Source organism: Staphylococcus sp. AS1337, assembly GCF_051408735.1.
Classification (GTDB): Bacteria; Bacillota; Bacilli; order Staphylococcales; family Staphylococcaceae; genus Staphylococcus; species Staphylococcus xylosus_B.
Genome location: NZ_JBOIHZ010000010.1, coordinates 1 through 57671, shown reverse-complemented (window position 1 = coordinate 57671; position 57671 = coordinate 1). Strand labels below are relative to the sequence as shown.

Annotated in this window: 52 protein-coding genes (1 of these 52 running past the window's edge); 34 read left to right on the top strand and 18 right to left on the bottom strand. The window is 32.0% G+C overall.

What is annotated here, in order from left to right:
• The 5 genes from ACSUE0_RS12980 to ACSUE0_RS12960 all read left to right on the top strand — a co-directional run.
• A protein-coding gene (locus ACSUE0_RS12980; protein ID WP_436957662.1) for an MDR/zinc-dependent alcohol dehydrogenase-like family protein crosses the window boundary here: on the top strand, window positions 1-610 show its 3' portion. The gene continues 473 nt to the left of window position 1, outside the view; only the last 610 of its 1083 coding nucleotides appear in the window; its start codon lies off the left edge, out of view; its stop codon occupies window positions 608-610.
• Window positions 611-654: 44 nt separating this feature from the next.
• Window positions 655-1653 carry a dihydroxyacetone kinase subunit DhaK gene (locus ACSUE0_RS12975; protein WP_436957660.1) on the top strand — a complete coding sequence of 333 codons (999 nt, stop codon included), beginning with the start codon at window positions 655-657 and terminating at the stop codon, window positions 1651-1653.
• Between the two features lie 11 nt (window positions 1654-1664).
• Window positions 1665-2303 carry a dihydroxyacetone kinase subunit DhaL gene (gene dhaL / locus ACSUE0_RS12970; RefSeq protein WP_436957658.1) on the top strand — a complete coding sequence of 213 codons (639 nt, stop codon included), beginning with the start codon at window positions 1665-1667 and terminating at the stop codon, window positions 2301-2303.
• Between the two features lie 25 nt (window positions 2304-2328).
• Window positions 2329-2769, top strand: a complete 441-nt coding sequence (rpiB, locus tag ACSUE0_RS12965; RefSeq protein WP_436957656.1) for a ribose 5-phosphate isomerase B — start codon at window positions 2329-2331, stop codon at window positions 2767-2769.
• A gap of 182 nt (window positions 2770-2951) precedes the next feature.
• Entirely contained in the window at window positions 2952-3365 is a 414-nt protein-coding gene (locus ACSUE0_RS12960; protein ID WP_017723240.1) for a DUF2871 domain-containing protein, read from the top strand.
• 163 nt (window positions 3366-3528) lie between these two features.
• On the opposite strand, the gene ACSUE0_RS12955 is transcribed toward ACSUE0_RS12960, so the two are convergent.
• A complete protein-coding gene (locus ACSUE0_RS12955; RefSeq protein WP_436957654.1) occupies window positions 3529-4446 on the bottom strand; it encodes an ABC transporter substrate-binding protein in 918 nt (305 codons plus the stop codon).
• Window positions 4447-4559: 113 nt separating this feature from the next.
• Between ACSUE0_RS12955 and ACSUE0_RS12950 the strand changes: the two genes are divergently transcribed.
• Window positions 4560-5591, top strand: a complete 1032-nt coding sequence (locus ACSUE0_RS12950; protein WP_436957652.1) for an NAD(P)/FAD-dependent oxidoreductase — start codon at window positions 4560-4562, stop codon at window positions 5589-5591.
• A gap of 25 nt (window positions 5592-5616) precedes the next feature.
• Window positions 5617-6018, top strand: a complete 402-nt coding sequence (locus ACSUE0_RS12945) for a GNAT family N-acetyltransferase (protein ID WP_436957650.1) — start codon at window positions 5617-5619, stop codon at window positions 6016-6018.
• Between the two features lie 166 nt (window positions 6019-6184).
• Here the strand turns inward: ACSUE0_RS12945 and ACSUE0_RS12940 are convergent, their stop codons facing one another.
• Both ACSUE0_RS12940 and ACSUE0_RS12935 read right to left on the bottom strand, forming a co-directional pair.
• A complete protein-coding gene (locus ACSUE0_RS12940) occupies window positions 6185-7549 on the bottom strand; it encodes a sugar porter family MFS transporter (RefSeq protein ID WP_182475150.1) in 1365 nt (454 codons plus the stop codon).
• Window positions 7550-7826: 277 nt separating this feature from the next.
• Window positions 7827-8816, bottom strand: coding sequence for an acrylyl-CoA reductase family protein (locus ACSUE0_RS12935; RefSeq protein WP_119613841.1), 990 nt, complete (start codon window positions 8814-8816; stop codon window positions 7827-7829).
• A 247-nt stretch (window positions 8817-9063) separates the two neighbouring features.
• Between ACSUE0_RS12935 and ACSUE0_RS12930 the strand changes: the two genes are divergently transcribed.
• Together ACSUE0_RS12930 and ACSUE0_RS12925 are read left to right on the top strand one after the other, a co-directional pair.
• Entirely contained in the window at window positions 9064-9582 is a 519-nt protein-coding gene (locus tag ACSUE0_RS12930; RefSeq protein WP_119613840.1) for a GNAT family N-acetyltransferase, read from the top strand.
• A 244-nt stretch (window positions 9583-9826) separates the two neighbouring features.
• Complete coding sequence (locus tag ACSUE0_RS12925; protein ID WP_436957647.1) at window positions 9827-10663, top strand: hypothetical protein; 837 nt, start codon at window positions 9827-9829, stop codon at window positions 10661-10663.
• 320 nt (window positions 10664-10983) lie between these two features.
• On the opposite strand, the gene ACSUE0_RS12920 is transcribed toward ACSUE0_RS12925, so the two are convergent.
• Window positions 10984-12672 (bottom strand): CDP-glycerol glycerophosphotransferase family protein, encoded by a 1689-nt coding sequence (locus ACSUE0_RS12920; protein WP_436957645.1) that lies wholly within the window; start codon window positions 12670-12672, stop codon window positions 10984-10986.
• Window positions 12673-12959: 287 nt separating this feature from the next.
• Between ACSUE0_RS12920 and ACSUE0_RS12915 the strand changes: the two genes are divergently transcribed.
• Window positions 12960-14561, top strand: a complete 1602-nt coding sequence (locus tag ACSUE0_RS12915) for an L-lactate permease (protein ID WP_119613837.1) — start codon at window positions 12960-12962, stop codon at window positions 14559-14561.
• A gap of 236 nt (window positions 14562-14797) precedes the next feature.
• Here the strand turns inward: ACSUE0_RS12915 and ACSUE0_RS12910 are convergent, their stop codons facing one another.
• Window positions 14798-15946 carry a glycosyltransferase family 4 protein gene (locus ACSUE0_RS12910; protein WP_119613836.1) on the bottom strand — a complete coding sequence of 383 codons (1149 nt, stop codon included), beginning with the start codon at window positions 15944-15946 and terminating at the stop codon, window positions 14798-14800.
• A 394-nt stretch (window positions 15947-16340) separates the two neighbouring features.
• On the opposite strand from ACSUE0_RS12910, the gene mqo reads away from it, so the two are divergent.
• A complete protein-coding gene (gene mqo, locus ACSUE0_RS12905) occupies window positions 16341-17819 on the top strand; it encodes a malate dehydrogenase (quinone) (RefSeq protein ID WP_119613835.1) in 1479 nt (492 codons plus the stop codon).
• A gap of 211 nt (window positions 17820-18030) precedes the next feature.
• Here mqo and ACSUE0_RS12900 read toward each other — a convergent pair whose 3' ends face one another.
• Together ACSUE0_RS12900 and ACSUE0_RS12895 are read right to left on the bottom strand one after the other, a co-directional pair.
• Window positions 18031-19395: a sensor histidine kinase gene (locus ACSUE0_RS12900; protein WP_119613834.1), complete on the bottom strand. Its 1365-nt coding sequence runs from the start codon at window positions 19393-19395 to the stop codon at window positions 18031-18033.
• On the bottom strand, window positions 19388-20062 hold the full coding sequence (locus ACSUE0_RS12895; RefSeq protein WP_107555975.1) for a response regulator transcription factor: 675 nt from the start codon (window positions 20060-20062) through the stop codon (window positions 19388-19390). The genes ACSUE0_RS12900 and ACSUE0_RS12895 overlap by 8 nt, the downstream gene beginning before the upstream one ends.
• Window positions 20063-20209: 147 nt before the next feature.
• Here ACSUE0_RS12895 and ACSUE0_RS12890 point away from each other — a divergent pair, with 147 nt between their 5' ends.
• Together ACSUE0_RS12890 and ACSUE0_RS12885 are read left to right on the top strand one after the other, a co-directional pair.
• Window positions 20210-21262 carry an ABC transporter permease gene (locus ACSUE0_RS12890; protein ID WP_119613833.1) on the top strand — a complete coding sequence of 351 codons (1053 nt, stop codon included), beginning with the start codon at window positions 20210-20212 and terminating at the stop codon, window positions 21260-21262.
• Window positions 21262-21930, top strand: coding sequence for an ABC transporter ATP-binding protein (locus tag ACSUE0_RS12885; protein ID WP_107530430.1), 669 nt, complete (start codon window positions 21262-21264; stop codon window positions 21928-21930). Before ACSUE0_RS12890 ends, ACSUE0_RS12885 begins: the two co-directional genes overlap by 1 nt.
• 89 nt (window positions 21931-22019) lie before the next feature.
• On the opposite strand, the gene ACSUE0_RS12880 is transcribed toward ACSUE0_RS12885, so the two are convergent.
• Window positions 22020-22985 (bottom strand): YdcF family protein, encoded by a 966-nt coding sequence (locus ACSUE0_RS12880; RefSeq protein WP_182475149.1) that lies wholly within the window; start codon window positions 22983-22985, stop codon window positions 22020-22022.
• Between the two features lie 222 nt (window positions 22986-23207).
• Between ACSUE0_RS12880 and ACSUE0_RS12875 the strand changes: the two genes are divergently transcribed.
• The 3 genes from ACSUE0_RS12875 (at window position 23208) to ACSUE0_RS12865 (ending at window position 26875) form a co-directional block, all read left to right on the top strand.
• Window positions 23208-23672, top strand: coding sequence for a MarR family winged helix-turn-helix transcriptional regulator (locus ACSUE0_RS12875; RefSeq protein WP_119613831.1), 465 nt, complete (start codon window positions 23208-23210; stop codon window positions 23670-23672).
• Between the two features lie 432 nt (window positions 23673-24104).
• On the top strand, window positions 24105-25364 hold the full coding sequence (locus ACSUE0_RS12870) for a TcaA NTF2-like domain-containing protein (protein WP_436957640.1): 1260 nt from the start codon (window positions 24105-24107) through the stop codon (window positions 25362-25364).
• A gap of 302 nt (window positions 25365-25666) precedes the next feature.
• A complete protein-coding gene (locus tag ACSUE0_RS12865) occupies window positions 25667-26875 on the top strand; it encodes a multidrug effflux MFS transporter (protein WP_436957638.1) in 1209 nt (402 codons plus the stop codon).
• Window positions 26876-26966: 91 nt separating this feature from the next.
• Here the strand turns inward: ACSUE0_RS12865 and ACSUE0_RS12860 are convergent, their stop codons facing one another.
• Window positions 26967-27515: a TetR/AcrR family transcriptional regulator gene (locus tag ACSUE0_RS12860; protein ID WP_119615112.1), complete on the bottom strand. Its 549-nt coding sequence runs from the start codon at window positions 27513-27515 to the stop codon at window positions 26967-26969.
• A 128-nt stretch (window positions 27516-27643) separates the two neighbouring features.
• Between ACSUE0_RS12860 and ACSUE0_RS12855 the strand changes: the two genes are divergently transcribed.
• Together ACSUE0_RS12855 and ACSUE0_RS12850 are read left to right on the top strand one after the other, a co-directional pair.
• A complete protein-coding gene (locus ACSUE0_RS12855) occupies window positions 27644-28291 on the top strand; it encodes an HlyD family secretion protein (protein ID WP_119615114.1) in 648 nt (215 codons plus the stop codon).
• 12 nt (window positions 28292-28303) lie between these two features.
• Window positions 28304-30184 carry a DHA2 family efflux MFS transporter permease subunit gene (locus ACSUE0_RS12850; RefSeq protein WP_119615115.1) on the top strand — a complete coding sequence of 627 codons (1881 nt, stop codon included), beginning with the start codon at window positions 28304-28306 and terminating at the stop codon, window positions 30182-30184.
• Between the two features lie 341 nt (window positions 30185-30525).
• Here ACSUE0_RS12850 and ACSUE0_RS12845 read toward each other — a convergent pair whose 3' ends face one another.
• Entirely contained in the window at window positions 30526-31173 is a 648-nt protein-coding gene (locus ACSUE0_RS12845) for a hypothetical protein (protein WP_119615117.1), read from the bottom strand.
• A 274-nt stretch (window positions 31174-31447) separates the two neighbouring features.
• Here ACSUE0_RS12845 and ACSUE0_RS12840 point away from each other — a divergent pair, with 274 nt between their 5' ends.
• On the top strand, window positions 31448-32347 hold the full coding sequence (locus tag ACSUE0_RS12840; RefSeq protein WP_119614519.1) for an alpha/beta hydrolase fold domain-containing protein: 900 nt from the start codon (window positions 31448-31450) through the stop codon (window positions 32345-32347).
• A 252-nt stretch (window positions 32348-32599) separates the two neighbouring features.
• On the opposite strand, the gene ACSUE0_RS12835 is transcribed toward ACSUE0_RS12840, so the two are convergent.
• The gene (locus ACSUE0_RS12835) at window positions 32600-33004 is read right to left on the bottom strand and encodes a hypothetical protein (RefSeq protein WP_119614520.1); all 405 of its coding nucleotides are present in this window, start codon (window positions 33002-33004) and stop codon (window positions 32600-32602) included.
• A gap of 15 nt (window positions 33005-33019) precedes the next feature.
• A complete protein-coding gene (locus ACSUE0_RS12830; protein WP_119614521.1) occupies window positions 33020-33487 on the bottom strand; it encodes a thioesterase family protein in 468 nt (155 codons plus the stop codon).
• A 145-nt stretch (window positions 33488-33632) separates the two neighbouring features.
• On the opposite strand from ACSUE0_RS12830, the gene corA reads away from it, so the two are divergent.
• Window positions 33633-34580: a magnesium/cobalt transporter CorA gene (corA, locus tag ACSUE0_RS12825; RefSeq protein WP_436957634.1), complete on the top strand. Its 948-nt coding sequence runs from the start codon at window positions 33633-33635 to the stop codon at window positions 34578-34580.
• Between the two features lie 74 nt (window positions 34581-34654).
• Window positions 34655-35698 (top strand): type 2 isopentenyl-diphosphate Delta-isomerase, encoded by a 1044-nt coding sequence (fni, locus tag ACSUE0_RS12820; protein ID WP_436957632.1) that lies wholly within the window; start codon window positions 34655-34657, stop codon window positions 35696-35698.
• Window positions 35699-35856: 158 nt separating this feature from the next.
• On the opposite strand, the gene gltS is transcribed toward fni, so the two are convergent.
• Window positions 35857-37065, bottom strand: coding sequence for a sodium/glutamate symporter (gene gltS, locus ACSUE0_RS12815; protein WP_119614524.1), 1209 nt, complete (start codon window positions 37063-37065; stop codon window positions 35857-35859).
• 282 nt (window positions 37066-37347) lie between these two features.
• Here gltS and ACSUE0_RS12810 point away from each other — a divergent pair, with 282 nt between their 5' ends.
• From ACSUE0_RS12810 to ACSUE0_RS12795, 4 genes are all read left to right on the top strand, one after another.
• On the top strand, window positions 37348-37671 hold the full coding sequence (locus tag ACSUE0_RS12810; RefSeq protein ID WP_119614525.1) for a PadR family transcriptional regulator: 324 nt from the start codon (window positions 37348-37350) through the stop codon (window positions 37669-37671).
• Window positions 37664-38224, top strand: a complete 561-nt coding sequence (locus tag ACSUE0_RS12805; RefSeq protein WP_119614526.1) for an HAAS signaling domain-containing protein — start codon at window positions 37664-37666, stop codon at window positions 38222-38224. The genes ACSUE0_RS12810 and ACSUE0_RS12805 overlap by 8 nt, the downstream gene beginning before the upstream one ends.
• Window positions 38221-39021, top strand: coding sequence for a DUF4097 family beta strand repeat-containing protein (locus ACSUE0_RS12800; protein ID WP_119614527.1), 801 nt, complete (start codon window positions 38221-38223; stop codon window positions 39019-39021). The genes ACSUE0_RS12805 and ACSUE0_RS12800 overlap by 4 nt, the downstream gene beginning before the upstream one ends.
• 101 nt (window positions 39022-39122) lie before the next feature.
• Window positions 39123-40451 (top strand): Na+/H+ antiporter NhaC family protein, encoded by a 1329-nt coding sequence (locus tag ACSUE0_RS12795; RefSeq protein ID WP_436957629.1) that lies wholly within the window; start codon window positions 39123-39125, stop codon window positions 40449-40451.
• Window positions 40452-40571: 120 nt separating this feature from the next.
• Here ACSUE0_RS12795 and ACSUE0_RS12790 read toward each other — a convergent pair whose 3' ends face one another.
• Entirely contained in the window at window positions 40572-41183 is a 612-nt protein-coding gene (locus tag ACSUE0_RS12790) for a DNA-3-methyladenine glycosylase (protein ID WP_119614529.1), read from the bottom strand.
• 200 nt (window positions 41184-41383) lie between these two features.
• On the opposite strand from ACSUE0_RS12790, the gene ACSUE0_RS12785 reads away from it, so the two are divergent.
• The gene (locus tag ACSUE0_RS12785) at window positions 41384-42085 is read left to right on the top strand and encodes a DUF805 domain-containing protein (protein WP_119614530.1); all 702 of its coding nucleotides are present in this window, start codon (window positions 41384-41386) and stop codon (window positions 42083-42085) included.
• A 218-nt stretch (window positions 42086-42303) separates the two neighbouring features.
• Here ACSUE0_RS12785 and ACSUE0_RS12780 read toward each other — a convergent pair whose 3' ends face one another.
• Window positions 42304-43920, bottom strand: coding sequence for a ribulokinase (locus tag ACSUE0_RS12780; protein WP_436957627.1), 1617 nt, complete (start codon window positions 43918-43920; stop codon window positions 42304-42306).
• A gap of 239 nt (window positions 43921-44159) precedes the next feature.
• On the opposite strand from ACSUE0_RS12780, the gene ACSUE0_RS12775 reads away from it, so the two are divergent.
• From ACSUE0_RS12775 to ACSUE0_RS12765, 3 genes are all read left to right on the top strand, one after another.
• On the top strand, window positions 44160-45059 hold the full coding sequence (locus ACSUE0_RS12775) for an ABC transporter ATP-binding protein (RefSeq protein ID WP_119614532.1): 900 nt from the start codon (window positions 44160-44162) through the stop codon (window positions 45057-45059).
• On the top strand, window positions 45052-46293 hold the full coding sequence (locus ACSUE0_RS12770) for an ABC transporter permease (RefSeq protein ID WP_436957625.1): 1242 nt from the start codon (window positions 45052-45054) through the stop codon (window positions 46291-46293). Before ACSUE0_RS12775 ends, ACSUE0_RS12770 begins: the two co-directional genes overlap by 8 nt.
• Window positions 46294-46865: 572 nt before the next feature.
• Window positions 46866-47876 (top strand): aldose epimerase family protein, encoded by a 1011-nt coding sequence (locus ACSUE0_RS12765; RefSeq protein ID WP_119614534.1) that lies wholly within the window; start codon window positions 46866-46868, stop codon window positions 47874-47876.
• A gap of 121 nt (window positions 47877-47997) precedes the next feature.
• On the opposite strand, the gene ACSUE0_RS12760 is transcribed toward ACSUE0_RS12765, so the two are convergent.
• Window positions 47998-48663: an MOSC domain-containing protein gene (locus ACSUE0_RS12760; protein ID WP_436957703.1), complete on the bottom strand. Its 666-nt coding sequence runs from the start codon at window positions 48661-48663 to the stop codon at window positions 47998-48000.
• Between the two features lie 157 nt (window positions 48664-48820).
• Here ACSUE0_RS12760 and ACSUE0_RS12755 point away from each other — a divergent pair, with 157 nt between their 5' ends.
• On the top strand, window positions 48821-49507 hold the full coding sequence (locus ACSUE0_RS12755; RefSeq protein WP_182475157.1) for a ribose 5-phosphate isomerase A: 687 nt from the start codon (window positions 48821-48823) through the stop codon (window positions 49505-49507).
• Between the two features lie 136 nt (window positions 49508-49643).
• On the opposite strand, the gene ACSUE0_RS12750 is transcribed toward ACSUE0_RS12755, so the two are convergent.
• On the bottom strand, window positions 49644-50996 hold the full coding sequence (locus tag ACSUE0_RS12750) for a CPBP family intramembrane glutamic endopeptidase (RefSeq protein ID WP_119614109.1): 1353 nt from the start codon (window positions 50994-50996) through the stop codon (window positions 49644-49646).
• A gap of 254 nt (window positions 50997-51250) precedes the next feature.
• Here ACSUE0_RS12750 and hutG point away from each other — a divergent pair, with 254 nt between their 5' ends.
• Window positions 51251-52180 (top strand): formimidoylglutamase, encoded by a 930-nt coding sequence (hutG, locus tag ACSUE0_RS12745; protein WP_107551827.1) that lies wholly within the window; start codon window positions 51251-51253, stop codon window positions 52178-52180.
• Here hutG and ACSUE0_RS12740 read toward each other — a convergent pair.
• Window positions 52170-53045 (bottom strand): LysR family transcriptional regulator, encoded by an 876-nt coding sequence (locus ACSUE0_RS12740; protein ID WP_017722834.1) that lies wholly within the window; start codon window positions 53043-53045, stop codon window positions 52170-52172. The two genes, hutG and ACSUE0_RS12740, sit on opposite strands and share 11 nt — an antisense overlap.
• Window positions 53046-53185: 140 nt before the next feature.
• Here ACSUE0_RS12740 and ACSUE0_RS12735 point away from each other — a divergent pair, with 140 nt between their 5' ends.
• From ACSUE0_RS12735 to hutI, 3 genes are read left to right on the top strand one after another with little or no spacing between them, the layout of a single operon-like run.
• Complete coding sequence (locus tag ACSUE0_RS12735) at window positions 53186-54460, top strand: YjiH family protein (protein ID WP_119614107.1); 1275 nt, start codon at window positions 53186-53188, stop codon at window positions 54458-54460.
• A gap of 37 nt (window positions 54461-54497) precedes the next feature.
• A complete protein-coding gene (gene hutU / locus ACSUE0_RS12730) occupies window positions 54498-56159 on the top strand; it encodes a urocanate hydratase (protein ID WP_436957621.1) in 1662 nt (553 codons plus the stop codon).
• Window positions 56159-57397, top strand: a complete 1239-nt coding sequence (gene hutI, locus ACSUE0_RS12725; protein WP_436957619.1) for an imidazolonepropionase — start codon at window positions 56159-56161, stop codon at window positions 57395-57397. The genes hutU and hutI overlap by 1 nt, the downstream gene beginning before the upstream one ends.
• Window positions 57398-57671 lie beyond the last annotated feature (274 nt).

The following is a 57671-nucleotide window of genomic DNA, read 5'->3' as shown; positions in this document are numbered from 1 at the left end:
TATAGAGAAAGCAATTTTAATTGAGCCTTACGCCTGTAGTTTGCATGCAGTACAACGTGCCAACATTAAACTAGGAGATTTTGTTGTACTTTCAGGTGCTGGAACATTAGGTTTAGGTATGGTAGGTGCAGCTAAAAAAGCAGGTGCTGAGACATTAGTTGTCTTAGACATGAAAGATGAAAGATTAGAGTTAGCTAAGGAGTTTGGTGCTGATATTGTAATGAATCCAGCTAAAGTTGATGTTGTTAAAGAAATCAAGTCAATGACTGAAGGATATGGCTGTGACACTTATATTGAAGCTACGGGTCATCCTAAATCAGTTGAACAAGGTTTAAGTGCAATCAGAAAGTTAGGTCGTTTTGTAGAATTCTCTGTATTTGCTGATCCAGTAACAGTAGATTGGAGTATTATTTCAGACCGTAAAGAATTAGATTTGATGGGAAGCCATTTGGGACCTTATTGCTATCCACTTGTCATTGATGGGATTCAAAAAGATGACTATCCAACTGATGGTGTAGTTACACATCAATTACCTTTAAAAGATTTTGAACAAGGATTTGATCTGATGAAAAAAGGAGATGAATCATTAAAAATTGTTCTCGTACCTTAAAGCTAATGGCTAAAGAATTCGTGTAATAAAAGGAGCGCATTGAAATGAAAAAAATGGTTAATAATCCAGACCATGTTATTGATGAATTAATGACTGGTTATTTAGCGGCTTACCCTGAATATTTAAGACGTTCAGAACTTCATAAAAGGGCTTTAATAGGTAACAAAAGAACGGAAAAACGCAAAGTAAGTGTCTTGATTGGTGGAGGATCTGGCCATGAACCAGGGTTTTTAGGATATGTAGGTAAAGGTATGGCTGATGGTGTGGCTGTTGGTAATATATTTGCCTCGCCTTCACCGATACCAATTCAAGCTGTGACAAAAGAAATCAATCAGGATTACGGCGTGTTGTATATATATGGTAATTACGCTGGTGACTTAATGAACTTTGAGATGGCTAGCGAAATGACAGAAATAGAAGATGATATCCAAACGGCTGCTGTTATTGGTAATGACGATGTAGCTTCATCTAAAGATATTGACGACCGTAGAGGTATAGCAGGTGAATTACTTGTGTATAAAGTTGCTGGAGCCGCGGCAGATTTTGGATATAACTTGGAAGAAGTAAGACGTATTGCTCAATTTGCTAATGATCAAACACGTTCTATGGGAATTGGTTTAAGCCCATGTTATTTACCTCAAACAGGCAAACCAAGTTTTGATTTAGAAGATAATGAAATGGAAATTGGATTAGGGCATCATGGAGAACCAGGAATAGAAAAAACAACAATCAGAACAGCTAAAGAAACAGTAAACGTGATTATGCAAAATATTTTAAAAGAATCAATTTATCACGAAGATGATGAAGTGGTTGTCTTAGTTAATGGTCTAGGGGCTACATCTCAAATGGAACTTTATATAATTAACAAAGAAGTAAGCGAAATATTGAAAGATAAAAATATTAGCGTTTATAAAACATTTGTTGGCAATTTTATTACTTCGATGGAAATGGGTGGTTTTTCAGTGACGTTAATGAAAGTAGATGACACACTGAAGGCATGTGTAGATCATCCGGTAGATTGTCCGAACTTCAAGGTAGTTTAGGAGGTGTAAATATGATATTAACAAGTCATTCATTTAAAGATTATATATTAGAGTTAACAACGTTATTTGAACAGAAAAAAGATGAGCTTTGTGAGCTAGACAGAAAAATTGGTGATGGTGACCATGGTGTCACAATGAATATTGGTTATCAAGCTGTAAAGGAAACTATTCAAAATGAGTTAGCATCACAAAGTGATATTGCGAAAATTAGTGTAGCTGTTGGGAAGAGTTTTTTAGATGCTGTGGGTTCATCAGTAGGTCCATTATATGCGTCTGGTTATCTAAAAGGCGCGGTATCAATTAAAAATCAAACAGAGCTTGATGATACAGGTTTATATCAATTTTGGATTGCATTTAGTAAAGGAATTAAAGATAGAGGCAAAGCCGAAATTGGTGATAAAACAATGATAGATACTTTAGAGCCATTTTATAAATCATTAACACAATCAATGGAACAAGATATGCCTTTTACAGATGGTTACAATAAAGCATTAAAAGAAGCACACATAGGAATGGAAAGTACAAAGGATATTATTTCTAATAAAGGACGTTCTAAGAGGTTAGGATATAGATCTCAAGGGCATGTGGATCCCGGTGCGATGTCTGCTTATCTAATGTTACAAACATTTGGAAGTTTTATTGAAAATTAACGGAAAATATTAAGGAGGAAATTACATGAAAATAGCAATTGGTGCAGACCATAACGGATACGATTTAAAAGAAGCGGTAAAAGAACATGTTGAAGCATTAGGGCATGAAGTTGAAGATTTTGGTTGTCATCAATGTGCAGAAACAGACTATCCAGATGTGGCAGCTGAAGTTGGTAAAAGCATACAACAAGGGAAAAATGCTCGTGGTATATTAATATGTGGTACAGGTATTGGTGTAGCTATAACAGCTAATAAATTAACAGGAATACGTGCTGCGTTAGCGCATGATTATTATTCTGCAGAGCGTGCTCAACTTAGTAATAATGCACAAATTTTAACGATGGGCGCGCAAATTATTGGTATAGAAGTCGCTAAGAAAAATGTAGAAGCTTATCTCAATGTAAGTTGGAAAGGTGGTTCTCAACGCAAAGTTGATAAAATTGATGAAGTTGAGAGAAACGAGTAGAACTAAATGATAAAAGGATTAGCTACAAAGAAATTTATTACTATAAATTTCTTTGTAGCTTTTTTAACGTTTTGATACCTGTACCTTAATATAAATGGCCCTTATCCTTTTTAAGAAGTTTGTAGAATTGTCACTGTAATTTTTAAAATATTATCCTATAATATCATTAAGGAGGATTATCTATGCGTAGAGTACTGTATGCTTTTTTAGTTTATACAATATTAGGTTTATTAAGTGGATTCTATTATCGTGAATTGACACTCGCTCATAACTTTACTGGAGATACACAACTCGTAGTTGTACATACACACACGTTAATCTTAGGTATGTTTATGCACCTTATTTTATTGCCTGTTGTGAAAATATTTAAGTTAGATAGTTATTATTTATTTAACTGGTTCTTTATTATTTATAACGTTGGTGTGTTGACTACGATAGGTATGATGTTTACGAAGGGGACTTATCAAGTTATTGGGCTTACTGTTCCAGATTCGTTTGCTGGCTTTGCGGGTATGGGTCATACTATTTTAACTGCAGGTTTTATACTGCTATTTTTCGTATTAAGAAATGCAATTATTAAGGATCCTAGAGATTAGTGAAAAGAGTATTAAATATCAACTCATTAAAGTGAATTTGAAACAGAACTATCATTTAAATTTAAATGCATTTTTTTGAACTTAATGAATTATATGATAAGAGGGGTGAAATCAACAGTCGGATTTCACCCCTCACTTTTTTGTGAATCAACTTTATGAAAAATTATTTTATATTCATTAAAGCTTTATAGAAAATATCACGTTGTTTTTCTAATGAAATAGGATCATTATACTGTGTAACAGTAACGTCAAACTTAATTATGTTTTTATTTTTTACTGCGGATAAATTACGCCAGTAATTAGTATTTTCAAATGAAGCATTTTGTTTGCCGTTTGTAGCAATAACTGCGAAATCACCTATATAGTCTGCAAAATTTTCTGGGTTAATTGGTGTAGCGAATTTATTTTTTGTGGCTTGTGCGAGTGCTTTAGGCTGCTTCATTCTATAACCATCATATAGAATTTCTGTGCCTCTACCCAGATGATCGCTAAAGGCCATTGTTCCTTTTGGTGTTTGCTGTAAGACAGAAATAGATTTTTCTTTAATTACTGGTTCTAGTTCTTTTCTATCTTTTGCCATTTGAGTATCCCATTCTTTAATCCATTGTTTAGCTTTCGATTCTTCATTAACTAAAGTAGCAAGCTTTTTAGTATTATCTTTATAATTAGATTTTTCTGCATTAAAAGCAACTGTAGGTGCAATTTTTTGCAATTTTTTAATATTTTTATCTTGGGTTGTAGTAATGATTAAATCGGGTTTTTGATGCGTAACTTGTTCTATACTAGTATTATCAATGCGTTTAATCCCTTGTGTAGAGTCATTTAATACTTTGTTTTTATTTACAAATTCTGGAATTGCGATTGGCTTATGACCAAATTTTACTAGAGCACCTACATAGGTAGGGTGTAAAACTACTATATTTATAGGGTTTTTAGGAATTTTGATTTCATTTCCGTTATCATCTTTAAATGTTTTCCCAGTGGACTCAAGGTTTGAATCTTCTTTATGGTTTGAATTATTTGTACCACAAGCAGCAGTAAATAAAATTAAAGAAATAAGGAGTAAAGTTAATTTTTTCATTGGTGAACATCTCCTAAATATAAAAATTGATTAATAAAATATTTTAGTTGATAATGATTATCAATTATAGCATAATGTATGTAAGATACAAGTTAATTTTGGGAGGGTGCTTTATGGATGACGTAATTATAATTGGTGGTGGCCCAGCAGGGTTATTTGCTAGTTTTTATTCAGGATTAAGAGGGATGAACGTCCGTATCATAGATATTCAAGACAAACTTGGGGGGAAGATGCATGTCTATCCAGAAAAAATTATATGGGATATTGGTGGATTAGCACCGAAACCGTGTTTTGAAGTTATTCAAGACACAGTTAGACAAGGTCTACATTTTAATCCTGAGGTGAATTTAGAAGAACGTGTAATTGATATAAGAAAAATTGCCGAACAACATTTTGAGGTTGAAACGGATAAAGGAAATGTATTTGAAGGAAAATCAGTGATTATAGCGATTGGCGGAGGTATCATTAATCCTAAACAATTAGATATCAAAGATGCAGAAAGATATAAATTGACTAACTTACATTATGTAGTGCAGTCTTTGAAAAAATTTAAAGATAAAAATGTATTAATTTCTGGTGCCGGTAATTCAGCTTTAGATTGGGCTAACGATTTAAGTGGTTATGCTAAAAGTGTTACGCTCATTTATAGAAAAGCTGATATTAAAGGCTATGAAGCAATGAGAGATAAAATGGAGCAATTGAATGTTGAAAAATTACCGAATACACATATATATCAACTTATAGGTGACCAAAGACAAACACAAATTGAAAAAGTGATATTAGAGAATATTGAAACAGGTGAGCAAACGGTAAAAGCATTTGATGATGTGATTATCAGTCATGGTTTTGATAGAGAAAATACATTGCTAGAGGCTTCTTCAACTCAAGTTGACATGTTTAACGAGTACAGCATTAAAGGCTTTGGCAATACTTCTACGAGTATTGATGGACTGTATGCATGTGGTGATATTATATATCATGAAGCAAAAGCACATCTCATTGCAAGTGCCTTTAGTGACGCGGCTAATGCTGCAAATTTGGCTAAGCTTTATATTGAACCCAAAGCAGCTGCAGAAGGTTATGTATCAAGTCATAATGATGTCTTTAAAGAATCAAATAAAGTAGTTATGAAGAAATATTTATAATATAATTTTTAGGAGAAAATAATAAATGGTTGAGATAAAGCATGAACCACCAACTGTTGAAGACTATAGAAATTTACGTAAAATAGCTGGACTGAGCGAAAAATCCCGAGAAGCTGCTGAAAAAGGTATACCTAATGCATGTTTTAATGTCACAATCTATGATCAACAGGCGTTAATAGGTATGGGAAGAGTGATTGGTGATGGTGGAACGGCGTTTCAAATCATTGATATAGCAGTTAATCCAGTATACCAAGGTCATGGTTATGGAAAAGAAATAATGACACATATTATGGATTATATTAAAACTGAGGCTGAATCGGGAACATATGTCAGTTTAATAGCTGATTACCCTGCAGATCAGTTGTATGCACAATTTGGATTTATTACTACAGAACCCAATTCTTGTGGTATGTATTTCAAATATTGATAAGTAAGCGTAATTTATAGTTTGTATTTTGAATATAATAACTGAGGAGGCTGGGACAAATTAATTGTCTCAGCCTCCTCAAATGCTATATTGTCAATAACTTAAGTTATTGGTTCTTTATTATGTATGAACTGAGTTCTCACTCAAGCTCATACATTGCTAATTGCTATTTCGTTTCTTCTATATTTGCATTTGCAGCATTTGTTCTAGAACGTAAATCTGCTTCAATTTCTTCTAAACTACGGCCACGTGTTTCTGGTAAGTATTTGATTACAAAGATTAAGGCACAAATTCCAATCGCAGCAAAGATTAAGAATACTTGTTCAACTGATAATACTTCCGTCAAAATTGGGAAGAATTGCGCAACTAATAAGCTACCAATTGATAATACAAGCGCTGCGACACCAGTTGCGGCACCACGTGCACGCATTGGGAATAATTCAGGTAACATAACCCAAAGTACGGGCCCCCAAGTAAACCCAAAGAATATAATGAATAAAGTTAAACAAGCTACGATAATCCATGCGGATGATTGAATACCAATTGTCCAAATTAAGACAGCCATAATTAGTAGCGAAGCTACCATACCAATGTTACCAATTACTAATAGACGCTTACGATCAATTTTATCAATAATCATAATAGCGACAATTGTAATTAATACGTTCACGGTACCAATTCCTACTGTGCCTAAAATGGAAGTAGCATTACCTAAACCAGCTTTATTGAAAATAGTAGGTGCGTAATAAATGATTGCATTAATTCCTATTATTTGTTGAAGTAACGCAAAGATACTTCCGATAATCAGCGTTGGTCGTAACCATGGTGATTTTAAAACATTCCATGTGCTTTCAGAAATACTATTAATTTCTTTCATATCTGCAATTTCTTTATCGATTTCACTATCTTTAAACGTTAATTTCATCACATCACGAGCTGCTTTTTCACTTCTGTGCTCAAGTAACCATCTTGGACTTTCAGGCATAAATGCAACACCAATTAACAAGATAACAGAAGGCACGATTGCAAGTCCTAGCATCCATCTCCAACCTTCTATTGGTGTGAACGCATAGTTGATTAAGTATGAAGATAAAATACCAATTGTAATCATTAATTGGTTTAAAGAACTTAATGAACCACGTTGTTCGGTAGGCGCCATTTCTGATAAATAAACTGGTACGATAGCAGTAGAACCACCTACAGCTAAACCAATGACTAGACGACCGATAACTAGTATAGGCATGGAAGGGGCTGAGGCTAATATTAAAGCACCGACTATGTAAATAATTGCTATAATAAATACAACACGTCTACGCCCCAATCTATCAGACATAGGTCCACTAGCACCTGAACCAAATATTGCCCCAACTAACATAGACGAAACTACAAGACCTTCAGTAAAACTATTTAAAGGTATATCATCTCTTATAAATAATAAGGCGCCAGATATTACTCCCATGTCATAACCATAGAGTAAACCTCCCAATGCACCAAGGAAAAAGATGAGTTTTTTATTTACTTTTATTCCCATAAAAACCCTCCTGAATGTTTTCGATAAAGATAAGTATACGCTTACATATTTTACTTGTAAATATTAAAGTATAAGATTTTTATTTATTATTATCTATTTATATGAGATGTAATTCTTATTTATATGTATAAAAATGCGAGGTTATATTAATCTTAATAAAATGAAAAAGAGCGTGAATATGAAAACAAATTTTAGAGTTTGCTTTCATATTCACGCTCTATTAAAGAGTGACAATTTATCAATTGTTTATAATTTGAAACATTACTATAGATTCATTTTATGCTTCAAAGTCGATGACTATGCGGCCAGAATTTTCATGTTCAAGTACTTGTTTAATACTTGATTCAATCTCACTGAATTTAATAACTTGTTTGATGTCATGTAATTGGTCTGGTTTTAAGTCTTTTGCTAAACGACGCCATATATGTTTGCGTTGTCTCATTTCAGTATAAACTGAATCGATACCTATAATGCTAGTACCTCTTAATATAAATGGAAATACAGAACTATCAAAGTTTGTTCCGCCAGTCATACCTATTAAAGCAACACTGCCATCATAGTCTAATTGTTTAATGATTTGTGATAAACTTTCGCCACCGACTGGATCTATAGCACCTTGCCAAGTACGTTTGCCAAGTGGTTTGCTATCACTTTCTGAAATACGAGGTATTACTTCTTTTGCACCTAAAGATTTAAGTTGTGCTTCAGCGTTTTGTTTACCGGTACTAGCAACAACATCAAAGCCTATTGAGTCCAACATCATTACTGCAAGTGTTCCTACACCACCTGTTGCGCCACGTACAAGTACGTCTTCTTTTTCTACAGATAAACCATTATGTTCTAACTTTTCGATAGCTAAACCTGCTGTATAGCCAGCAGTTCCATAAATCATAGCTTCTTCAAGGGTTAAATCTTTTGGTAAAGGTACAATCCACTCTTCTTTAACACGTGCGTATTCACTAAAACCACCAAAGTGGCTGATGCCTAAGTCATATCCAGTGATAATAACTTCGTCACCAGCTTCAAAAGCATGAGTATCGGAATGTTCTACTACGCCAGCTAAATCAATACCTGGAACCATTGGGTATGATTTTACGATTTTTGAATTTTCCACTGTTGCAAGTGCATCTTTATAATTGATACCAGAGTACTTAACTTTTATAAGTACCTCGCCCTCTGGTAAATCATTTATTGATAAATCTTTATATTTGTTAGTTACTTTGCCGTCTTGTTCATCGACTACAAAAGCTTTAAATGTTTCAGTCATTGCCAAATGGCACTCCCTTATGTATAAATTTACGAACAATTAAAAAACTAGAACTACTTTATCATGTAATTGAATATTACACAATAAGGCTAAACTATACGTTTTTTAAGTAAGCGCTTTAAATTAAAAACAATTTAATTTTTGTAGGAAAAAGTAAGTGATTATAAAAGTATTATTATTCAATAGTAAGATAAGAAGTGTTTTAGTATAATTGATTTCAAAGAGAGAACAAAGTAGGGGGAGTAATATGGTGACTCAAATTGAATTGGTAAAATCTAATGAGCTAGAACAATTACGTCAACTTAGTATCACTACATTTAAGGCGACATTTGAAGAGGGTGGTTACACTGATGAAGATTTCGAGCAGTATTTTAATGAAGCTTATAATGTAGAACAACTAAATAAAGAATTAGAAAATGAATCATCTTTTACTTATTTTTATAAAGAAAATGAAGAAATAGTAGGATATTTTAAATTAAATATTAATCAAGCCCAATCAGAAGAAAAGGGGAATGAATATCTCGAAATACAGCGCATTTATTTTTTACCAAAATATCAAGGAGGTGGACGAGGAAAACACGTCTTTGAATTCGCAATCGAAAAAGCGCGAGAATTAAAGAAAACTAAAATTTGGTTAGGCGTATGGGAGCATAATAAACAAGCGCTTAATTTCTACGAAAAGCAAGGACTGCGTGTTACAGGAGAACATCACTTTTATACTGGTAATGTAGTAGATATAGATTTAATTATGGAAAAAGAAATTTAGAAATAAAGTTCTTTTAGATACTTTGTGACATAATTTAAATATGTTATGGAACTATATAAAGTTGAAAAATATTTTGAGTTTGTTAAATTTATATATTTTTTTTTTAGGATTTTTCATTAAAGATGTTTATTGCTAATTTTATAGTGAATAATAAACTAATTCTCAACCAACCTCTTGGGGAATGATATACATAGATACTAACCATTAGGTTGTGAGTATTAAAAAAATAAGGAGGTTTTTCTATATGAAAAAATTATTAGTAGGTTTTCTTACTTTATCTTTAGCACTTGCAGCTTGTTCAAATGGTAATGATGATGACAGTAGTAAAAAGGACGATAGTTCAAAAGACAGTCAATCATCTGATGACAAATCAAAAGATTCTAAAAAGGATGACAAGAAGAGTAATGACAGCTCTGACAAAGATTCAGACAAAGACTCAGGCAAAGATTCAGACAAAGGCTCAGACAAAAACAAAGATTCAGATAGCAAATCTAACAAAGATAGTGCTTCAGGTGATGGTGCTAACAATAATGGAAACAATTCTGACAGTTCATCAACTGATGATAATAGTTCTTCTAATAGCAATGGTAGTGCCTCAAGTAATAGTTCTAATTCAGATGGTAACAATGGATCTAGTGATTCGAATAGTGGAAATAACACATCGACTTCGGGAAATAACGACAATGTGAATAGCGATAATGCAAATAGTAGTGACAATGCTAGCAATAACGCCAATTCAAATAATAATGCATCAAATTCAAGCGTATCTCAGTATGTTGCTCCTTATCAAGGACAAAATGCTGTACCAGTAGCGCAAAATATTACATCTGGTAACGTAGATCCACAAACTGCATTACAAAGTTTACCTAACTTCCAAAATTCATTGGACAATGCTACTGCTGAAGTTAATTCATTAAATGGTCAATCTAATCCATTCAATGACTACGCTATTGAAGGTAGCGAAGGGAACTATAGTTATATCTTTAGTTTCCAAAATCAAGCACAACCAGGAACATATACAATTGCTACAGTAGACCAGCAAGGTACAGTTAGAATAGTAGATCCTGCTTACCAACAATAAAAATAAAATTATAAAGTAAGTGAATGGACATAAATGCCCATTTTCAAAATAAGAAAGCTAATCAATTTAGGTTAGTATTCAGAGTATATACAATTGTGTGTGGGTGAGAAGGTATGAGTGAGAGGCCGGTGTCTCTCACTCATATTATGCCCGTCAGCTCTTGCATGTAATAAAATTTAATAAAACAATGAAAACGTCAATTTCTATTGAAATAATATAGAAATTGACGTTTGTTTTTTACTTAGGAGCTTTATGTCTCATGTAATTTTTAACATGTATTAGTATTAGTGCAAAGTAATCAAATAGTTGAATATTATATTTTACCTAGATTTAGTACATTTATGAATGATATGAGAAATAGTTTCAAAAGCATGGTTATCTTTATTTACAAAAGAATCATCATGTATATCTTTCATTTGATGGCTTATTAAATCGTTGAGTAACGCTTTGGCATCGCTGTAGCGTACTGTAGATAGAGCGTGCATCACTTCTTCATAAACACCACGTTCAGAAACATATTTGTCGTGATTTGGTGTATATTGACAGACTGTTTTATCAATAGTTAATGCATCAAAAATAATCGATGAATAGTCAGTTAAGACAATATCTGAAATCAACAGTAAATCTTGAACTTCTATATGAGAAGGCGCAATAATTGCATTCTCCGGAACGTAGTTAGAATTATCTTCAATATGCCCTTTAAAAATAACATTGTATTTATTCAGAAGCCCATCGCTTATTGGTAATAAATCAGATTCGTCATAATCTATACGCCAAGTAGGTGCATAAAGTAATGTTTCCTTTTCTGGGTTTAATTTCAATTCTTTTTTGATAAATGAAATATAATGATGATCAGATTGTTTATCTAATAAATATCGAACCCTTGGATAACCACAATTTAATATATGTGTTTGTTGCTGGGGAAAAGCAGTTTTAAAATAATCAATAATCGCTGAACAATCACAAATGAAATAGTCTTGTTGTAACCATTTATTATATTTACGTGCGCGATAATTATAAATATTTAGGTTTTGAGTTGGTTCAGGACTATCTAAAAATAGTTTTTTTATAGGCGTACCATGCCAAAGTTGTATAATGGTTCCGTTTGGTTTTAATGAGTCTGGTATATAACTTTCTAATATTACAACTTGTGCACTTTCGATAAGTGATTTCGCTTTTGGATCATCCGGTTTAATAAAATTAGGCCCGTTTACATCATTAGTAATAAAATAGATAGGTAATTTAGTAAAGTGTTTCGCAAAGTGATTAAATAAATAACGAGAATTACCACGGAAACCATAATCAAAACCTAAGAAAACTATATGATTTTTAACTTTAGACTTGTCTTTTTCATAAATATAACTTGCTTCACGATGCTTCTTGTAAAAATGTTGTTGAAGCATATGATAAAACCAATGGGGTAATTTAAAACCGGTATTTTTTAAGCATTTATCTGTAAAGCGCAATTGCTCAGGTGCGAGCGTTTCACTATTTTTAAATGGCACAGCGTGTTTATGTTCATATGCCAATTTGTTAAGGCTAAATTTAGTTGTGTTTAATGGCGTTAATTTATGAATTTCACTCCAAATATAGTCACTTGTAATAAATGTGGATTCAAAATTAAAAACAACATGACTATCTGTAGCGATATCATCTTGTAATAGAGAAATCAGTGATAAGTCAAAAATATTGCTAATTTCAAAATGTTTTAAGATGTTTTGTGTTGTTTCTATATGGAAAATAACATTTGGGAAGTAGTTAATATTTTCAATCCAATCATTGAAAGTAATTTCTGATTTCCCAAAATAGCGGCAGTCGTTGACGTATTGTTGTTGAACTGTATAGTCTGTTACAATCGGGCAAGGTTTTAATTCAACGGCCTCAAGCATATGTTGGTATATTTCAATATGGTCATTAATTAATACAAAGTGTGAATAACCTTCTAATGTTGCCTTTTCCAATTCAGACTCTAAAAGGTGCAACGCTGTAATTTCAATTTGTTTTATCATTTGTATACCTCTACTTAATAGTTGTTTATACTATTTTATCATGTAAAGAACCTATGACAAAAGAATCCCTTGTAAACTGAAGTGTATAAAATTAATTGTTTTAAAACTTCAAATTATTTAAAAATGACTTTTTGAATTTATAAAATAGGGAAATCTTTAATGGGGAAGAATTAATTTTTAAAAATTTATTGTAATTAGGTAAAAAAATGTTATAATCAAATTGTGAAAAAAATCACATATAAGGTTCTTCAATGCCAAATAAAAATAGAAAATGGAAGTGAGTCAAAATGTTTGTAGAATCTTTTAACCCCTTTGGTAACATCTTGTTATCAACATTAGTAGCAGCAATACCTATAGTTTTATTTCTTTTATGTCTAACTCTTTTTAAGATGAAAGGTATTTATGCTTCATTAACAACCGTAGTTGTTACACTTATTATTGCCATGCTATTCTTCAAACTACCTGTGACGATAGCATCGGGAGCAGTCGTTGAAGGATTTTTCCAAGGTATTATACCAATTGGATATATTGTAGTTATGGCAGTTTTACTTTATAAGATTACGAATAAAACTGGCCAGTTTAATACGATACAAGATAGTATTTCTAGTATTTCACAAGATCAGCGTATCCAATTATTGTTAATTGGTTTTGCGTTTAATGGCTTTTTAGAAGGTGCAGCAGGTTTTGGTGTGCCAATTGCAATTTGTGCATTATTACTAACACAGTTAGGATTTGGTCCATTACAAGCAGCAATGCTTTGTTTAATAGCTAATGCGTCTGCAGGTGCATTTGGAGCAATTGGTTTACCTGTCACTGTTATTGACACATTAGGTTTACCAGATAATATTTCAGGAATGGCAGTTTCCCAAATGTCAGCATTAACATTAGTATTTATGAATCTGTTAATACCATTTTTATTAATATGGATTATTGATGGCTTTAAAGGTATTAAAGAAACCTTGCCAGCTATTTTAATTGTTGGTGGTACTTTCGCAGTATTACAAGGTTTAATTACTGTATTTATTGGACCTGAATTGGCCGATATTATACCACCATTAGTTTCAATGTTAGCTTTAGCTTTATTCTCGAAAAAATTCCAACCGAAAAATATCTTTAGATTGAAAAAAGATGAAAAGCCTCAAGCAATTACAAAACACAAGCCTAAAGAAATAATATATGCTTGGAGCCCGTTTGTGATTTTAACTGTGATTGTAATGATATGGAGTGCGCAAAGCTTTAAATCACTTTTCGCTCCAGATGGTGCATTATCTTCATTTGTCTTTAACATAACGCTACCGGGAACTTATAGCGACATTGCAAATAAAGCAATCACATTGCCGTTGAATATAATAGGTCAAACCGGAACAGCTATTTTACTTGTAATTATTATTACAATTCTAATGTCAAAAAATGTTAAATTTAAGGATGGCATAGGACTATTTAAAGAGGCGTTTAAAGAATTGTGGTTACCAATTATAACGATTTGTTTTATCTTGGTAATATCTAAATTAATGACATACGCTGGGCTAAGTAGCGCAGTAGGTGAGGGTATTGCAAAAACAGGAAGCGTTTTCCCATTATTATCTCCAATATTGGGGTGGATTGGCGTATTCTTAACAGGTTCTGTTACAAATAACAACTCATTGTTTGCGCCAATTCAAGCAGCAGTTGCAAATAATATTGGTGCTAGTGGTGCTTTACTAGTATCAGCAAATACTGTTGGTGGTGTGGCTGCTAAATTAATATCACCACAATCTATTGCGATTGCGACAGCTTCTGTACAACAAGTCGGGAAAGAATCTGAATTGTTGAAAATGACATTACGCTATAGTATTGCTTTACTTATATTTGTATGTATCTGGACATTCTTATTACATTTATTCATGTAATAATTTGTTACAAATAAAAATACTCCTCAATTTAGTAAATGTATCTTAATTTATGAGGATAAATTAAAAACACGCTCGTTAAATTCATATCACAATGAATTTATACGAGCGTATTTTTATGAATTATTAATATTGGACGTGCTTAAAGTACATATTTTAAGTATTGAATATATTACTAGGAGACTTAGCAAACCTTTGCATTACTTCGTTTTTGAAAATATTCAATATTATTATAATTAAGCGTTTAACATAGTTAAAAAGTCTTGATAAACCGCTTTTGGTGCATAAGATGCAACGGTTTTATAACCATTTTGAATAACAACTTCATCTTTGAACTCTTGGTTTATGAGACGGCGTAATTGATTAGATAATGCATTTACGTTTTCATGTTCAATTAAATAGCCATTTACATTATTTTGGATGATTGAATCAGGGCCAGCATTGCCATCAAAACTCACTACTACACTGCTTTGGTTCATAGCTTCTAATATCACCATACCGAAACCTTCATTACGCGAAGGGATAACAGTGATTTCACTTACTGCTAATTTTTCATTTAATTGTTGTGTGGAGCCATACAATTTTACAATGTCTGATAGATTATATTGATTAATCATTTGTTGTAGATTTGCTTGTTCTTTGCCTTCACCATATATGTGGACTTGATAATTAAATTTTCTAACAGCTTGTTGAATAGGGTTAATACTTTCAACCAATAAATCAAATCCTTTTTCATATTCTAAACGGCCAGCTGCACAGATGATTTTGCTTTTCGGTTCGTGAAGACGAATTTCATTGATAATATTAGGAACTACGAATACTGGTGTATCGATATGTGATTGGTATTTGTTCTTATCTACAGTAGTTAATGTTGTGATTTTATCTAAACCTCTATAACTTTTAATAATTTCTTGTTGATATGGTTCAGAATGTGCATCAAAGTTCATATGTTCCATACCAACTTTTTCTATTTGAGTACTAGCATATTTAGCAATTAATATATTAAAACTTGCACGTGTACCTACAATTACATCTGTAGAAACATTGCTTATAGCTTTAATCATTTTTTTTTCTATATAGTGAGAAAATTGATCAATCCCTGGTTCAAATTGCGAGATATATTTTGGTCTGGAAAATGATGTGAATTTAGCGATCCTATTTATAATAATGTCTTTTATATTAAGTGGGTGAAATTGATAGTTAATTAAAGGTTTTATTTTAATGGATTCATGAATATCAAAGTAAGGCGAATCAGCCCCTTTAAAAATAGTTATGATTTCTACATGATGTCCTTTTTCAGCTAATATATTTGCCATTTGAGAAATAGACTTGACGGTGCCTCCCATTGCATAAACATTATGCATGAAAAATGTTATTGATTTCATTAAAAAACCTCCAAAAGAACTTTACTTAAATTGAAACTCATTATAGCATGAAATGAATTTTGTATAGGTATAATAGCTAAATAATTTTAAACTAGCAATCAATATAGCGTTATATTAGCTTTTTCACTAAGAAAGTATACGAATTTTTGTCTGAGCTAGTTAACACATATTAACAAAATTTGTGCAGAATTTCTGAAAGCCCTTTTTTCATGAGCCGATTATGTATATAATTAGAGAGGTATGGAAATATATTGTGTTATTGTTTAATTATATAGCGATAATACGTGCTTTATTATTTTAATCTATAGAAAACGCTTTATTTTTATTGATGTGATTAATAACATTAAAGACAACGTTTCTATTTAACACACATAAAAGGGGGACTGTATTTGTTATGAGTACACAACATAGCAAAACAGATGTCATCTTAATTGGTGGCGGAATCATGAGCGCAACGTTAGGAACATTATTAAAAGAACTCGCACCTGAGAAAGAAGTTAAGATGTTTGAAAGGTTAGCTACACCTGCGGAGGAAAGTTCTAATGCATGGAATAATGCAGGTACAGGTCATTCTGCGTTATGTGAATTAAACTATACTAGTGAAAATAAAGATGGAACAATAGATATCAATAAAGCGGTTAAAATTAATGAACAATTCCAAGTTTCAAAACAGTTTTGGAGCTATCTAATTAAACAAGGGCAACTTGAAAACCCAGAAAAATTTATCAAACCGGTACCGCATATGAGTTTTGTTCAAGGTGTTAAAAATGTTGATTTCTTGAAAAGACGTGTGGACAGACTAAATAAAAATATTTTATTTAGTAATATGGAAATAACAGATGATAAAAATAAAATTGCTGAATGGACGCCACTTATTATGGAGGGGCGTACGTCTAATATACCAATGGCGATTAGTTATGATAAAACAGGTACAGACGTTAACTTCAGTGCATTAACTAGAAAGTTATTTGAGAATTTAGAAGATAAGCAAGTAGAGTTAAATTATGAACATGAAGTAAGAGATATTCAACAACGTGAAGATGGAGTTTGGGAAGTGAAAGTTAAAGACTTGCAAACGAACGATGAGACGATTGTTGAAAGTGATTTTGTATTTATTGGTGCTGGTGGCGCTAGTTTACAGTTGTTACAAAAAACAGGAATTAAAGAGTCTAAACATATTGGTGGTTTCCCAGTAAGTGGATTGTTCTTAGTATGTAAAGATGAAGCTATTGCCAAAAAGCATTTAGCTAAAGTTTATGGTAAAGCTCCAGTAGGTGCTCCACCAATGTCAGTACCACATTTAGATACACGCTACATAGATGGTAAACGAACTATTTTGTTTGGTCCGTTTGCAGGTTTTTCACCAAAATTCTTAAAAACGGGTTCCAATATGGATTTAATCAAATCTGTTAAGCCAAATAATCTTATTACTATGCTATCTGCAGGAATTAAAGAAATGAATTTAACGAAATATCTTATCTCGCAATTAACGTTATCAAATGAAGAACGTATGGAAGATTTACGTCAATTTGTACCTAATGCTAAAAGCGAAGATTGGGAAATCGTCGTTGCTGGACAACGTGTGCAAGTAATTAAAGATACGGATCAAGGCAAAGGAACATTACAATTTGGTACGGAAGTTATTACGTCAGAAGATGGTTCGTTATCTGCACTCTTAGGCGCGTCTCCAGGTGCATCTACGGCAGTCGATATTATGCTTGATTTGCTCAAGCGTTGTTACAAAGACGAATTTACTAATTGGGAAGATAGAGTTAAAGAAATCATACCTTCATATGGTATGAAACTATCAGAAAATGAAGCGTTATATACTCAATTAAATAAAGAAATTACGGAAAATTTAAAAATTAATTAATTACTTAATACAATAAAGCTTGATTATATCTCCAAGCCTATTGTTCTATTAATAAAGACAAACTAAGCGTTGTTTTAGCGTGCGGTTTGTCTTTTTATATTGATTTTTTTAAACATAAAGAAAATGCTAGAAGGGCAAGTTAATACATGCACAACTCCCAGCATTTTATATTCTCACTAGAAATATTTATTTTAGACTCAATGAACAATATTTATTTTTTAATCTGAATTGTAAAGGTAGTGCCTTCGTCCTTTTTACTTTGGACTGAAATTGAGCCATCATGCAGTTCAAATATTGTTTTTGCTATAGCTAGACCTAAACCATTACTATTGTCATGATTACTTGCTTTATAAAAGCGTTCGAATAAACGCGCTTGGGTTTCTTTAGACATACCTTCTCCGTCATCTGTGATTTCACAAGTAATTGTCTCGAAGTCTTGATTGAGCGTGACATCGATGATACCACCCTGTTGTGAATATTTTATGGCATTGGTAATTATATTTTGGAAAGCTTGATGTAAAAGACGCTCATTACCATCAATAGTTATTTCAGCTAAATCAGACATGATAATTAAATCTTTTTCATTAGCAGAAAATTGTTCATGACGAATGATTTGTTTGAGTAATCGGTTTAATTCAATATGGTCTTCAAAGACTAAATGTTCTCCATTATCAATTTCAGATAATAATAACAATGCTTTAGTTAATTCACTTAATTGACTTGTAATTTGGTATATATCATCAATGTATTGTGTACGTGCTTCAGCATTTTTAGCGAATTTCAGCTGGTCCAATAGATGGTGAATATGTGTTAATGGTGTTTTAATTTCATGTGATACGTTTTGAACAAAATGTTGTCGCATATCGTCTAATTGTTTAAGTGAAAGGCGCATGCGGTCGAAGCGGAATTGTAATGTGCCAAACTCATCTTTTCTAGTAACATGAATTGGCGTATCGAAATTACCTTTCATAAGTCTTTCAGTTGCATGCTTTAATTGTTGAATAGGCTTGATAATAGTATAGGTTGATAAAATGACTAATATAATAGAAAACAGAAGTAATAATGAGATTAATATAACTAAAAATACTCTGAATTCACTAAATGTTTTCCCAATATCAGGTCTCATAAATACTGCATACTTTTTACCTTTATCTTCAAATGACATACCTACAGTATTTTGCGTGGTATTTTCAAAGAAACCAGTAACAATTGGGTTATATGGTAGGTTTCGAATACCATGGTAGTCTTTGCCTTCTAGTACTGTTTGAATGACATTGTTATCCACGTTATCTTTTCTAAAATTAGCACCATAAAAAGAACGTTTACCATTTTCAGAAATTGTCATTACTTGGTAATTCATTTCCCCTAAATGGTTGAAAAAAGGATCTAAAGATTCAATATTTGACTGTTTTTGATAACTGATAGCATCTTCTAAAGTACGCATGATTTTTGCATCGTTATTTGCTTTTAAATGGTTATGGTAGATGATATTTGTGCATAAAAAACTGACAATAGCACTAAATAACATGACGGCAATTGTGTATATAGCAATTCGTGAATATAGGGATTTAAACATGGTCATCTACCTTATAACCTAAACCGCGTACTGTGAAAATCGTCACATTAGCATTTAATTTTTCAAGGCGTTTCCTTAGACGCTTGATATGAACATCGACTGTACGTTCATCACCTTCGTAATCAAAGCCCCATATTTTTTCTATTAATACATCCCGATTAAATACCTGTCTAGGATTAGAAGCAAGTAAAAAAAGTAATTGAAATTCTTTATTAGGTAAATTCATTGATTTCGTATCGGATTGAAGTTCTAAATATGCTTGATTTAAAGTAATATTACCTATAGTAATTTCATTATATGCATTGATATTATAACGTTTAAGTACTGCTTTAATCCTAAACATTAACTCTTTAACTTCAAAAGGTTTCGTCACATAATCATCAGTACCCGTTAAATATGCTTGTTCTTTATCACTTAACGCATCACGAGCAGTTAGCATAATGACAGGCATTTCATAATCCTCTTTTAAAATTTTGCAAAGTTCAAAACCACTCATGCCCCCCATCATGACATCAATAATTACGATATCCACTTGATTCGTTTCAAGGTAAGTTAAGGCATCTTCAGCGCTAGATTGCGTAATTGTATTTAACCCTTCGCGCTGTGTGTAATTTGAAACGTACTCTAATATTTTTTTGTCGTCATCAACAATTAAACAAGTTGTCATGCGCAAAATCTCCTTATTCAGTATTATTGCCATTATAAACATAACCAAATAACTTCACAAATAGTAAAAAATTAACAAAAGTTCATATTGAGTTCACATAGTGATATTAGACTCTAAATATAAGTTTTAGAGAAGGAGTGGGAATTGATGAAATTAGCATGGCAAGAGATTAAATATTATAAATTTCGTTATATTTTAATCATGTTAATTATATTATTACTTGGTATTATGGTTTTATTTATTAGTGGATTAGCGCAAGGTTTAGCCAGAGAGAATATATCAATGTTAGATAACATGAAAACTGAAAAATACGTTTTACAGGATAATAAACAACCAGATATTACGAAGTCTGTTATTAGTCCTGAGCAACAAAAGAAAATTGAAGATATTACAGACCAAGAACCATTAAAGTTAGCATCGCAAACGTTAAAAATAAATAAAGACGAAGAAGATGTTATCATGACGAACACAGTAAAAGATGAAAAACCAGAATTGAAAGATGGTAACTATCCAACAAAAAATAATGAAGTAGCAATCAATAATAAGCTTACAGCTGATGGTATTAATATTGGTGACACTATAAAAGTGAAAGACGGGGAACAACTTAAAGTATCAGGTATTCTTGAGGATACAATGTATTCTCACAGTTCAGCAGTAATGATGAGTAATAACGGATTTGATAGCTTGAATAAAGAGAATAGCACTGTTTACCCAGTAAGAGATTTATCTCAATCACAACAAGATAAAATCAAAGATATTTCAGGTGCGAAAATATTCAGTGAGGATGATATCACAAGTGAAATTGCCAGTTACCAAGCTGAGCAAGCACCATTAAATATGATGATTATAAGTTTATTTGTGATTTCAGCAATTGTATTAAGTGCATTTTTCTATGTAATGACAATCCAAAAAATTCCAGAAATAGGTATTCTAAAAGCAATTGGTATTAAGACAAGACATCTAATCAGTGCGCTTGTAATCCAAATATTAATCACAACTATGATAGGTGTATTGATTTCTGTAGGTATTATTAGTGGTTTATCATTTGTTATGCCAGTATCTATGCCATTCCACGTGACAGCATCGAATTTACTGCTCGTGATCGGAGTGTTTGTTGTTGTTGCAATCATTGGTGCTGCCTTATCACTAATTAAATTATTTAAAGTTGATCCTATTGAAGCAATTGGAGGTGGAGAATAATGAGTTTACAAGTTAAAGATATTAAAAAATCATTTGGTAAAGGTCAATCAGAAACAACTGTATTAAAAGGTATTAACTTTGAAGTTAGCGATGGGGAATTCGTTATACTCAATGGTGCTTCAGGTTCAGGTAAAACGACATTATTAACTATTTTAGGTGGTTTATTATCACAAAATAGTGGTGACATCTTATATAATGATGCACCTTTATATGATAGTGATAAAAAAGCATCAGAATTAAGGTTAAATGAAATTGGCTTTATCTTTCAATCATCTCATTTAGTACCATATTTAAAGGTAAAAGCACAATTAACAACAATTGGCAGAGAAGCGGGTATGTCTAAAAAAGATGCAAACCAAAGAGCTGAAATGTTGCTAAAACAAATCGGTTTGTCACACAGATTAAATGTATTTCCTCATATGTTATCAGGCGGTGAAAAACAACGTGTGGCAATTATGAGAGCTTTAATGAATAATCCTAAAATAATTTTAGCAGATGAACCAACTGCTAGTTTAGATGCAGAAAGAGCAACTGAAGTTATAGAGATGATTAAAAATCAAATCCAAAGTAAAAAAATGATTGGTATTATGATTACTCATGATAAAAGATTGTTTGAATACGCAGATAGAGTTATAGAACTCGATGATGGCGTTATTGTAAATAGCTAATAGAATTTTTAAAAGCCAAGGGCATTGATTTGTGCCCTTGGCTTTATTATATATACTTTTATATTTACAAATTAAGTAATGCAATTAGGTTATAAATGAGGGATATGCCAAAATGCAATGATACATATAAAAAAGAGAGTAGCAAAATAAATAGTTAATATCATTTTATATTGATACATTAATGCTAAAAAGTCTCGTATTAATGCGATTTCAAAAAAATGATAAGGTGTGTGACTACCAACGCCAGTTAACTTTAAATTGAATTTTTCTCCAAAACGTAATGCACGCATTATATGAAATTGACTAGTTACACAGACAATTTTAGGCTTGTAAGAAAACGAATCTTGAATTAGTTGCGCGGTATACATAATGTTTTCTAAAGTGCTTGTCGACTGATCTTCTAATATAATGTTATGAGGATCTACGCCGTTATGAATTAAATAGCGTTGCATTGCTCGAGCTTCTGAAATAGGTTCATCAGGACCTTGACCACCACTCACGATAAATATTGCATTTGGATTTATTTCAAACAAACGCAAAGCCTTATCAAGTCGACATGCTAACATTGGTGTGACTTGTTCTGTGAAAATACCGGCACCTAAAATAAGAATTGTATCGAATACGCGAGGCGCTTTTTTATTTAAAAAAGCAGACGAACATAGCACATAACTAATAAAGGTAAATATAGAACTAAAAGCAATGGCTGAAATCCATAAGAAAATGACATTAAGCGCAATAGGGGTAAAACTAATATAATAACAAGCAAGCATAAAGACGACGATTCTAAAACCAATAAAGTAAAGTCGTTTTAAAAATAATGCACTCTTTTGATGTTGTAATAAATGTTTATGTTTCACATGTAATAATACAACGCCTATCAACATAGTGGCAATTAAATCTATAGGTAAAGTGTGTTGACCAATATGTAAAATAATTACAGCGTACCCTACTATTACCTGGGAAATAAAACTGGCAAGATGTGTAGGAAATTTAAAATTTAAGAACATACTTATGAATGTGATTAATATTAAAATACATAAAAACAATGACAACATGTTAATGCTTCACTCCAGATTATTTAGTATATTAAATGTAGTTTAATATTCTAAAATAAGCAACTCTAACAATGCTTAGATTTGCTGAAATATAGCTATTGTTTTAAGAAAAATAAACTTATTAAATTTTACTTTTATATGGCTACAAATATTGATATTATTAACATAATATAAAAATGTAAATGAAATGTTTTATACATAGAAGATATAGGGGTGTAAGTGATGGTGAAAAATTTAGGCAATCACATTGTATTCATGGGAGAGTTCATTGATGATGTCAACACATTATTAGCTAAGTTATTGAAAGAGCTAAGAGAAGAATATAATATATCCAAAGAGCAAGCTAATGTTATTTTAATGCTTGAAAATGAAAAGACAATGACTTTGACTGAGATAACAGAACGACAAGGGGTTAATAAAGCGGCAGTAAGTAGAAGAATCAAGAAACTAATTCAGGCTGAAGTAGTGGAATGGGTTAAAACAGAAGAAAACACAGATCAAAGATTAAAATACATTAAATTGAGTGAGAAGGGGAAACAATTTAATCTTGAAAGTAAATCGATTATTAATGATATTGTCAGTGATATGTTACATGATTTGTCTGATGATGAAATTGAACAAGCGCGTTATGTACTAGAAATTATTGGACAAAGATTAAAAAACTTCAATATAAAAAATCATTCATAAGATAATACATAAAATATTGGAGTATATCTTGTGACATAAGAATGTCTTCAATTTGAAAGTAGATACCTTTTTATTTTGTTAAAGTAATTGAACAGTTTGTTACAAGAGTAAAGCAATACTAGACTAAATATGTATATTAATTTAGATTTAGATTAAATATAATATAAATGATGCAATAGCGTTTTGTATTGTTTAATACTATCCTTTTAATACAAAGAACAATGAAGATCATACATATAGTTTCAGTTTATAATATGTTAAAATGACGGGATAGTGCAAAAATTCAGGTATAAAGTTGGTGAGAAAATGCAAAAATGTCCTAAGTGTGGGGGAAATACAAGAGATGGGCAACGAAAGTGTGGTCATTGTGGGCGGCTACTACGTCAAGATGATTCAGCAGAAATAACGCGTTCATCTAAAGAAACGAAGAAAATGACAAATATTAAAGCGCGTAAAATTATACCCTTGGGGATTGCATTTTTTATCGTAATTTTACTTATCATAATTTTTATCTTATTAAAAAATTTCAATTCACCTGAGGCACAGTCAGAAATTTTAATCAATGCGATTGATAATAATGATACTCAAAAACTTTCTACTATTTTAAGTACACAAAATAATAGTGTAGATGAAAACGAAGCAGAAGCTTATACTAGATATATCAAAGAAGAAGTAGGTATGGACAACTTTGTAAAAGATGTAAATCAAAAAATAGAGAAGCTAAACAAGAGTGACACGAAAGAAGCTGATTTTGTAACAGCCAAAAATGGCGAGGATGTATTACGTGTAAGCAAAAATGGCCGACGCTATTTAATATTTGATAATATGAATTTTACGGCACCAACAAAAGAAGCGATTATAAAACCTAAATATGACACTACTTATAAATTTAAGTCTGGTGACAAACAAAAAACGGTTGTAGCAGAGAAAAACAAAGCAACCTCTTTAGGTAAATTTATTCCAGGCGACTATACTTTAGAAACTAAAAAAGAGATGGAAAACGGACAGTTTGATGGTCATCTCAGGTTTAATTTTAATAATAGCAATAACGAAACTGTAGATGTACATGAAGATTTCGATGAGGCATATATTCAAGTAGAGTTAAATGGTGCTTCAGAGATAGATAAAGACTCAGTTAAAGTAAAAATTAATGATAAAACTTATGATTATGCTAAAGCAAAAGAAATTGGACCTTATCCTAAAACTAAAGATTTAACAATATCTGCTGAAGGCGAAGCTAAGAAGAAAACATTTAAATCTGCAGAAACAACTGTGAAAACAGATAATCTAAAAGATAAAACGAAAGTTACTATGAACTTTGATAGTGATAAAATCAAAGAATACGTAGAAAAGAAAGAAAAAGAAGAAAATAGCTTCAGAAACAAGGTGACTAATTTTTTCGGTAATTACACTGCTGCAATGAATAGTGCACACAGTCAAAGCAACTTTTCGCTAGTTTCTAATTATTTGAAGAAAGATACTGATAATTATAAAGCGACTAGGAGTGGTGTAAAAGGGAATGATTTATTTTATTTACAACAACCTCAAATAACTGAAATTGTAAAACAAGGTAAAACTTATTATGTAACTGCCAATACATTGAAAGAAAATGGGCAATATGGTTCAGTTGATTATCAATTAGAAGGCAATGACGATGCTGGTAATTTAAAGATAGTTAAATATTCAGAGTGATTAAGTATTTTACTCCTTAATTACTGATAAGTATGATGCATAGGGTCCAGGGCATAAGTAGTTGTCCTGGCCTTTTTTTAAAGAACCACTTCTCAATTCAAGGTCCTAAAGTCACATTATTCAAAAAGAACATTCAGTTTATATGAGTCGCAAGTAACTATTTAAATAACTCATTATTAAAGCTATAATAGTAGCAATGAACTTTAAAATAACTTGTAAAAGAATGTTTATAATTTTAAGAAATTAAAAAAATATAAACCTTTTCATCAACGAAATCATACATCATTGTGAGGAGAATAAATATGTCTAATTATCAAGAACAACGTAAGCAGTCTTTATTGTTCATAATTATACTCGGGGCACTCACTGCAATAGGTGCATTATCTATAGATATGTTCCTACCTGGTTTGCCACAGATCCAATCTGATTTTAATACTACAACTTCAAATTCACAATTAACTTTGTCGCTCTTTATGATCGGGCTAGCACTAGGTAACTTATTTGTTGGGCCGATATCTGATGCAATGGGTCGTAAAACACCACTTGTAGTCGCAATGTTATTATTTACTATGGCAAGCATTGGGATAATTTTTGTAGAAAATATTTGGATAATGATTGCTTTAAGATTTGTCCAAGGGTTTTGTGGTGGTGCTGGTGCTGTTATTTCAAGAGCAATTTCCAGTGATTTATATAGTGGTAAACAATTAACAAAGTTTTTAGCATTGCTTATGTTAGTTAATGGAGTTGCTCCGGTTATAGCACCAGCGCTTGGTGGTGTCATATTATCATTTGCTACTTGGCGAATGGTTTTTGTTATATTAACAGTTTTTGGAATTTTAATGCTATTCGGTTCTCTGTTAAAAGTTCCGGAGTCTTTAGCGGTGGAACGTAGAGATAGCCCGCATATTATAAGTATATTTAAAAATTTCAAATTACTATTGATGACACCAAGATTTGTATTACCTATGTTAATACAGGGCGTAACGTTTATAATGCTATTTAGTTATATTTCAGCATCACCTTTTGTTACACAAAATATTTATCGTATGTCTGCTCAACAATTTAGTATTATGTTTGCATTGATCGGTTTGAGCTTGATTTTCTCTAGTCAACTAACAGGCAAGTTGATTGATTATATAAATAGACAAACATTACTACGTATATTAACGATAATTCAATTAATAGGTGTTGTGGTTGTATCAGTTACGTTAATTACACATTTACCAATTTGGATTTTATTTATTGGTTTTATTATACTCGTAGCACCAGTTACTGGCGTAGCAACCTTAGGTTTTTCTATTGCAATGGAAGAGCGTACTGGGGGAAATGGCAGTGCATCAAGTTTATTAGGACTTGTACAATCGTTATTAGGAGGTCTAATATCTCCATTAGTAGGTATAATGGGAGAAATGAGTTTCGTACCTTACGTTACAATAATTATCTTAGCGGGTATTTTACTTATTATTTTACAGATTATAAATTATTTTGTTTTTAAACCTCAGTCATTTTAAATTTTAAAATATAAAAAAGACGCTATATTTTAAGATAGCGTCTTTTTTATGTTCAAGAATATTTGTGTTAATACCAATAAAAATATGTTTATCAACGTCTTAATTTAATTACATTTGCAAGAAGAATTTGAGCAAGTTCGTCTGCTGATTCAGGACAGCCTTCACGTATCCATAAATATACAATACCAATCTGTCCGCCCAGCGCATAAGTAACAAATTGCTTTTTCTTTTTTACATTTGTATAGTCGACAATGATTTTTGTATATGTTTCTCTAGTAAGTGTTACATAATCGGAAAATAAATCACGGTTAGGGTGTGAAACAAATATCGCATGAAAAAATCCATAATGTCGTTCGATATAAGTTAAAATACTTTTGAAAAATTTATATAATTTATAATGATTTACCTCTTCTTTATTTTGACTGTCATATAATGAATTTAATAACTTTGAATATTTTTGTAGGTGATACATTTGTATTGTAGATAAAAGATCATATTTATCTACAAAGTAATCGTAAAATGTTGTTCTATTTATACCACTATACGCACATAACATTTTTATCGTGATGTTTTCAAAAGGGTGTTCTTCTAATAGTAAAATCATACTTTTGATTATTTTATCTTTTGCTCTTTGTCTCATTTTTACTCCTTTAAAAACACGGTGGATACAAACCCAACACATTTTATATAAGTGTCGGTGTTTTTTTATTATACATGTAATCTATAATATATAAAGTGAATTTTAAAAGCAAATAGGAGGAAAGAGTAATGAAAAAAATGGTATTAATTAACATCATTACCATTGTAGTTCTTGTGATTATTGGTGTAGTCGGTTTCCACTTTTATAATCAAGCTACAGGATTTGTAAGTACAGAGAATGCCAAAGTTGACGGAGAGCAAATTAAAGTATCTGCGCCAGCGTCAGGCGAAATCAAATCATTTGATGTTAAAAACAACGAAAAGTTAAGTAAAGGCGACAAAGTTGCTGAAATAGCAGCTAAAGGTGAAGATGGCCAATCACAAAATATGAATATTAAAATGCCACAAGATGGAACAATCGTAAAAACTGATGGCATGGAAGGTTCAATCGCGCAAGCAGGATCTCCAATTGCTTATGCTTATAATTTAGATGATTCTTATATTACTGCAAATGTTGATGAAAAAGACATTTCAGATGTTGAAGAAGGTAAAGATGTAAATGTAAAACTTGACGGCGAAAAAGCTGAACTTAAAGGTAAAGTTAAAGAAATTGGTAAAGCTACAGCTTCAAGCTTTTCAATGATGCCTTCATCAAATACTGATGGTAACTATACAAAAGTTTCTCAAGTAGTACCTGTGAAAATCTCACTTGATTCAAAACCATCTAAAAACATTGTTCCTGGAATGAACGCTGAAGTTAAAATTCATAAAAATTAAGGGGGTCTATAAATGACAATGACCTTCATTATTATTTACGTAGTCATAGCGCTCATTTTTGTTGGATTGATTAATCTTTTTATCGCAAAGAGTAAGAAAAAACAATCAAAAAGACAAATGGAACAAATGAAGCAAGAAAATAACGCTTCTGATGAAAATTATCAATCTAAATTTAATATAAGTGACAAAGAAGGTTCTAACGAATCAACTATGGAGTCAGAAACAGAAGAGAATTTGGAAGATAATGATACTTTAAGTAGTGAAGAAATGGATCAATCAATTGATAACTCAGATGAGACAACAGATGATGACCATGAAAATATCAATCCAAATTCTGAAGAAGCAAAAATAAACGAAAAATTAAAAGAAAAACATAGTTCCTTTATGTTTGGTAAAGGAACGTCACAAGGTAAAGTGCTATTAGCAATGATATTCGGTATGTTTATAGCAATCTTGAACCAAACATTATTAAACGTTGCCTTGCCTAAGATCAACACAGATTTTAATATTTCTGCGAATACTGGTCAGTGGTTAATGACAGGGTTTATGTTAGTAAATGGTATTTTAATTCCGATTAGTGCTTATTTATTTAACAAATATTCTTATAGAAAACTATTTTTAGTAGCTATGACGCTATTTACAATTGGTTCCCTAGTCTGTGGTGTGTCAGGTTCATTCACAGTAATGATGGCAGGACGTGTATTACAAGCGATTGGTGCTGGTATACTTATGCCTTTAGGTACGAATGTATTTATGACTATTTTCCCTCCTGAAAGACGTGGAGCTGCAATGGGGACACTTGGTATAGCGATGATTTTAGCACCAGCAATAGGTCCTACTTTATCAGGTTATATCGTTGAGAACTACCATTGGAATGTTATGTTTTATGGCATGTTCATTATTGGATTAGTTTCACTAGCAATTTCATATATTTGGTTTAGAGTTTATCAAGTTACAACCAATCCAAAAGCGGATATTCCGGGTATTATCTTCAGTACAATCGGTTTTGGTGCATTATTATATGGATTTAGTGAAGCTGGTAATAATACATGGAGTTCACCTATAGTAGTGATTTCATTAATTGTAGGAGTTATCTTTATCATCGCTTTTGTAATTAGAGAGCTCACAATGCGTGTACCGATGTTAAGCATGGAAGTATTAAAATACTCTGGATTTACTTTGACTACAGTAATCAATATGATTGTAACAATGAGTTTATTCGGAGGTATGATTTTATTACCGTTATATCTACAAAACTTAAGAGGATTTACACCAATTCAATCTGGTTTATTATTACTACCAGGTGCCTTAATTATGGGTATTATGGGTCCTGTTGCAGGTAAATTATTAGATACAATTGGTATTAAACCATTAGCTTTAGTAGGTACTGGTATCATGACATACGCAACATGGGAATTGACAAAATTAAATATGAATACAACGTATGGACATTTAATGTTGATATACATTATTCGTTCGTTTGGTATGAGTTTTATTATGATGCCGATTATGACGGCAGGTATGAATTCATTACCACAAAGACTTATTTCACATGGTAATGCTTTATCTAATACTTTAAGACAATTGGCTGGTTCAATTGGTACAGCACTATTAGTCACAGTGATGTCAACACAAACTACACAATACGCTGCTGGTTATGCACAAGATTTAGATAAAACAAATCCATTTTTAAAAGATCGTTTACAAGAAATGGCACAATCAATGGGTGGAGAGCAAATGGCTACTTCACAAATATTAGAATTTGTACAAAAACTTGCTTCAATTAATGGTGTGAATAGTGCTTTCTTAATTGCCACAGCACTAAGTGCACTTGCATTTATCTTAAGTTTATTCTTAAAAGGAAAAGCACATTACATTTCAAATGAAAAGTAGGTTTTCATTAAATTAGGCTAGTTAAAGTACATTAAGTTCATAACCTAGAATATGATCGCTTCTAGGTAAAAATAAACGTCAATTTCTATTGAAATAATATAGAAATTGACGTTTTCTTTAATGTTATAGAATTTTGTAGTTCGTTAAGTTACTAATTTTTAAAATTTAATGTCGTTATAACATATCCCAAATTTCGTGTTACTTTATGTATCTTCATAAATATATCTATTAGTATTATCTTATATTTTTATATAATGTAATTGTATATCTATTTATTGTAAGCATAATAAAACCATACAATTTAGTTATTACTAATTGTATGGTTGTTTCAGTAACATAATTTAAATAATTCTTTTTTTATAAGTTTTGCGGTTTCTAAAAAATAAACTAATTAAAATCAGAGCAATGCTACAACCCAGTAGTATAAAGGCATTATGAAGTGCATCTGCTTCAGTTAAGATTTGTGTTGGTTTGAGTGAAACGTAGTATTGAGACATTGAATCAGCAATACGGGTAGCAATATTTTTAATAAGGTATGAAAAACCAAAAGTAATAACCAACATAATAGCAATTACAAGTAAATTTACAATCTTTAATGCGGTTCTATTAAACACGATTGTAAAAATAGTTAAAACTAAACTAACGATACAAGCAATAAAGAATACGTAAAAGACTAATATCAATCGATCTATACTTGTTTGAAGATCATCAATATTTTCAATATTAATGTTGAGATTCGAAAAATCATTAATTGAATCTTGGAAATTGGTTAATTGATGGAAATTAATTGTTTCTTGAACAAAAACTAAATTGAAAATAGGTTCTTTAAACATACTATAGCCAGTAATCGCTATTAGTATTAAAACGATGATATGAATAATAATACTAACCCACGATCTTTTCTTTTTTTCATATTGTGAACCACGTTGCATAGGTTCACTAGTTAAGGTATGTTCAAAGTCTTTGAATTGTTTGTGCTTATCGGCCATAAGTACTCCTTTCACTGCGTATTGCTAGCATTTATTTATTTTGTGACTTTTGTTTTGTTATAATGTTTAATAACTGATACATTTTAAGTGTTACTAACTCGATTTTTAAATACGCTAATAATGAAATTGTTAGTTTTTAAGTTACTTACATTATATTATGACTATAATTTTTTGGTCATTATATTAATTTTACCATAACATTTATTTTTTTTAATAAATAAAACAAAGAATATTGAATGATAGCACAATAAATATAGATTGGATGGATTATGGAATGAAATCAAGACTAACAACTAAATTTATAAATAAATACTTGTTACCTCATAGGTCTATTATTTTCAATACAGACCAAGATTTTGAGAAATTTATGAAAAATCGTGAAAAGATTAATGATAAAAAACACAAACAGCCAGAAACATTAAATGTTAAATCTGATTTGGATAAGCAAACATTAGATGATTTACAAGTTTTTAGATTCAGATTTAGACATAGTAAAGAAAAAAAGATTTTATATATTCATGGTGGTTATAATACTTTACAACCATCAGCCTTTCATTGGAGATACATGGATAAACTCGCATTAAGTACTTTATATGAAGTTGTTATGCCTATCTATCCAAAAACACCAAAATATAATATTGATGATACATTTGAGGCTATTTTTAAAGTGTATAAGGAATTATTAAAAGAAGTTGATAGCGAAGATATTATCGTTATGGGTGATGGTACGGGTGGTGCTTTAGCGCTTAGTCTAGTTCAACAGTTGCAAGAGCAAGGACAACCAATGCCTAAAAAACTATATTTATTCTCTCCTTTATTAGATGCACAATTAGATAATGCAGAAATTACTGAAGCACTAGATCGAAAAGATGTACTTGTAGATAAAGAGGGTGTCCAGAAAATATTGAGTCATTGGTCGAACAACCTACCATTAAATGATATTAGACTCTCTCCTATAAACGGTAATTTAATGGATTTACCACCAATTTTTATGTTTGGTGGTACTTATGAAATTTATCTGCCAGATATGCTGAAATTTACTGAAATTTTAGCTTCAGCACAACAAGAAATTCACTTTTATGAGTATAAACGTATGGTCCATGCTTTTCCATTACTACCAATTAGAGAATCTCATAAAGTAATTAAACAAATTGTTGGAACAATTAATGAGTAAAAATGTCGTGTTTTTTAGTGTTTTAAAGTGATTAACTTTAGAGGACAGGATTGGAAATCAAAGTTGACTAGATTTCCAATCCTGTTTTTTTATGAATAACAATAATAAACGTTGATGAGTGCGTATTGTATAACAATAGTAAGTAGCTACTAGAAATACATTTGATTAATATTTAACTTAATGAAGGATAAAATAACTGCCAATAAACATAACTTCATTGGCAGTGTGATTTCTATAAAAAGCAGAATAGGGTTATTGATTTATAATTGTCGTATTAATAGAATCGATGATGAATTTTTGCCCCATTAAAGTATAATGATGGGCCAATATTTCTTCGTAATCAGCGGGCGGTTGTTCAAGCATTTTAAATTTTTGTGAGGAAGTGTCATAATTATTTAAAACATTTGTTGCATACTCATTAAAATTTGAAATAAAAGCCTGTTCATCTGGGTAAGATTTCAAAATGGCGTCAATGTGATCAATAGCTCTTTTTTGGCCTTGTAAATAACTAATATCTAGGCCTCGTTTAATCAATTGACTATCAGGTCCATTGATAACAAGGCTCTTACTTTGATTAAGTTCGCTAAGTTCAAATTTAGTGTGGTCAAATAAATCATATAAATGTAATTCAATGCTTGTATGGATGTTCTTTGTCATTTATTTCTCAACTCCTTATCTAGAAATTCCTATACGATGCCCCAATTGCTTTGGCCATTCTATGAGCTGTTGATTGTCGTAATAGGAAATAATTTCATTTGCATATTGTGCAGGGAAAGGGGATGTTTTTTTTGTTTTGCGATTGATACCTAACATCAAAGCTTCATTAGTTGCAACAGTTGTACCATCTGATTTTGTCATGATTGAGAAGAAGTGCACGCTTTTCTCATTATAGTCGTATAAATAAATAGTAATTTGGTATTCATCATTTTCTGCTAATTCAGACAAATAAGCAGTTTGTTCTTCAACGGTAAATAGGGTATAGTTTAATATTTCACGATCCTCTAAAGATAATCCTTTTTGGTAATTAAACTGGTTGATAGCATCACTGAAAACAATATTATATTGCGCATCATGTACATGATTATTGTGATCAATCATATCTTGTGTTACGTAGTGATTAACAGTAAATAGGTTTTGCATGAAAACACTCCTTGATAGTCGAAAGTTAATAATCAAATGGTAACAAGTTTTACTTGTCTACAATGTTAGTTTACTAAAAATAACATAAACTTACACTTGAGCGGTTTCATGGTAAAATAAAGTAAATGATTTAGGGAGGGGAAATATGCCAATTACAATTAAATATCAAATTTCTGGACAGGCATTAACGCAAGCTTCATGCTTTAATGATGTACCTGAATCAGCAATATTCGTTTGGTACGATTTTTACAACCCTTCAGTATCAGAAAATGAGATTTTTAAGTCGTATTTTAACTTTAATAAACTTGAAATCGATGATACAGTTAATGGGATACCTAGGGCAAAATATAAATCATATGATACATACCAATATATTGTATTACATAGTATTGATACTAATAATAGCGGTGACAAAGCGTTGAATTTATTTATAAAAGATAAAGTGCTTATTACGTATCATCATCAGCCGTTTTCAGTTTTAAATAACCTAACACATGTATTAATGGGAGAGAATCAAAATGGTTTGCATACATCTGATGTTGCATTGCACATCATAGATAAAATGGTGGATAGTTACTTTGATTTGATCTATGAAATCGAAGATAAAGTATACGAATTTGAGGATTATCAACTCAAGGACGCTTCCGTTAAGATTATTATGGAAGAGGTATTTAAAATAAGATCAAATATTATAAAAATGAAGCGCATTGTTTACCCAATTCAAGAATTAGTTGATAACATCAAAGAAAGCGGCCTATTACTTGTAGATGAGGAGAATCATATGTATATTCAACATATAGAGGATCATATTATAAAACAACAAAATATTTTGAAAATGTCTCAAGAGATGACTGATGAAATTAAAGATAATTATTCGTCATATAACTCATTTAAAATGAATAGTATAATGCAAATACTGACTCTGGTATCAGTGATCTTTCTACCTTTGACATTGATTACAGGTATATACGGTATGAATTTTACAAATATGCCTGAACTGAAATGGCATTATGGCTATTATATCGTCTTAACAATTATGTTAGTGATAAGTATTGGCTGTATAGTCTACTTTAAAAAAGAAAAATGGTTTTAATAGGTTAGAGCAATATAAGGATAGTTCGATATAATGAATTTAATATAAAAATGTGTTGAAAGTAGGAGCGGAAAATGAGCGATATAAAAAGAGAACAACGTAAAAATGAACACGTAGAAATAGCAATGGCACAGAAAGATGCAACAATTTCAGATTTTGATGAAATAAGGTTTGTACATCATTCTATTCCTAATATCGATGTTGATGATGTTGATTTAACGAGTAATTTAACAGACTTTACGTTAAATCAACCATTGTATATTAATGCGATGACTGGTGGTAGTGAATGGACGAAACAAATTAATGAAAAATTAGCTGTTATCGCACGTGAGACTGGAATTGCGATGGCTGTCGGTTCAACGCATGCAGCATTAAGAAACAGCAAGATGGCTTCTTCATTTAGTATCGTACGTGAAACAAATCCAGAAGGTATCATTTTTAGTAACGTGGGGGCAGATGTACCTGTAGATAAAGCCATAGAATCAGTAAAATTACTTGATGCTCAAGCTTTACAAGTTCATGTTAATGCTCCACAAGAATTAGTGATGCCTGAAGGTAATAGAACTTTTTCTACATGGATGGAGAATTTAGCACAAATTGTAGCACGAGTAGATGTGCCTGTTATAGTTAAAGAAGTTGGCTTTGGTATGAGTAAAGAAACGATTAAAAGTCTTAACGAAATCGGTATCAAGTACGTAGATGTAAGTGGCAGAGGCGGTACTAATTTTGTCGATATTGAAAATGAAAGACGTACATATAAAGATATGGATTATTTAGGCTTATGGGGTCAAACAACTGTAGAGTCTTTATTAGAAAGTACCGCTTATCAACAAGATATGGATATTTTGGCAAGTGGTGGTGTCAGAACACCTTTAGATGCTGTGAAATGTCTTGCTCTTGGTGCTAGCGCAGTAGGAATGTCACGTCCGTTTTTAAATCATGTTGAAAAATATGGTATCACTGAAACACTAAATTATACAGAACAATTTACGGAACACATGAAAAAAATCATGACGATGCTTGATGCAAAATCAATCAAAGATTTACAACATGCACAAATGGTATTTAGCCCAAAACTACAATCATGGATTGAACAAAGAGGCTTAGATATTAAATAAATAAGACAATGCTATAAAACAGTAAATATATGAAACAAAATTAAAACAAGGCCGGCGCAGTTTATTCCTAACTGTTCCGACCTTGTTTTTAAATGACTGATTTGTTTATACAAGTTTTACTCGTGTTAAAGTCATGAAATGATTAAATTCATATGAATTTAACTAAAAATATTAATGAAAGTTGTAACTATAGGCACACCTAATAAATCAATTAAAAAGGCACCTACAATTGGTACAACTAAATATGCTTTTGGAGATGCGCCATATTTTTTTGTTATAACATCTAAGTTAGCCATAGCGTTTGGCGTTGCGCCAAGGCCGTGTCCAATAAATCCACCAATCATAACTGCTGCATCATAATCTTTGCCCAATCCTCGGAATAAAATCAGTACAGAGAATAAGACAATAAATACAACTTGTACCAATACAATAATGATTAATGGAATTGCCAATTGATAAATTTCAGTTAGTTGAATACTCATTAACGCAATAGATAAAAAGAGGCTAAGTGAGACGTCACTAATACTGTTAATGAGTTTCATATCAATAATATTTAAATTACTGTATTCAGATATATTACGTATAATAACTGCAATAAACATTGCGCCTACATATATAGGGATATTTATACCTGTTAAATCAGAAAATTGAGTCCCTAAATATGAACCGATAGCCATACAAATGGCAACAATTGCAAATTGCATTAGAAATATAGTAGTTGGTGCCATACGCTTATGTAGATATTGATTAGCGGTTACGTCACTATAATCTTCCATCGTTTCTTCAGCGTTTTCAGGTTTTAAGTTATATTTATTAATTAAAAATTTTACAACAGGACCTCCTATTAAACCACCAGCAACTAAACCTAAGGTTGCTGCCGCTAGGGCTGCTGTTACTGCAGAATCAATACCTAGGTCTTGGACTGTTTTCCCATATGCAGCTGCATTACCATGTCCGCCTTCCATTGACATAGAACCGGCTGTTAAACCTAATAAAGGCGGTATATTTAATAATTTTGCCAATGATACGCCGATGATGTTTTGAAAGAATGCCAGGACGCCACAAAAAATAAAATATAATATTAAGACTTTACCACCTAAACGGAGAAGTTTAAATGACGCTCCTAGTCCAATCGTTGTAAAAAATGCAAGCATGAAGAAATCTTGGATAAAATCAGAATCTAACTTTATAGTTAATAAACCTGTTGTTTCTAGAATTGCTACAATGATAGCAAAGAGTAAACCACCAATGACTGGTGCAGGTATACATAATCTTTTTAAAATACTAACATGATTAATAATATAGATACCTATAAGATATAATACACTTGCTAGGGCTAAAGTAGTAATAGCATCTAACTCTAACATGTTCATTCCTCCCTTAATAATAAGATACAAAACTAATAAGTTATTCATATATAATCGCTCGAAAGTGAGCGCTTACAAACCCGTAATTTCGATTATACATTTTTGAAAATCAGAATGATAGTAATAGAAATGATTATAAAAAAATTTAAGGACAGGAGTCGATTGCAACTCGAATAACAAATTATAACTCAGTACCTTGTAATGTATAGTAGCGTGTGTTATATTTTGTTTGAAGCTACTGTGTAATGTATAGTACTGATTTAAAATATAAGGAGGACATTAATGAATAGCCAATTTAAAAAGGGTGCATTAGAACTTATCGTTTTACTCATAGTTAAAAAGGATAATCAGTATGGTTATTCACTTGTTCAAAATATATCAAGGTATATGACTATTGCTGAAGGAACGGTTTACCCATTACTCAGAAGATTAGTTAAAAGTGGGGAATTAACTACTTATTATCAACCTTCAACAGAAGGACCATCACGAAAATATTATAAAATTACTAATCAAGGTAATGAACGATTAAATTTATTATTAGATGAATGGGGAGCATTTACAGCAGCCGTGAATCAATTTATTAAGGAGAGTGACGTTAATGCGTAGAACGGAGTATCTTAAAATATTGCATAAACATTTGAAGCATTTAGATGACAATGAACGTCAAGATATTATAAATGAATACGACACGCACTTTTATAGCGGGATGGAAGAGGGGAAGACTGAAAACCAAATTTCAGAAGAACTAGGTGATCCACAACAATTAGCGAAAGAATTAAATGCAAATGCAGCAATAGAAAAGGCAGAAAAAAGTAATAATATTGGTGATGTGAGTCATGCGGTTTTATCAGTAATGGGTTTAAGTATACTCAATTTTTTCGTTATTTTAATCCCTTTTGTAATCATTCTAAGTATTGCATTATCATTAATTGTAACAACACTTAGTTTTATATTTGCACCTATTGCATTATTATTCAAAGGTGCTATAGCAGGGTTTCAAGAGATCATGTTACTTGAAGTATATACGACAGGTATTTTGTTTGGTTTAGGTCTTATATTGTTTGTTTTAACGTACTTGATTACAAAAGGTTTTTACATTTTATGTGTTAAATATTTGAAATGGAATATTAAAGTAGTAAAGGGGAGTGCTACTAAATGAGAAAAGTATTAGTATTTGCTTTTATAATTGGATTAGTCATTACAGTAGTTTGTGCACTAGGGGCAATTAAACAATTTAAAAGTGAACAAGAAAAAGCAAAGGATGTAACAACAAACTTTAATAAGTCATATAAAGAAAGTGATATTAAAGCATTAAAAGTTAATTTTGAGCATAGCAATCTCAAAGTAAAACATGGAGATAAATTTAATGTAACTTCTGAAGGTTCAAATGAACAGACTAAAATTGATGCTCAGATAAATAAAGGTGAATTAAAACTTACAGATAATAATCAGACATCTAATATTAATTTGTCATTTTTAGGAATTAAAAAGAACGACGTTGTTATAACAGTACCTAAACGTTTGGAAGGTATGAAGCTTGATTCAAGTAATGGTTCAATCGATTTAAATAATATTGAAGCAGAGCAAGCAAATGTATATTCAGATGTTGGTGAGCTAACAATTAAAAATTCTAAGTATAATAAACTGGAGACTTCTAGCGATGTTGCTAGTATATTATTAGAGAAGACTATGTATAACCAAGGGGAATTTGAAACGGATACCGGACAGTTAACGATAGAAGATATGCCTATAGATAAACCTACAAATATTGATACAGATACTGGAGATGTTGTGTTGGATTATGGAAAACTTCAACCTAAGAACACACTAATAGACTTTAGTAGTGATATTGGAAATTTAAATATTGAAAATAGTAAATTAAAAAATAAAAAAATTGGTAACGGTGAGAATTTAATTAAGATTATAACAGATACAGGTGATGTGACAATTAAATAGTAAATATTGAAAGTGGAGATAATGTATATAAAATGACATTATCTCTTTTTTGATTTACTATATATATCATATAAAATACCTAGGAAATAAGGAGTTCATTTATGGAACAAACTATGCGAAGTGAAAAACAATATGGTGCCTTAGCGCTATTGCCTTTGGTAATATTTTTAGTGTTATATATAGGTGTAGGAATTACTTTTACCATTCTAGGTAAAGAAGACGCCTTTGATCAATTGCCACGTCATGTTGCAATACTAATAGGTATTGTTATAGCTTGGACTTGTTATGATAGAAAAACAGCCTTTACTAAAAAAGTACAAATATTTACTGAACATGCAGGTAATTCAGGAATAGTAAATTTAGGTCTAATTTTACTGCTTGCGGGTGCATTTTCGACTGTTACATCTGAAATGGGTGGTAAAACGGCTATGGTGAATATGGGACTTTCTGTAATTCCACCAAGTTTACTTATTCCTGGAATATTTATTATGAGTGGTTTTGCAGCATTAACATTAGGTACTTCAACTGGTGCACAAGCCGCTTTTATTCCAGTAGGTGTTGCAGTAGCACAAGCCGCTGATTTGAGTGTTGCAGCAGCTGGTGCAGCTGTTATAGCCGGAGCTTACTTTGGTGATAACTTATCTATAATTTCTGATACTACAATTGCTGCAACTAATGGTGTGGGAGCTAAGATGAGAGATAAATTCAAAATGAATGTCCTTATTGCATTGCCTGCTGCCGTAATTACAGCTGTTTTCTACGCTGTTGTTGGTGGTACAGGTAAAGTGGAGGGGAACTTAAGTTATAATTTTATCAACATTTTACCTTACTTATTTGTATTAATTGCTGCAATAGCTGGTTTAGATGTCATTCTTGTGCTTATTATCGGAATTGTTATGGCAGGCCTTCTAGGTATCATACAAGGTCAGTTAGGTATATTCCAGTTCACAAAAGCTATCGGCGATGGAATGGAAAGTATGTTTACTATCTTTTTAGTAGCCTTTTTAGTTTCAGGACTTGTCGCTTTAATTCGATATTATGGTGGTATAGATTGGATTATTAAAGCAATGAAAGCAAAAGCTAAAGGACGTAAAAGTGCAGAGTATGTAATCAGTTTAATGTCTGGTGTGCTCTCTGCAGCATTATCGCATAACACATTAGCAATTATTATTTCTGCACCAATTGCAAAAGAAATTGGTGATGAATACAAAGTTCCGCCAAAACGTATGGCAAGTTTATTAGATATATTTGCTTGTTGTGCATTAATGGTCTTACCGCATGATAGTGGAATGTTAATGGTAGAACAATACGGAGATGTATCTTACTTAGAAGTATTAAAATATTCATTTTATCCAGTAATATTTGTGATTTGTACTATAATAACAATTCAATTTGGGTTGTTAGATCGTGATAAAAAAAATAAATCATAAAATTTTAGCTACATTGCTAAAGGGGAATCATGACGTTTATTTAGCGAATAATAAGAGGTTGAGACGATTATATGTCTCAACCTCTTATTGAATATAGAGACAAAGTTATTACTGCCAGTATTAATTACGCCAAGTTTCATCAGGGTGCTTCATATCAGATTTTCGCATTCTTGAAACATATGGATTGCCTTGCACAGTAAAACGTAAAGGTTTATTTGTCCATTCACCTTTATTAGGTATTCCTATACGCCCACTTGATTCAATTATTTTAGGATATCTTTTATTTTTAGTATCTATTTGTAAGCGCCCTTCATTGATTTTTGAGCCGTCTAGATGTCTTGGAATGTTGAATGCTTTAGTCCATTTTCCGGGACCATTTGTTAATTCAAATCCTAATTTGCCTCGATTGTGTGACATCGCCTCGACACCTTCTTCAGGTTCTACCGCTCTGATTAATACACCTTCAGGTTGACCGTCTAATTGGGTTACAAAATTAATGAGCAAGTGCGTATGCATAACGTGCGCGTATATAGTGCCACCAGTTTTATATAATGATTCAACTTTGGGTGTTCGCTTGCCATTAAATCCATGTGCTGCACGATCTTTTTTTCCTACATAGGCCTCTGTTTCTACTATATAGCCAGTGTACGTTTGTAATTCGTCGTGATAGATGACACGCACCCCTAACAAGTCTTTGGCAATTGTGACAGTGTTTCGTTGTATAAAATCCATAAATTGCCCTCCAATATATAGTTTGTAAATTTAAATTTTTTTCGATATTTTTTTAAAAAGTTGTAAAATTGTGTTACTACTAAGATTGTATTTTGTTACACTATTTTATGATAAGGTTAGTAGGTTTTTCATATGACCTATTAAAATCTAGTACAAAATAAATCTTATCTTAAACAAATGAAAATGAAAAGAGGGAGATTATGGAGAGGAAAATAGGTTTTGGACAAGCACTTAAATTATATTGGAAAAACTATGTTAACTTTACTGGTCGGTCCCGTAGAAGCGAATATTGGTTTATGGTATTATGGCATATTATTTTCTTGTCGCCTGCAATTGTAATAGGATTTACAGGTCTTTTTATGCTTTTAGCAAGTGCTTCTGGGACTGCTGATTCTACAATAGGGCTAAGCGTGCTTTTATTGCTATTAAGTATAATATATGCGTGTATTTATTCTATAGCTACGTTTATCCCGAACTGGGCCATATTAATAAGAAGGTTCCATGATACAGGTAGAACAATGGTCATGCCGTTAGTTTATTTGGGAATCTCATTGGTTGCTAATGTGGTTAATTTTGTTATTGAGCAAAATGATCCGAATGAAACAAATATAATAACTAGTATTATTCTTATTGTCTTTGGATTGCTTAATCTAGGATTAGGTATTTATATGATTGTCATTGCATGTTTGGATAGTGAAAGAAAAACCAATAAATATGGCAGTAGTCATAAATATGGGCAACATATTCAATCTTCAGACCATACGCAAAGTAATCACTCAAATTCATTCAATACTGAGTCTGTTCAAAATGATGATCGTCATTCACAACAATTTAAACATGATGTTGAGACATTTGATGAAAATAAAAAGCAAGATTACAAACAAGATGACTTTAAATATTAAAGTATAGTTAGTTATGTATTTGAATATAGAAATAAGGGAGTGGGACAGAAATCAATTTTTCTAATATAGATTTCGTAGTCCCACCCCGGCAAGGGTGACTAGGATTGAAAAAAGCTTGATATAATCGCATTTTCAATTCAGTCACCTACTGCCAAATTGAAAACGAGCCTGAGACATCTATTTATGTCCCAGGCTCTTGTTATATAATGCTAAAATTACTAATCAATATATGAAAGTTTGGGATGTGTTTTACCTAATAAGTCATGTAATGACTTATATCTTTGGAATAGTAGTTCATATTGTTTTACTTTTTCTGGTTCTGGCTGTTTACGATAATATATAGGTTGCTTCATTTGTTGCACAGCTTCTTTTAATGATGCATATGCACCACCTACATTTGCACCTAACATTGCAGCTCCTAAAGCAGTAGCGTTGCTTGAATCAATGACTACAATTTCTTTATTAAGTATGTTTGCATAAATTTCAACTAAGAGATTGCTCTTAATTGGAATGCCACCAGCAGCATATACCGTGTGCACTGGGATATTATTATTTTCGAATTGCTGCATAATCATTTTAGTACCAAATGCAGTTGATTCGATATGGGCACGATAAATCATTTCATAAGGTGTCTGTAAAGTTAAGCCAAAAATACTTCCAGTTAAATGACTATCGCTCAAAATACTACGATTGCCGTTATGCCAATCAAGCACTGTAACATGTTGCTCGTCAATGGCTATTTCGCTAGCAAGTTTTTCTAAGTATTCAAAAATAGAAAGTCCTTGTTGTTCAGCTTGATCTACAATTGCTTTTGGTGCAAGTTCTGCAGCGTAATTGAATAAATCACCCACTGCAGCTTGTCCAGCTTCATAAGCATATAATCCAGGGATAATTGCATCTTTTACAGAACCAGTTATCGCAGGAATAGGTTGCTGTTTAGGGTCTAACATAAGGTGGCAAGTACTTGTCCCAATTACTGGCGTAAATTCACCTTGTTCAATTGCACCTACGCCTAATACACCTGAATGAGCATCAATGATATAAGGTGATATTTCAACGTTGGCAGAGAGCCCCCACAATTGTTGATAAAATAAACTCAGATTACCGGCACTTTCGCCGATATGTACTACAGGGGCTTCGCATTTGTTTTTTACAATTTCAGGTAGCTCTGGGTCTACAGCTTCAAAAAAATCATAATTAAAGCCATCATTTTCATTATAAAAGCCTTTAAAACCAATGCCACAATTTGAGCGAATATTTTTATCGGTAAGTAAACTTACAAGGTAATCGCCCGCTTCCATTATATAAGAAGTTTGGTTTAATATTTCGGGCGCTTTATGTTTAACTTCTAATATTTTTGGTATCATCCATTCACTGTTAACACTATGTCCATAATAATCCAACCAGGATGGATTTATTTCATCGCTGACTTCTTTCATTTGTGTTGCTTCATCTTGTGCACCATGATGTTTCCATAATTTTACATAAGAATGTGGGTTATCTTGTAATTCAGGGTTAAGATGTAATGGTTTGAAGTCTTCATCTAAGAACACAATTGTGCAGCTAGTAAAATCAATGCCAATACCAATAACAGAATCTAGTTTAATATTACTATCGTCTAATACATGTTTAACGCCTTCTTCTAAAATTGAAGTATAGTCCTCAGCATGTTGTAAAAAATAGTTGTGTGGTAAAGGATTACCGTTTAAAGATTCGGAGATGGTGCCATGTGAGTATTCTTTTATATAGGTAGAGATAATTTCTCCATTAGATGTATCCACTAAAAACACTCTACCTGAAGCGGTGCCATAATCGATGCCGATACTATAAGTCATGTTGCTATGCCTCCTATTTGTTATTGGTGAACAATAAGTATTAAGTTCTTATTTAAGTTTATGATAGTGCTTACATTATTTAATGTAAAGCTAAGGACATCATGAGTTTTATTGAGTGATACATTTTGTTGAAAATAAATGTTATAGTTTTATAAAATTTAATATTTAAAATGTATGTGTAATAGAATAAATGGTATGATGTGACTAAAGTAATTTCAAAAGAGAGGGGCCCGTATGTCATGTCATTACTTATTGAACATGTCACGAAAAAATATAAAAATTTTACTGCTGTGAATGATATTTCACTTTCGCTAGAAAAAGGGAAAATGTTAGGTTTTTTAGGTAGAAACGGAGCAGGAAAGACAACAACCTTTAGAATGATTTTAGGATTAACGCCAATTACAGAAGGAAAGATAACATATAATGATAAAGTAATTGATAGATCGTTATATAATCGTATTGGTTATTTACCTGAAGAACGTGGTTTACATCCTAAGATGAAAGTGGAAGATGAATTGCGGTATTTGGCTACGTTAAAAGGCATGAAGTCAAGAGACATTACTGAAGCAATTGATTATTGGCTAAATCGATTTAACATTAAAGAAAATAGAGAAAAGAAAATTGAAGCCCTCTCTAAAGGGAATCAACAAAAAATTCAACTTTTAGCAAGCATGTTACACAAGCCGGAGTTATTGATCTTAGATGAACCATTTAGTGGACTTGATCCTGTAAATGTGGAATTACTGAAATCTGCAGTTCAAGATTTAAATGATGAAGGAACAACAATTATTTACAGTTCACACCGTATGGAGCATGTCGAAGAACTTTGCGATAACGTCTGTATTTTAAATAAAGGGGAACTTGTTGTTTCAGGACCTATTGATGAAGTGAAATCAAATCATGGCCATAAACGTGTAGTTATTGAGACAGAACATCAAATGCCTGAAATCGATGCTATTACAGGGGTGATAGATGTAGAAAGAAATAAACGAGAAATTAAAGCGACCATTGAGTCAGAAATGATTGCGGAAAAAATTTATGATGTTGTTACGCGATATGGCTTTGTTAAACGTTTCCAAGTTGTAGAACCATCACTTAATGAAATCTTTATAGCAAAAGTAGGTGATATTCATGAATAAATTTTGGGCTACATTTTCGCTAACTTATAAAAATAAAGTGAAAGCTAAATCATTTATGATATTCACGGCTGTAGTGATAATTCTAATGCTTGGCGCATCAAATATTAATAAAATTATTGATTTATTTGATGATGGTCCAGATAAGGTTGGGGTAGTATCCTCTAATGATGAAATTTATAAAGTTATAAAGTCTCAGGGACATCAACTGGATGAAGGCGCGAAATTTAGTAAAGTATCTGAAAAACAGGCTAGATCACAAGTGGAAAGCGAAAAATTAGATAAAGCTTATATCATTAAATTAAATGATAATAAAAAGTTATCAGGTAAAATTTTAAGTAAAGATACTGTTTCAGAGCAAGATAAACAAAAATTAAAGGCAACATTATCGACGATTCAAACTCAATTTGTAGCTAATAGTCTAGATTTATCTGAAGGGGAACTAAAGCAATTACAAGCCCAAAGTGATGTCTCCTCAGAAGTAATTGCTAATAATGCTAAAAGTTCAAATCTAAGCGAAGCGCAAAAAGGCTTTAATACTGCAATCGTTTATCTTGGTATTATGCTCATGTTCTTCATTATATTTAATTACGCAAGTCAAGTTGCAATGGAAATTGCAACTGAGAAAACGTCACGTGTCATCGAAATGATTATCACAAGTGTATCGCCAGTAACCCATCTCTTTGCTAAAATGGCGGGGGTAATTGCAGTAGCATTAACACAAATTAGTATTTTTGTAATAGTAGGTGTGATATGCTTCTTAACGTTTGACATCAGTGATATGTTACAAGGATTTAAAGTAGAACCCAATGAACTAACGCTTCAATTAGCTGTTGTAGGTTTTGTATCGTTGATTATAGGTGTTTTTTCATATATAATTTTAGCCTCAATTCTCGGGTCAATTACGTCCCGTATTGAAGATATTAATCAGGCATTAATGCCTATGACATTAGTTAGTATGATTGCTTTCTATATCTCATTATTTAGTGTGATGAATCCAGATACATTGCTTGTGAAAATTGTGAGCTTTATTCCGCTTATGTCACCCTTTGTTATGTTTGTTAGAGCATCTACACCAGATGTTGCGACTTGGGAAATTGTGATTAGTGTAGGCTTGTCAATCATAACGATATTTGTATTATTATGGATTGCAGTACGTAGTTATAAAGATACAATTTTAAGTTTTGATAAAGGTTTTGTGAGTTCGATGAAACGTATTTTTAATAAAAAGAATTAATAAACTAAAATAAGAAGCTAGAGCATAAAATTGTTCTAGCTTCTTAAATTTATTTATCCGTATCTAGTAGCTTTAACTCAGATAATATTGAAATAATCGAAAATACATGAAAAAATAGTGAAAAATAGAAAAAACTATAACAATTTTCAATATTGTTTGATAAAATTCAACAATAGTATAGCTAATTATTTGTATAAATTGTTACAATATAAGAGACTTATGTTATAGATGCGAAAATTTTTATATACATACCAATTGATAACTTAATATATTTAACTGGTTGTTTAAATCATAATTTATGGTTGAGGGAAGCGTGAATTATGAAAGAAGGCATACAGTTAAATAGCGCAATGATTAAAGGGTGTGTAACAGTATAGTTTGACTATAAGCGATTTTAGTTATTATTTTCGTAATAGTCCTATATACAATGAAGTCTTTAAATTGCCAAATAATACACTTGAGGCCCTCAAGTTTTGCAATTTTTAGCTTGCATTTGAAATTGATGTTTTATTCATGACAACACCTATCGCTATTAAACGAACTGTGATGGGTTTGAAAGGGAGTAATTGAGGATGTTTGCAAAAGTAGAAAGTCAAAGTAATGGTATTGATTTGATTAAAATCGACAATGAAGACACGAAAATAGTTTTCACAAACTATGGTGCCAGAATTGTTTCATGGAAATATGACGATAACAATATTGTGCTAGGTAATGTAGTTGAAGCAGATGAGTTTTATATTGAAAACCCTTATAACTTTGGTGCTACTGTTGGAAGATACGGTGGTAGAATTGCAAATGCAACATTTGAACTAGATGGTAACAAATACAATCTTGAAGCCAATAACGGCCCCCACAATATTCACGGAGGTCCAAAGGGTTTAGATAAACGCTTTTTTGATTACAAAATTGAAGAGCAAGTTGGCCAAGTTAAAGTGATTTTTACTACAGTTATAAAAAGTGAAGACGACTACTTTCCAGGAGATATAGATTTAGAAGTTGTTCACACATATGATGTTGATCATAAATGGACTATTGAATACAAAGCTATATCTAATAAGAAAACGTTGTTTAATCCTATGAATCATGTATATTTCAATCTTAATAGAGACAACAATGTTATTGATAATCATAGTATTTCAAGCTCTAAATTAGATATGTATACATTGGATGAAGATAATATTGTAGAGAAGAAAGAGCCGATTGACCTAGTAGATATATTTAATGAACAAAACATCCAATTTAAGGATATTTTTAATAGTGAAGATGCATTAGTTAAAGAACAAATGGAACGTTTTGGTGGCGTAGACCATCCGTTCGATATAGGTGGCAATGAGATGACAGTAGAGAACAAACATTTTTTGCTAACTGTTAAAACAGACATGCCTAATATTGTTATATTCACATTTAATGATACAACAGGTTGGCAAAGTGACTTCAATATTTATAAAGCGCACTCTGGCTTTACTTTAGAAACGCAATGTATTCCAAATGATATCAATTTATTTGGAGATAAAGCGCCATCTATATTAGAGGCGAATCAGCCATATTACTCTAAAACATCATATAAAATTTCAGAGAAATGATATAGTTTACAATGAGTCGTGATTGGTATATTAAGGTATTTTACTTTAGTCTATAAATCAGAAATAGGGAGTGGGTGTTAGAAATCAAATGTTATATTTGATTTCCGGCCCGCTCCCTTAATTATTTTTCAGCTTTTTTAGCTCGTGTTAAAAATCTTTCTAGTTTTGATATTCTTTCTTCTGTTAAATATGGGTTTTTTAAAGCATATGTTAAGCGCTCAATATTTTTATTATCACTATAATAGATTTGATTTAAGTCAAAAACTGAAAGTAATGTTTCGTTATTGGCTTGTTTAACTAACTCTAAATTTGAATCTTCTTGAACATAACCTTCTTTTAAAACTCTAAAATAAAAACCAGTCTTTCCAGAAGTGGACATACGCTTAATTAAATTGGGGATTTTATACTTTTCTTGAATTTTCCAACATGGCTCTCTAATCTCTGAAACTTCTAAGATTGCATTACCTAATTTGAATTGGTCTCCAAAATGTACATCTTTTTCGTCCAAATCAGAGACAGTGATATTTTCGCCAAACATCGCATATTCTGGAAGTACTGACACATCGTGTTCCCACAGTGAATAATTTTTCTTACTGTAAAGACAAACAGCTTTATTAGGGCCACCGTGACCTTTATATTCTTGTTCATCTTCAACGAATCCATTCTTTGATAGCCACATGCTACCGGCAAATTTCTTTTTATTTAAAGCTGAGCGCATTTGTCGTTTAGTACTATAAGGTAAATCTTCAACTTTACCTGTTGAGATAGCTTCTAAAGTATAAATCATCATTTTGTACCTCCAGATAGTTAATAAATATAATTTTAAAACAATATAATGAATATGCAAGTAAAGATATAATTTACTCTGGAAAATGATTTGAACTATGTATTTTAATGAATCTCATGTACAATAAGGATAAAAGTACAGTATAAAAAGGGGAAGCATTATGGATAAGAAACAGTTGAAAATAAGTACATTTAATGATGCATTAGACCAAATCAAAGACGGTATGATTGTTGGAATTGGCTCTGGATCAACAATTGAATTGCTTGTCCCAAAAATTGCAGAGAAACTGGAACAAGAACAAATTAATATAACTGGTGTTTGTACCTCCAATAAAACTGCATTAATTGCAAAAGAATTGGGGATACGTGTGGTTGATGTTAATGATGTCGAAGTAATTGATATTGCTATTGATGGCGCTGATGAGATTGATAACAACTTGAATTTGATTAAAGGTGGCGGCGGCGCTTTATTTAGGGAAAAAGTCATTGATGCCATGGCTGATAGATTTATCGTTTTAGCGGATGATAGTAAATGTGTGGATTATCTTGGTCAAACGTTTAAATTACCTGTTGAAGTTGATAAATTTAATTGGTTGCTCGTGTCTAAAAAAATAAAAGCATATGATAATTTAAAGGTCATACGTCGCATGGTAGATGATGTACCATTTATTACAGACAATGGTAATTATATATTGGATGTTGATTTAAATGAAAATATAGAATCTGCCGAAATGCACGAATATTTAATACACCTCGTAGGAGTCTTAGAAACAGGGTATTTCTTAGATGTTGCAAATCAAGCAATTATTGGAACGAAAGCTGGAGTTAAAATTATTAATAAATAATTTTTGTCTCTCACTTCACTTAATTTTAATAATAATAAAGATTAAAATTGTTCATGTACTTAATGCTTGATTAAAGATAGTCATAATATAAAAACAAGAGCTAAGACATTAATGTCTTAGCTCTTGTTTTTATATATTAACGACGGTGACCACGTTTACTCTTTAAATCAAATGGTGAGCGTTGGTTACTGTTGTCATTGTCGCTTGGGTTGTCATCTTGTGCTTTAGTCTCTTGCACATTCGTGTCATGTTGACGCGGTGATGCATCTTTAGAGTTTGAGTGTGCTTTTTCTGTTGATGCTTCAACAGCACTATTAGTATGACCGTTTTCTTTATTATTATCTTCTTGTGGTTCGTTATGATGTGCCATTGCATCAGATTCTCTTGAATCAGAAGAAGGTGTATTTTCTTTAATGATATTAGCATGGCTATTATCTTCTTCTGTATCAATTGTGTTCTCTTCTGTATAGTTAGAATCTGCTGTTGTGTCATCGTTAGTATGATTTTGTACTGCTGTTGTCGAACCGTGTGCCACGGAGTCGTCTGAGATTGGTTGTTGCTGATGGTTCTCATTTTGATTAATCTCATTTACAGTAGCAGAGCTATCATCTTGATGTTCTCTATGCTTAACGTCATCAGTATGATTTTGATCATCTTCATTAACATGATCAAGATAGTTGTTTTCTTCAACTTCATCTAAGTTTCGTTTTGTGAAGAAATAAAGAATTACACGGATGATTAGATTAATTAAAATGTATACAACTGCTACCGCAACTGTAGACAATGCAATTACTTTCATAGCAAAAACTTCACCTAATTCTTCATTAAATAAGAAGACAAGTCCAAATGACATTGACGCATGGAAAATTGTTGCGATATAAACTGTACGTCCTTTTGTAGCACGAATCAATTCCCCAGCAATCATTGAAAAGGCAAACGAGTAAAGGAAACTATAAATTGCATAATCAAAACTAAAGGCAATATTAACGTTCCATATAGAATACATAAAACCAACGATAATAGAGGCGAAAAATGTATTCATTTTGTTTTCAACGATATTTTGTAAGTATGAACGGAAACCAAGTTCCACAAAGAATGCCATTACAATTTGTCCAATTATGATAGAAAGGATTGAAACAGATAAGTCTTTAGTTTGTAATAGAACAAAACTATCAGCAAAGATGTTAAAACTTACCATAGCAATGATAAAAATAAGTAATGGTAACACAAGTGCTAAAATGACACGTTCGATTACTTTTAAATCAATAGTGAGTTTTAAGCTCGCTAATTGTGTACGTTTTTGTTTGAAAACGATAAGACAAATTATAGTAGCAATTAATGGCGCTAAGGTACTCATGTCAAAGACAAAGCTCTTAAATGGTACTGTACTTTGAAAATCTTTAAGTATAATCGGTAATGCATAGGCTATAATGAAGAAAATAAATATCATCATTGCCCATTGAAAACCAGGTATACGTTTTGTATTCATTATGTAACCTCCAATAGGGTTTCGGAAAATCATTCGTTCTTAATTATACATATTTATAGTCGAGAAATAAATTAAATTAAAGATTTATCATTGAAATGTAATAGTTTTACATTATCTAACATCTAATTGAAATAATTTTTGGCAATTTTTTAAATTATCATGTGGGCAATTGGGTAAAGATAATTATAAATTGAATTGGTTAAAATGTAAGCGTATACTTTAAGTGGTAGTTAAGTAATTAAAGGAGGAGAATTATGTATAAACTAGCACAACGTGATCTTTGGACAGGCAGAATAGATAGTGAAACAGATGAATCGCAATTTAGACATTTTCAAACGATACAGTTTCGCAATATTGAGGACGACTACAATGAAACACGTCAAGGTGTAGGTTTATTAGGCTATGCAGTAGATAAAGGGGTCGAACTTAATAAAGGGAGAACAGGTGCTAAAGATGGGCCTGATGCAATTAAAAAAGTGTTTGCTAATTTACCAGTAACTAGAAAATGTAACGTATATGATTATGGTAATGTAGAACATGACCATCAAACTTTAGAAGAAACACAAGAAGAGTACGCCCATTTCGTAGCCAAATCGATTAAAAGACATAAACAAACATTCCTGTTAGGGGGCGGGCATGATATTGCATATGCGCAGTATTTGGGAACACGTGAAGCTTATCCAGAAGCATCGATTGGTGTTATCAATATAGACGCTCATTTTGATACGAGAGAAGCAGAAGGTTCCACATCTGGTACAAGCTTTAGGCAAATATTAGAACAGGACGAAAATGTTGATTATCTTGTATTAGGTATCCAACAAGGCGGTAATACACAAGCATTATTTGATTATGCTGAAACTAAAGGTATCGGTTATGTTTATTCGGAAGAATTACTGCATCAAATTTCTCCTCCAATTAAAGATAAAGTAGAACGTTTTATTCATGATCATGATGTCATCATGTTTACGATATGTATGGATGTTATTGATAGTGCATTTGCACCAGGTGTAAGTGCTAACGGTGTTCTAGGCTTATTTCCACATGTTGTACTCGAACTATCAAAACGTATTATACCGAATGAAAAAGTTTCAACAATAAGCATTGCTGAAACTAATCCTAAATATGATGTCGATAATAGAACAGCCAAATTATCAGCAAATTTCTTCCACCATTTTATTCTTTAAAATTCCAATAGTTTATACATTGGTCAATGAAAGAAAGCACGCGTTCAGAGTGCTTTCTTTTTTTTAGGTAATTGATGTAAATAGAGCGACTTAACATCGGGCGAATATCTATTGCATCTAAGTCTCGTGCGTTAAAAGATTGATAATAAACGCGTGGAATAATTGCATAGCCCAATCCTCTATGGACAAAGTTGGTTGCCGCTTCGAAGCGATCAGCTTCAATAACTATATTTGGATGCATATTCATTCGGTTAAAATAGTCATCAAGATGTTTACGCACTTGGGAACCTTTCGTAGGCAAAATAAGCGGTAAAGACGTAATTGATGTCGTTCGTTTATATGGAAATGCATTTTTGGGTGTAATTAATACATAAGACTCTTCATATAATGGTATGGAAGTTATATCTTCATGAATGATTTGCTCGTTTGTGAAAGCGAGATGATTTTCGAAATTAATAAGTAATTCTATAATCTTAGTCTGATCATGAATTTCTGAAATTAGATAAGTCTGGTCTGCGTTGTGCTTTTTATGTGTTGCCAACACTTGAGAAATCCATTGATTTGTAGATTCTAAAATAGAGATTTTGATTTTAGGCACATGTCCCATATTAAGATCATACATTTTCTCAATTGTTTGATGATAATTTTGTATGAGTTGTAAAGCATAGTTATAAAAATGGATACCTTTTTCGGTGATTTTAATATCTTTAGTAGTTCGCGTAAATAAATCATAACCTAAGTCTGATTCCATCTTTTTTATCGTAGTAGTCAGTGATGGCTGACTAATATGTAAAAAATTAGCTGCTTTCGTAAAGCTATTGTATTTTACTACTGCTACAAAATATTCTAATTGAACAATCTTCATATCTTAGACACCTCTAAAAATCTTATTTATAGTTTTAAGTTATTAATAATTAGTTTATTTATATTGGTAGTCTATATAATAACATACTATACTGTGAAATATAGAGGGAGGCGTACTTTCATGTAAGGGGCGTGAAGTACATGTGGAAATTTTTCGTTTATAGTCTTATTGGTATTATATTTTTCTTTGTACCAATTACTATTAGCGATCAATCAACGATTATGATTGATCATATCGTACAGTGGATATCGAAATTGCTTAATCCAATTTTACCGTACTATGTATTGATTTTAATATTGATTGGAGCAGCACATCCATTTATCAATAAGAAATGGAATAAGTCTAAAACAGATATAGTCTTTAGTTTGTTTAAAGTCATAGGGGTATTTATTGCTTTTATGGTGTTATTTGATTTTGGGCCTGATTTTGTATTAACAGAAAGTATTGGACCATTTTTATATGAGAAGTTGGCAATACCTTTAAGCGTATTAATTCCTATAGGTGCAATATTCTTATCCTTTTTAATAGGATTTGGATTACTGGAATTTATTGGTGTTATTTGTAGACCGATAATGAGACCTATTTTTAAAACTCCAGGAAAATCAGCTGTAGATGCTGTTGCTTCATTTGTAGGTAGCTATTCGATAGGTTTATTAATTACAAATAAAGTATATAAAGGTGGGGGATATACGCACAAAGAGGCAGTAGTAGTTGCAACTGGGTTCTCGACGGTATCTGCTACTTTTATGATTATCGTAGCAAATACACTAGGTATTATAGAATATTGGAACCTTTATTTTTGGTTTACTTTAGCAGTGACATTTATTGTAACTGCAATAACGGTACAAATCCCACCTATAAGAACAGAAAAGACAACGACGTATCAAGACCAACCGTACAAAGAAGAAATTCGTAGAGATATGCCATTATTAAAAGAATCATGGTTAGAAGCTAAGATAGCTGTCAAAAATTCGAAAACTTTGATAGAAAATGTAATAGAGAATTTGCGTGACGGTGTAGTAATGACGATTGCTATTTTACCATCTATCATGTCGATAGGATTTTTAGGATTAATCATCGCGGAATATACACCAATTATTGAATATATTTCTTACATTTTTTATCCGATTATAAGTATATTTCCTGTAAGTGATGTTGCGGTTTTAGCACAATCTTCAACAATCTCTATAGTAGAGATGTTATTGCCAGCAGCAATAGCTCAAAGTGCAGATTTAGCGACAAGATTTACAGTGGCAGTCATGAGTGTTTCAGCCATTATATTCTTTTCAAGTGTAGTGCCAGTAATTTTATCGACGGAAGTTAAAATATCAGTCGGTAAACTAGTAATAATATGGTTTGAAAGAGTGATATTCACATTACTTATTACTATTCCATTTGCATTATGGATATTTTAAAAAAAGGAAAATTTTATTAAATTAAGGAGTGACTTTCATGAGAAAAATAGTAGCAAAAAAAGGTTTAGACATTGAGTGTAAAGGTTGGGAACAAGAAGCGGTTTTAAGAATGTTATATAACAACCTTGATCCTGAAGTAGCTGAACGTCCAGAAGACTTGGTAGTATATGGTGGTATAGGAAAAGCAGCTAGAAATTGGGAAGCATTTGAAGCGATTGAAGATACATTACGTTCATTAGAATCAGATGAAACAATGTTAGTACAATCAGGTAAACCTGTTGCTGTATTTAAAACACATGAAGAAGCGCCACGTGTATTAATTTCTAACTCAGTATTAGTTCCAGAATGGGCAAATTGGGATCACTTTAACGAATTAGATAAAAAAGGGCTAATGATGTATGGACAAATGACGGCAGGTAGTTGGATTTATATTGGTTCTCAAGGTATTGTTCAAGGCACTTATGAAACATTTGGTGAACTTGCCAATCAACATTTTGATGGTAAATTGAACGGTACAGTAACACTAACTGCTGGATTAGGTGGTATGGGTGGCGCACAACCACTTGCAGTTACAATGAACGGTGGTGTTGTAATTGGTGTAGATGTTGATGAAACACGTATTGATAAGCGTATAGAAACACGTTATTGTGATGTGAAAACACATGATTTAGATGAAGCGTTACGTTTAGCTGAAGAAGCACGTGATAAAGGTGAACCACTTTCTATTGGTTTAGTAGGCAATGCCGTTGATACACATAAAGCCATTTTAGATAAAGGTTTTAAAATTGATATCGTAACGGACCAAACAAGTGCCCATGATCCACTAAATGGTTATGTACCACAGGGTTATTCATTGGAAGAAGCCCAAGCAATTCGTGATAAAGATCCAAAACAATATGTTAAAGAATCTCAATCTTCTATGAGAAAACATGTTGAATATATGCTTGAATTCCAAAAAAATGGTGCTATTGCATTTGACTATGGTAATAATATTAGACAAGTGGCATTTAATGATGGATTAGAAAATGCATTTGATTTCCCTGGATTTGTACCTGCATATATTCGCCCGTTATTCTGTGAAGGTAAAGGTCCTTTCCGCTTTGCAGCTTTAAGCGGAGATCCTAAAGATATTGAGCGTGCTGATAAGGAAATGAGAAAAATCTTCCCAGACAATGAAAAATTAATTCGTTGGTTAGATTTAGCTCAAGATAAAATAGCATTCCAAGGCTTACCATCACGCATTGCTTGGTTAGGATACGAAGAACGAGCCAAAATGGGCTTAGCGCTAAATAAATTAGTACGTGACGGTGAAATTTCTGCACCAATTGTTATTGGACGTGACCATTTAGACTCAGGGTCTGTTGCAAGCCCGAACAGAGAAACTGAAGGAATGAAAGACGGCTCTGATGCTGTTGGTGATTGGGCAATCTTAAATGCATTAATCAATACTGCAGCAGGTGGTTCATGGATTTCATTCCATCACGGTGGCGGTGTTGGTATGGGTTATTCGTTACATGCTGGTATGGTTGTTGTTGCAGATGGTTCTGAACGCGCAGATAAACGTTTAGGACGTGTACTTACTACGGATCCGGGTATGGGTGTAGTGAGACATGCTGATGCTGGATATGAATCTGCAATTGAAGTAGCAAAAGAAAAAGGCATAAAAATCCCAATGATTACAGGTAAAGGAGACAAATAATGAACGATTTAATCATTCAAAACATAAAAGAACTTATTTTACCAAAATCAACTGAACGTCCATTAAAAGGAAAAGAATTAGATGAGCTAAATATCATTGAAAACGGAACTGTCGTTGTAAAAGATGGCAAAATAGTTTATGCAGGTAATCATACTGATGATTATGAAGCGAATGAAATTATTGATGCAACAGGAAAAGTAGTTTCACCGGCACTTGTTGAAGCTCATACACATCTTGTGCACGGAGGGTCACGTGAACATGAAATGTCACTTAAAAGGCAAGGTGTTTCATATTTAGAAATTCTTGAACAAGGTGGAGGTATTTTATCTACTGTTGAAGCGACTCGCAAGGCTACTGAAGACGAATTGTTTGAAAAGGCAGAGAAGAATCTGTTAACTATGATTGAGCATGGCGTGTTAGCTGTAGAAAGTAAGAGTGGATATGGTTTAGATAAAGAGAACGAACTGAAACAGTTACGCGTATCTAATCGTTTAGCAGATAAATACAATTTAGATATGAAGCATACTTTCTTAGGACCTCATGCAGTTCCTAAAGATGCGCAATCAAATCAAGCATTCTTGGAAGAAATGATTGATTTGTTACCTGAAGTTAAACCGTACGCAGATTTTGCTGATATATTTTGTGAGACAGGTGTATTTACTATCGAGGAATCAAGAAAATATATGCAAGCTGCTAAAGCATTAGGATTTGATGTGAAAATACATGCTGACGAAATCGATCCATTAGGTGGACTCGAGTTAGCCATTGATGAAGGTGCAATTTCTGCAGATCATCTTGTTGCTTCAAGTACAGAAGGTAAAGCAAAATTAAAACAAAGTGATACTGTAGCTGTATTACTTCCGGGAACAACATTTTATTTAGGTAAAGAAACATATGCAGATGCAAGAGGCATGCTAGATAATGATGGCGCGATTGCAATTGCAACAGATTTTAACCCTGGTAGTTGTGTTACCAATAATTTACAACTTGTAATGTCTATTGCTGCGCTAAAATTAAAATTATCACCAAATGAAATTTGGAATGCGGTAACGGTAAATTCTGCAAAAGCAATAGATGTAGATGCTGGAACAATTAATGAAGGAGATAGAGCAAATATTGTAATTTGGGATGCACCTAACCATGAATATATCCCATATCATTACGGTATTAACCATGCAGAAACAGTAATTAAAGACGGCAAAGTATTAGTAGATAATAAAATTAAATTAAAAGGTTAATATAATTTTTCTATCAGTCTGGAACATCTTTTGATGTTCCAGATTTTTTAGAACCACTTCTCAATTTATTGAGTTAGTGGTTCTTACACATGAGCAAGTGATCAGGTGGACCAAGTCCACTTCTCAATTTATTGAGTTAGTGGTTCTTACACATGAGCAAGTGATCAGGTGGACCAAGTCCATTTCTCAATTTATTGAGTTAGTGGTTCTTACACATGAGCAAGTGATCAGGTGGACCAAGTCCATTTCTCAATTTATTGAGTTAGTGGTTCTT

Excerpts from the sequence above, each read along its gene's own strand:
- ACSUE0_RS12975 (WP_436957660.1), top strand. The coding sequence starts at position 655 with ATGAAAAAAATGGTTAATAATCCAGACCATGTTATTGATGAATTAATG.
- dhaL (WP_436957658.1), top strand. The coding sequence starts at position 1,665 with ATGATATTAACAAGTCATTCATTTAAAGATTATATATTAGAGTTAACA.
- rpiB (WP_436957656.1), top strand. The coding sequence starts at position 2,329 with ATGAAAATAGCAATTGGTGCAGACCATAACGGATACGATTTAAAAGAA.
- ACSUE0_RS12960 (WP_017723240.1), top strand. The coding sequence starts at position 2,952 with ATGCGTAGAGTACTGTATGCTTTTTTAGTTTATACAATATTAGGTTTA.
- ACSUE0_RS12955 (WP_436957654.1), bottom strand. The coding sequence starts at position 4,446 with ATGAAAAAATTAACTTTACTCCTTATTTCTTTAATTTTATTTACTGCT.
- ACSUE0_RS12950 (WP_436957652.1), top strand. The coding sequence starts at position 4,560 with ATGGATGACGTAATTATAATTGGTGGTGGCCCAGCAGGGTTATTTGCT.
- ACSUE0_RS12945 (WP_436957650.1), top strand. The coding sequence starts at position 5,617 with ATGGTTGAGATAAAGCATGAACCACCAACTGTTGAAGACTATAGAAAT.
- ACSUE0_RS12940 (WP_182475150.1), bottom strand. The coding sequence starts at position 7,549 with ATGGGAATAAAAGTAAATAAAAAACTCATCTTTTTCCTTGGTGCATTG.
- ACSUE0_RS12935 (WP_119613841.1), bottom strand. The coding sequence starts at position 8,816 with ATGACTGAAACATTTAAAGCTTTTGTAGTCGATGAACAAGACGGCAAA.
- ACSUE0_RS12930 (WP_119613840.1), top strand. The coding sequence starts at position 9,064 with ATGGTGACTCAAATTGAATTGGTAAAATCTAATGAGCTAGAACAATTA.
- ACSUE0_RS12925 (WP_436957647.1), top strand. The coding sequence starts at position 9,827 with ATGAAAAAATTATTAGTAGGTTTTCTTACTTTATCTTTAGCACTTGCA.
- ACSUE0_RS12920 (WP_436957645.1), bottom strand. The coding sequence starts at position 12,672 with ATGATAAAACAAATTGAAATTACAGCGTTGCACCTTTTAGAGTCTGAA.
- ACSUE0_RS12915 (WP_119613837.1), top strand. The coding sequence starts at position 12,960 with ATGTTTGTAGAATCTTTTAACCCCTTTGGTAACATCTTGTTATCAACA.
- ACSUE0_RS12910 (WP_119613836.1), bottom strand. The coding sequence starts at position 15,946 with ATGAAATCAATAACATTTTTCATGCATAATGTTTATGCAATGGGAGGC.
- mqo (WP_119613835.1), top strand. The coding sequence starts at position 16,341 with ATGAGTACACAACATAGCAAAACAGATGTCATCTTAATTGGTGGCGGA.
- ACSUE0_RS12900 (WP_119613834.1), bottom strand. The coding sequence starts at position 19,395 with ATGTTTAAATCCCTATATTCACGAATTGCTATATACACAATTGCCGTC.
- ACSUE0_RS12895 (WP_107555975.1), bottom strand. The coding sequence starts at position 20,062 with ATGACAACTTGTTTAATTGTTGATGACGACAAAAAAATATTAGAGTAC.
- ACSUE0_RS12890 (WP_119613833.1), top strand. The coding sequence starts at position 20,210 with ATGAAATTAGCATGGCAAGAGATTAAATATTATAAATTTCGTTATATT.
- ACSUE0_RS12885 (WP_107530430.1), top strand. The coding sequence starts at position 21,262 with ATGAGTTTACAAGTTAAAGATATTAAAAAATCATTTGGTAAAGGTCAA.
- ACSUE0_RS12880 (WP_182475149.1), bottom strand. The coding sequence starts at position 22,985 with ATGTTGTCATTGTTTTTATGTATTTTAATATTAATCACATTCATAAGT.
- ACSUE0_RS12875 (WP_119613831.1), top strand. The coding sequence starts at position 23,208 with ATGGTGAAAAATTTAGGCAATCACATTGTATTCATGGGAGAGTTCATT.
- ACSUE0_RS12870 (WP_436957640.1), top strand. The coding sequence starts at position 24,105 with ATGACAAATATTAAAGCGCGTAAAATTATACCCTTGGGGATTGCATTT.
- ACSUE0_RS12865 (WP_436957638.1), top strand. The coding sequence starts at position 25,667 with ATGTCTAATTATCAAGAACAACGTAAGCAGTCTTTATTGTTCATAATT.
- ACSUE0_RS12860 (WP_119615112.1), bottom strand. The coding sequence starts at position 27,515 with ATGAGACAAAGAGCAAAAGATAAAATAATCAAAAGTATGATTTTACTA.
- ACSUE0_RS12855 (WP_119615114.1), top strand. The coding sequence starts at position 27,644 with ATGAAAAAAATGGTATTAATTAACATCATTACCATTGTAGTTCTTGTG.
- ACSUE0_RS12850 (WP_119615115.1), top strand. The coding sequence starts at position 28,304 with ATGACAATGACCTTCATTATTATTTACGTAGTCATAGCGCTCATTTTT.
- ACSUE0_RS12845 (WP_119615117.1), bottom strand. The coding sequence starts at position 31,173 with ATGGCCGATAAGCACAAACAATTCAAAGACTTTGAACATACCTTAACT.
- ACSUE0_RS12840 (WP_119614519.1), top strand. The coding sequence starts at position 31,448 with ATGAAATCAAGACTAACAACTAAATTTATAAATAAATACTTGTTACCT.
- ACSUE0_RS12835 (WP_119614520.1), bottom strand. The coding sequence starts at position 33,004 with ATGACAAAGAACATCCATACAAGCATTGAATTACATTTATATGATTTA.
- ACSUE0_RS12830 (WP_119614521.1), bottom strand. The coding sequence starts at position 33,487 with ATGCAAAACCTATTTACTGTTAATCACTACGTAACACAAGATATGATT.
- corA (WP_436957634.1), top strand. The coding sequence starts at position 33,633 with ATGCCAATTACAATTAAATATCAAATTTCTGGACAGGCATTAACGCAA.
- fni (WP_436957632.1), top strand. The coding sequence starts at position 34,655 with ATGAGCGATATAAAAAGAGAACAACGTAAAAATGAACACGTAGAAATA.
- gltS (WP_119614524.1), bottom strand. The coding sequence starts at position 37,065 with ATGTTAGAGTTAGATGCTATTACTACTTTAGCCCTAGCAAGTGTATTA.
- ACSUE0_RS12810 (WP_119614525.1), top strand. The coding sequence starts at position 37,348 with ATGAATAGCCAATTTAAAAAGGGTGCATTAGAACTTATCGTTTTACTC.
- ACSUE0_RS12805 (WP_119614526.1), top strand. The coding sequence starts at position 37,664 with ATGCGTAGAACGGAGTATCTTAAAATATTGCATAAACATTTGAAGCAT.
- ACSUE0_RS12800 (WP_119614527.1), top strand. The coding sequence starts at position 38,221 with ATGAGAAAAGTATTAGTATTTGCTTTTATAATTGGATTAGTCATTACA.
- ACSUE0_RS12795 (WP_436957629.1), top strand. The coding sequence starts at position 39,123 with ATGGAACAAACTATGCGAAGTGAAAAACAATATGGTGCCTTAGCGCTA.
- ACSUE0_RS12790 (WP_119614529.1), bottom strand. The coding sequence starts at position 41,183 with ATGGATTTTATACAACGAAACACTGTCACAATTGCCAAAGACTTGTTA.
- ACSUE0_RS12785 (WP_119614530.1), top strand. The coding sequence starts at position 41,384 with ATGGAGAGGAAAATAGGTTTTGGACAAGCACTTAAATTATATTGGAAA.
- ACSUE0_RS12780 (WP_436957627.1), bottom strand. The coding sequence starts at position 43,920 with ATGACTTATAGTATCGGCATCGATTATGGCACCGCTTCAGGTAGAGTG.
- ACSUE0_RS12775 (WP_119614532.1), top strand. The coding sequence starts at position 44,160 with ATGTCATTACTTATTGAACATGTCACGAAAAAATATAAAAATTTTACT.
- ACSUE0_RS12770 (WP_436957625.1), top strand. The coding sequence starts at position 45,052 with ATGAATAAATTTTGGGCTACATTTTCGCTAACTTATAAAAATAAAGTG.
- ACSUE0_RS12765 (WP_119614534.1), top strand. The coding sequence starts at position 46,866 with ATGTTTGCAAAAGTAGAAAGTCAAAGTAATGGTATTGATTTGATTAAA.
- ACSUE0_RS12760 (WP_436957703.1), bottom strand. The coding sequence starts at position 48,663 with ATGATTTATACTTTAGAAGCTATCTCAACAGGTAAAGTTGAAGATTTA.
- ACSUE0_RS12750 (WP_119614109.1), bottom strand. The coding sequence starts at position 50,996 with ATGAATACAAAACGTATACCTGGTTTTCAATGGGCAATGATGATATTT.
- hutG (WP_107551827.1), top strand. The coding sequence starts at position 51,251 with ATGTATAAACTAGCACAACGTGATCTTTGGACAGGCAGAATAGATAGT.
- ACSUE0_RS12740 (WP_017722834.1), bottom strand. The coding sequence starts at position 53,045 with ATGAAGATTGTTCAATTAGAATATTTTGTAGCAGTAGTAAAATACAAT.
- ACSUE0_RS12735 (WP_119614107.1), top strand. The coding sequence starts at position 53,186 with ATGTGGAAATTTTTCGTTTATAGTCTTATTGGTATTATATTTTTCTTT.
- hutU (WP_436957621.1), top strand. The coding sequence starts at position 54,498 with ATGAGAAAAATAGTAGCAAAAAAAGGTTTAGACATTGAGTGTAAAGGT.
- hutI (WP_436957619.1), top strand. The coding sequence starts at position 56,159 with ATGAACGATTTAATCATTCAAAACATAAAAGAACTTATTTTACCAAAA.